This window comes from Virgibacillus byunsanensis, from assembly GCF_042675965.1.
Classification (GTDB): Bacteria; Bacillota; Bacilli; order Bacillales; family Amphibacillaceae; genus Virgibacillus_R; species Virgibacillus_R byunsanensis.
On the sequence record NZ_JBHTKJ010000016.1, the window covers coordinates 56,988 to 114,658 of the forward strand.

Below are 57,671 nucleotides of genomic sequence, written 5' to 3' on the forward strand. Positions count from 1 at the left end.
TGTCGATGTCCGGTTTCAATTGAATGATCCAGATGCAGGCAGAAAAGTATACTTAGAAGACCACATTCCTGGTGCAATTTACATGGACTTAAAAAAGGACTTATCGGGAAAAGTTGAAAAACACGGTGGAAACCACCCGTTACCTGATATGAATATGTTTGCTAATAAAATAGGGAATATCGGAATTGACCATCATACTACAGTTGTTATTTATGACCAGTCAAATGACATGTTTGCAGCACGAATGTGGTGGTTGCTTCATTATTTAGGACATAAAAAAGTATACGTATTAGAAGGTGGTTATGAGCGCTGGGTGTCAGAGGGCAATGAAGTTACTGATGAAATTCCTGCACTAGAAACAAAAGAATTTCACCCAGTGTTCCAAGAAGACCAGGTTGTGCATATTGAAGAAGTGAAAGAGAAAATGAGTGATAATAAAGCTGTGCTACTGGACTCAAGAGGAAAAGATAGGTATTTAGGAAAATCGGAACCGATGTATGCTAAAGCAGGTCACATCCCTGGTGCGAAAAATTTCGTATGGAAAGACGTTTTGAATGAGGATGGTTCTTGGAAAAAGGATGATCAACTGAAAAGTCATTTCAGCTCTTTATCAAAAGATGATGAAATTATTGTGTCCTGTGGGTCTGGTGTATCTGCATGCCCTAATGTTCTTGCATTAAAAGCTATAGGGTATAAAAATGTGAGACTATATCCAGGTAGTTATAGTGATTGGATTTCATATGATGAAAACGAAGTAGAGACAAAGGAAGAATAAACGGAGGATTAGTTGTATGAGAAGCAGGTGTGAATGGGTAACAAAAGATCCATTATATATTGAATATCATGATCATGAATGGGGGCGCCCCACACATGATGACCAGGATTTATTTGAAATGCTTTCACTTGAAGGTGCTCAAGCTGGACTAAGCTGGATTACTATATTGAAGCGACGTGAAAATTACCGAAAAGCGTTCGATGATTTTAACCCTTTTAAAGTCAGTAAATATAATGAGCGTAAGATAAATGAACTATTACAAGATGAAGGTATTATTAGAAATAAGCTAAAAGTTAACTCTGTAGTAACAAATGCTCAAGCATTTATCAGGGTGCAAAAAGAATTCGGTAGCTTTGATGCTTATATCTGGAGCTTTGTTGGGGGAGAAATCATTTTAAACGATTGGGATTCACATGCGGATATCCCAGCATCTACAAACGAATCAGTACAAATGAGTAAAGACTTAAAGAAGCGTGGGTTTAAATTTGTCGGTCCAACGATATGTTATGCGTTTATGCAAGCTACTGGTATGGTTAATGACCATGTTAAGGATTGTTTCTTATACCTCGGGAAATCTCCAAAATGAGAAAACAGCTACTACGTTTAATGTAGTAGCTGTTTTCTGCTTAAAATCTTAAAGTTTAAACACTTTAATTTCCTCATTTAACTTTTCCGCTAAAGTAGCTAATTCATCAGCACTGTGTGATACTTCTTCCATAGAGCTGGAAGTTTGCTGGGCAGATGCTGCAGCTTGCTCAACTCCTGCAGCAGACTCTTCAGAAACAGAAGCAATTTCTGCAATAAGATTGTTCATGTCATTACTGTTTTCTGTAATCTCTTTTAAGCTAGTTGAAATGGATGAAATTTTTGAAACCATGTCAGAAACAGAGCTATTAATCGTCTCAAAATTTTGCCCTGTTTTCTCAATTTGTGTCGTTCCTTCTTTAACTTCGTCATAACCTTCATTTAAGGAACTTACAACATTTCCTGTTTCGGTCTGGATGCTTGTTACAATGGTTGTAATTTCAGTTACAGAAGATGTTACCTGTTCAGCGAGCTTTCTTACTTCATCTGCAACTACAGCGAACCCTTTACCATGTTCACCTGCCCTGGCAGCTTCAATAGCCGCATTTAGTGATAATAGATTTGTTTGGTCAGCTATGTCTTTAATGACAAGTACTAATTTTGAAATTTTATCAGATTGCTTGTCTAATCCTTGAACTTTATCAACTGAATCGGAAACAATTTTGTCTATTCGCTTCATTTGAGATACTGATTTTTCCATTAGTGCAGTGCCATCTGTTGTTAATTGGAGTACTTCGTCTGAAGTGGCAGCAACGTCTTGGCCGTGTAATTCGGACTGCTTCACTTTCTGAACAAAATCACTCATATTTTCCGATAAATCTGATGCGCTAGTTGCTTGTGTCTCAGACCCTGAAGAAAGTTCTTCCATCGTTGAAGCAATTTGTTCGTTACCTTCTTTAACCTCATTAGCCGATTGTGTTAACTCTTCACTTCTAGATGATACAGATTGGGAGGCGTCGGATACTTTGAATAGAATCGAACGAATATTATCTTTCATTTGATTTACAGCAGCAGTTAACTGGCCAATTTCATCTTTACCATCATAATCTATCGATTTTATAGCTAAATTACCATTCGCTACTTCTGAAGTGACATTTACAACTTTTTTTAGGCTTGTTGTAATTCTGCGACTGACAACGAGTAGCAAAACAGTGCCAATTAAAATCGCTGAAAGGATGGCAATTCCTAAAATGATAATACTGGAACTCATACTATTCTTCGCATTCTGCACAGCAGTTGCTTGATCCGCTTTTACGTTACTAATCAATTCATCTACTAAAACTATAGTATTATTTCTTAGTTCAGAGGAACGATCCCTTATTGATCTAGCCATGTAATCTTGCCCATTATTAACAGCCTCATCCACATCCGTAAGAAACATCTCATTAATTTCGTCGTTCTTTTTCTTTATTTCATTAAATAATGACTTTTGTTCGTTCGTTTTTAATGTTGGTTCTATGCTATTGGTTAAGGAATCCAACTCTGAACGATAATCATTAAAAGCATCTGCATAATTCTCACTCTTTGTAAGTATGTAATCGGCAATTTGTACATCTTTTAATTGGATAATAGATGACATTTGAACCATATCGTTAACACGTTCACTATTTTGATCAATTGCCTCAATATCCTCTTGTCCTTTATGTAGTTGTAGATAAACAATACCGCCTGCAACAATGAACAATAATGCAGTTAAGAAAAATACAGTTACGTATTTACGGCCAATTCTGACATTTTTCCAATTAAATAGATTACGACTTTTTTTCTTTTTATTCTTTTTCATATGAACCCCCAACTGTCAGTTTCTTTTTCTCTATATATCGACTAAATTCTACTAAGTATAAAGTGCATAATTAATTATATAAATTAAAAAATTTTATAGACCTCTTGAAATTATCCCCTTATTTCTAGTAAAATATTAAATTGTGTATTTTAGATAGGAGGGATAAGTATGGCAATACAAACCATGTTTTCGGAAAAAGAAGCGACAAAAAATAAAGATGAATTAAGAGAAGAACTTGATACGTTAGAGATTCAACTATTTCGTATGCAGGAAAATATAAAGAAAATAGCGAAAAAGGCAGAAGTGGTGAGCATTGATCAAACAAATGATGACGAATGGGTTGTTGTATATGCCGATAAAGGTAGCGAAACTTTTCAGTTAATGTTACATGACTGTGGAAAACCATATCGTGGCAATTGGGATTCTGCTATTGAAGCTAAATATAAAAAAGATCATTGTTTGCATATTGCAGATATTAAAGGTGAAGAAAACAAAGGCTACGGTTCTATCCTAATGAAACATTTGAAAGAACTAGCACGAGAAGAGAATTTACAATATATTACCGGTGATCTTGTAGAAAGAGACTTTGGTCATGTAAATCGGTTAAAACATTTTTATAGCAAACACAACTTTGATGTAAAAATTGATCATGAAGAACAATCTGGTGAAATTGTTTGGAATGATAATTAAGAGACTATTTCAGGTAAGATGAAATAGTCTCTTTTTTTAGCTTAGGAAATTATAAAATTAGGAGCCTGTGGGTAACTTATTAACTGCTTAAGCCACGTCCAGCTCCAGCGCTTAGTGGGTTTCCTGATCCTCCTTACGATAAGTCAACATCGAATCGCTTAGCAAAGGAAGGCCGACTAAAAGCGGGATCCCGGCCCAACGTCGGCATACCCCTATGAAGGGGCATGTTTCCTTTTTAGATGAACTTGACTTTTCGCCAATAATGGCGAAAGTCAGAGTGAATCTTATACTCTGGAGTGAATCTCATGCGGATATGGAAGATCGATTAAAACCACCGCTTTGCGCGGAAACGTCGACCCACCCGCGATATCGCGGGCGCAGCCCATACGTCGCTAAACGGGCGCTTGCGCTTTTGTTTCACAGATAAGAAAGTATAAAACTTTCTAATCTGCATAAGTGCAACTAAGGCTTCCGCCATTAAGGCTGGCGATAAGCCAAGTTTTCTAATTAGCATATAATGGTCGGTATCAGTTGTCTGTGTCAGTCTTTTTATTTTTATCGGTAATTGTGTATACATCGTTTTCTTCTGCGACTTCAGTTTGTAACCGGTGTGATGGGCGGACTTCACGACGTTTATGTAAAACGCGTTCTTCCATATAGGTATGAAATAAAGGTTCACAGCAAGTTATAAAGAAAGCGGCAAAAAGAGAAACTGGAATGATTTGTATAGAAACTTGAATTAAAAGGTTTCCTAAAACCCAAAATGCAATGAACGCTAAACCGAAATCTGCAATAGAGGCAACAAGATTACCAAACCTCGGTAGTAGAAATAAATCTCCAATAAGATATGCAACGCCAGTCACAAGTACACTAATCCAAAATAAACGGCCTAATGAAGCGTTATAAAAAATGCCAAAGATAGAGAAGATAACAATCATAGTAAAAATATATTTAATGCCCAGTGCTTTTAAATGATTCATGGAATGATGACCACCCTTTTGTTACGGAATTTTGTAGCTAGTATTGGTATTATTGTTTTAAAAAATAAAGGAAACTATGCATTGGCAAGAAAATACATCAAGTAATATTAATCTTTTGGTACAATAGGTGCACAATGATAAACTGATTGTATTATTTTTAGAAAGGAAGTAATCACATGCAATTTATAACGTTAAATAACGGGATTGAAATGCCGCAACTAGGTTTTGGTGTATGGCAAGTACCAGATGATGAGGTAACTCCAGCAGTAGAGAAAGCCTTAGAAGTTGGTTATCGATCCATTGACACGGCCAAAGTATATGAAAATGAACGTGGCGTTGGGAAAGCTATTGCAAACAGTGGAGTATCACGTGAAAAACTTTTCATCACAACAAAAGTATGGAATAGTGACCAAGGTTATGACAATACACTAAAAGCCTTTGACGAAAGTCTGGAAAAACTGGGTCTTAACTATATTGATCTCTACTTAATCCACTGGCCAACCCCTGAATTTGATGATTATGTGGATACGTATAAAGCAATAGAGAAATTATATAACGACGGAAAGGTAAGAGCAATTGGTGTTTGTAACTTCAATATGGAACATCTTCAGCGTATATTAGATGAATGTGATGTTGTCCCAGCTGTGAATCAGGTAGAATGTCATCCATATTTACAGCAAAATGAGTTGAAGGAATTTTGTAGACAAAACAACATCTATTTGGAAGCATGGAGTCCGTTAATGCAGGGTGGGGAAGTGCTTAACAATGAAATAATCAAAGACATTGCTGAAAAACATAGTAAAACACCAGCACAGGTAATAATTCGTTGGCATTTACAAAACGGCTCCATCGTAATACCAAAGTCTGTTACACCATCCCGTATTGAACAGAATTTTGATGTATTTGACTTTGAGCTCAGCAGTGATGATATGGAGAATATAAAGAGTCTTAATCGAGATGAACGTAAAGGGCCTGAGCCAAGTGAAATGAACGTGAGATAGAAGATATTCCAGTACCAGAAGCGGCCATTAAAAGGAAAATTATAAGTTTTGCAATATAACTGATTCGGACTCGCACCTCCCATATGGTTTGGGAGGTGTTTTTCTAAACGCACTATCCAAAAACACGTTTTACAGCATCCTTAAATTCATGAAAGTAACCCGGCATATCATCTTTATCAAATCCTATAACCATATTTTCAGCAATGGATTCGTTGTACCATTTCTGTTTTTTATACCCTGCATTAAAATGTTCCCATACTTTGTCGCCTTGTTCTTTTAAGTCTTTTTCCATTGCAAGTAGGTTATCTAATTTATCGGCGACGATTAAGTACTTAACTTCTCTTTCGGCATTTTTCACAGTATCGATTGTGTGCTGTTTTCGTTCCTGCCATGATTTTGATTTATCCTCCGTATGTGCGGCAACCAATTGGGCAACTCTTGAGCCAAACTTTTCTTCAATATCATCGATATCATAGGGAGTGTCTTCTACAACATCATGCAAAAAACCAGCGCAAACCAGTTCATCACTAAAATCATATTGCTCTAACCGTTCAGCAACCCGTATCGGATGTGTAATATACGGGGCATCTGAACTTTTCCGTTTTTGACCATCATGAGCTTTATTTGCAAATTCTTTAGCTTGTTGTTTCATCAGGGTTCCTCCTTTATAATATTGTATATTTTGATCGGTATATCCCAAAGTTAATCCTTCTATGTATCAATCTATTAAATATAACACAGAAGTAGTAGTCAATTGTGAAATAATATGGGGATTAAGAATGATTCAATTCTCTTTCAATCTATTATAGAAACAAGTAAACTATAATGAAATAGCTACTTGTTTATATTGAAAGAAGGATTAGGATGAAAAACGAACAATCAGTTGCAATTTATTTTTGGTTACTACTCGTTCCTTTATTTTGGGGAGGAGCATTTGTAGCTGCAGAACATGTTATAACAGAGATCCCACCAGTTACAGCTGCTGCATTTCGCTTTGGAACGGCGGGTATAGTGTTACTCATATTTGTGTTAGTACAAAAGAAAATAGATTTCACTGCAATAAAAAAGCAATGGATACCTATTTTATTTATGGGAATTACAGGTATCTTTGGATATAACGTTTTTTTCTTTCATGGACTTGCTCTTACCTCTGCAATCAATGGCTCATTGATAGTGGCTACAACTCCAGTACTTGTAACATTGGGCGCAGTAATATTTTTAAATGAAGTTTGGAATAAACAATTAGGATTAGGGCTTTTTTTATCGTTAGTAGGCGTGGTTACTGTTATTTCTAATGGGTCGCTTACAACATTATTAAATTTACAATTTAATGGTGGAGATCTATTATTTATGGGTGGATTGCTTTGTTGGGTTACACATGGATTATTAGGCAAAATAGTAATGCGTGATGTTTCACCGGTTGTAACTACAACTTTAACGACAATAATAGGTTCCCTTTTTCTAAGTATATGGTCGGTTTTTGAGAAAGGATGGGGAGACATTTTGTACATGTCCCGGCAGTCCTTTGCAGAAATGTTATTCATGATTATTTGCTCATCTGTAATCGGTTTTTTGTTATGGAATAATGGGATTAAAAAGATTGGGGCAAGTAAGTCAAGTATATATATGAATTTGGTCCCGATTAGCACTGCACTGATTGCGGTAGTGTTATATGGTTCACCCATTACATTTATTCAAATTATTGGTATGATAATGGTAATATTAGGTGTATACCTCGTTACGTTTCATCAATACTGGAAGAATAGACGTCAAGAACAGAAGTTGGCTAGAATTGAAAACACGGTTATGAATAAATAAAAGGATGTGGTGGTATGGATGTAGGAATTAATAAGCGGAAGACAGAACACATTCGCCTTTGTTTGACTGAGAATGTGGAGGGCGAAAATAAATCAACTGGCCTAGAAGGCATATCATTTATACATAATGCGTTACCAGAAATTAATTTTGCAGACATTAGCTTAGAAACAAGTTTTTTAAATAAAAAATTAAAAGCTCCATTTCTTGTCAGCTCGATGACAGGTGGATCAGAGCTCGCAGCAAAAATTAATCAAAATCTTGCTAAGGCAGCAGAGAGAAATGGCTGGGCTGTGGCACTTGGCTCAACTCGTGCTTTGCTTGAAAGTGATGCTCATAAGGAATCCTTTGTAATAAGAGAACATGCACCTACAGCTCCATTGATTGCCAATTTGGGAGCAGTGCAATTGAATTATGGTTATGGTGCGGATGAATGTCAGCGAATCATTGATGCAACAGGAGCTGACTCGATTGTTTTACATTTAAACAGTCTGCAGGAAGCGGTTCAAGATGAAGGTGATTTGAACTTTGAAAATCTACTACCTAAGATTGAAGCCATTTGTTCGAATTTAAACGCACCAGTTGGTGTGAAAGAAGTTGGGTTTGGTATTGATGGAACCGTGGCCCAGAAACTATATAACGCTGGTATTTCCTATATCGATGTTGCAGGTGCAGGAGGGACGTCTTGGAGCCAAGTTGAGAAACTTCGGTCGAGAGATCCATTGAAAAAAGCTGCTGCAGAAGCGTTTAATAATTGGGGGATTCCAACAAAGGATTGTATTGTTTCGGTTAGAAGTAAGTTGAGCGATGCGCCATTAGTTGCTAGCGGAGGTATGAAAACAGGTGTTGACGCGGCTAAAGCATTAACGATCGGCGCAGATGTTGTTGGGTTTGCCAGACAATTACTACAAGCCGCAACCGAATCTGAGGAAGCGGTTGTACAAGTTATGAATCAAATTGAACTTGAATTAAAAATGACAATGCTAGGTATTGGTGAGAAGACAATTGATGGATTAAAAAACACCAAACGTGTATCTATTATGGGGAGATCCCTATTGGATGAGGTAAGTAAATAGTTAATCGTAAAAGCTGGTTACTCTTATGGGTAATCAGCTTTTTTTGGTAGATAGGAAAAATTTCTTATCTACATAAGTGCAAGGCATGGGGATAAGCCAGGTTTACTAAAGTTTCGTATTAAGAAAAAAGGGTAATATTAGTAAAAATAAAGGCTGTTTTCGTAAAGTTTTCTGCTATGGAGAGAATAGATATAAACTGCGACGTAACTCATTCAAGGATTTGCTTCCTCGACATCGAGTGCTATACAACTCGCTTCGGCAGAACACTTCGTTTTCCGTGGACACGGCCTCAGCCAGGGTACTACTTGAATCCTCATCTAAGTTTCCTTGCGCCGAGGAAGCATAATTCGAAGCGTAGCATCGCACGAAGAAAACCGGTTTGTATTTTCAAGGAGTTATCATGAACGAAACTAGCCCCTTAATCGTAACAACGTAGGTTAATTTGGTAATACTGAATTACTAAGAAAGTAAAAACCAAATCAGAGCTATAATACGAAAGGAGCTAATAATATGAATGATGCCACAAAGTACGTAGTTTTAGACGTATCAAAAGAAAAAAATTTTAGTAGCCCCGCAGCGAGGAAAGAGTGAGAAAGCTGAGGTGCTGCCCCCGGAAAGGGAATATTTTCCGCAGGGGCGGATTAAACTCTTATCATCAGACGATCGTTGGAAAGTACATTTCAAGAATAACTATATCGCATTTTATATCAACTATGAAGATACAAAAAGTAACAATTTGTTCGAAAACAGCCAAAATAAATTGTAGGAGGAATATATTATGGCTTGGACATTAACTGATTATCCATCATCTAAGCTGGATCATATCACAAAAAAAAGGCTATAGATATTGCAAATTCTATGCTTGATGATGATTATGAGGAAAATTGCTGAGAATAAAGGTACCTCTTTAACGGTTCATAAACAAAATGGGGCTATCCAGGAAAAGCAAACACATCAGGCGTGATTTTATTAATTTATATATGATTAATTCTTCTGTTTAATTTGTCTGTTACTCCTTATACTAAAAGAAACGGTAAAGCAGGACGTATATAGGAGGATTGATTATGGACAAAGAAATGCATGAAAGTAAAGATAATAAGTTTATTCCAATGACATCTATTACAAGTGGTACTGGTCAAGAGGTTAAAAGTGACCTTTATTATTACACAGATCAAATCGTAAATATAGGGTTTATTGGTAATCCGACAGAAGGCGATTGGGTATTAGTTGATGCTGGTCTACCGAAGGCTGCTCCAGAGATTAGATCGGTAGTAGTTGATCGGTTTGGTAGAAAAAGCAGACCATCTGCGATCATTCTTACACATGGGCATTTTGATCATGTAGGTGGTTTATTGGAATTAATAGAAGAATGGGATGTGCCAGTTTATGCCCATGAATTAGAAATGCCATACTTGACTGGTGAAAAGAGTTATCCTGAGCCAGACTCAACAGTTGAGGGAGGAATTTTAGCGAAAATTTCCCCAATGTATCCAAATCAGCCAATTAATTTAAGTAATGTTGTAAAGGCCTTGCCAGAAGATAATAGTGTGCCAGGGTTAGAGGAATGGAAATGGGTTCATACCCCAGGTCATACACCTGGACATGTATCATTCTACCGGGAGAATGATGGAGTGTTGATTTCTGGGGATGCCTTTATCACAGTTAGACAGGATTCATTTTATAATGTATTAATGCAAAATGCTGAGGTGAATGGTCCACCGCGATATTTAACAACAGACTGGCAGGAAGCATGGGAGTCGGTAAAAACATTAGCAGAATTGCAACCCAAAATGGTGGTTTCTGGCCATGGACCCTCCATGAATGGTGAGAAGTTGACAAATGGGTTAACAAAACTGGTACAGGACTTTGATCAATTGGCGATACCTGATTACGGTAAGTATGTAAATGATTACGAACAATAAAGCCTGCTAAAAAAACCTCTTCAAGCACAATAGTACCTAATAAAGTACCTACTATGCTAAAATAACTAACAGAAATGAGGTGCTTTCTATGAAAATTGAAGTTTGGTCAGATTTCGTATGTCCTTTCTGCTACATTGGCAAACGAAGATTAGAGGGGGCATTGGAACAATTTGCACACAAAGAAAACGTAGCAATTGAATATAAGAGCTATGAACTAGATCCAAACGCTCAAAAAGACCCTGGCAAAAGTATTCATGAATTATTAGCAGGAAAATATGGTATGACAGTTGAAAAAGCAAAAAATACCAACGAAAACCTCGGGAGACAAGCAGCTGAATTGGGATTAACGTATAATTTTGATACCATGCAGCATACCAATACATTTGATGCTCACCGTGTTGCTAAATTTGCTGAAGAAAAAGGCATGGGCAAAGAAATGACTGAACGATTATTGTATGCTTATTTCACAGAATCAAAAAATATTAGCGAACATGACACATTAATCGAGCTTGCTGGTGAAGTTGGTCTGGAGTCACAACAAGTTGCGACATTGCTTAAGGTCGATGATTATGCAATTCATGTTCGTGCTGATGAGGAACAGGCAAGACAAATAGGAGTAGAGGGTGTTCCGTTCTTCGTATTTAATGAAAAATACGCTGTATCAGGAGCACAACCACCAGAAGCTTTCTCAGAAGTACTTGAGAAAGTTTGGCAGGAAGAAAATGAGAAACCAGTTATTCAAACCTTAAATCCAACAAAACCTAAGACAACGTACTGTACGGATGATGGTTGTGAGGAAGAGAAATAACGAATTGTCAAGAAGGCTAGTCTATAGGGATTTCTCCCTGTTGGTTAGCTTTCAATCGTGTAATAAGTATTTGTGGCAGAAATAAGGAAGAGACGGATAATTATTGTTACTGAAATGTTAACAAAGGTCATAATCGTTGATGTGAAAGCATTTACCCCGTTATAAAGGGGTGTTCATAACTTGCTTATACTACATTAAATATGTTTGAATGAAAGAACAACGTTAAGAGATGAGGTTTGAATATGAAAAAAATTATAATGCTACTGCTAGCAATTAGTTTAGCAACTATTTTAGCTGCTTGTGGTGGCGATGATGAGTCAGCTGAAGAAGGAAATGGAAATGAAGATATAGAACAACCCGAAGAAGGCGAAGCTCCGGCTGAACAAGTTGAGATCAGTGATGAAGAAAAAGTAAGTGAAGATGAAGTTGTCGTTAATGTTAATGGTAACGATATATTAGGAGATAAATACAATGCAACATATGGTCAAACAAAAGTATTGATGAGTCAAAATGGACAAGATATTAGTAATGTTGATCAATTAAAAGAACAAACAATTAATGTACTTGTAGAGCAGCATCTAATTAAACAAGAGGCTGAAGAAAAGGGCATAGAGGTAACAGAAGATGAAGTGGATTCAGAAATTGAGACGATTAAATCGGAAAATGGTGAACAATTTACAGCAGTGTTAGAACAATATCATTTAACCGAAGAGTCATATAAAGATCAATTAATGTTTGAATTAACACTTAATAAATATATGGAAGAAGAATTTTCCGATATTGAAGTAACTGATAAAGAAGTACAAGAATACTATGATCAAGCTGCTGAGCAACAAGGCGAGGGGCTTCCGGCATTTAAAGAAGTAGAAGGACAACTTAAGCAACGACTTGCACAACAAAAAGAACAACAACAACTAATGTCTAAAGTAGAAGAACTTAAAGAATCTGCCGAGATTGAAAAATTAATTTAATTAGAAAACTTGGCTTATTGCCAAGCCTTAATGGCGAAAGCCTTAGTCGCACCTATGTATATAAAAAAGTTTTATATTTTCCTATCTACTAAAGTAAAAAGCATCGACCCACTAGTGGGTCGATGCTTTTTTAGAGTCTATAATCTCATCTAATTTTTTAAAAAAGTGCTGCATATTTTCATCGGTTCCGATAGTAATGCGAAGGTAATTGTCTATTAGTGCTTTACTAAAATGCCGCACTAGAACTCCACTGTTTTTAAGCTCTACATATAGATCCTCTGCTGGCTCGTTGTAGTGACTTGCAAAAATAAAATTAGCTTGGGAGTCGAGCACATAAAATCCACGTTTCTTCATGTTTTCAATAACCCAATCTCGTGTTTGAACGATTTTTTCTGTCGTCTGTTGAAAATAGGCTGTATCCTTAACAGCAGCTGTACCACCAGCAATAGCCAAGCGATCAAGCGTATAAGAGTTAAATGAATCTTTTATTCGTACCAAGGCTTGAATTAATTCAGGATGTCCCATTGCATAGCCTATCCGCAATCCTGCTAAAGAACGAGATTTAGACATGGTTTGAACAACTAATAAATTTTCGTAGCTGTTAATAAGAGTAACAGCAGATTCAGAGGCAAAGTCAATATACGCTTCGTCGACAATTACAACCTGGTTAGGGTTATTTTCCACAATTTCTTTAATAGCATCTAATTGCAAGTATACGCTGGTAGGAGCGTTAGGATTTGGGAAGATAACACCACCTTCAGATTGGAAAAAGGCGTCTGCTGGTAATGTAAAGTCTCTATTCAATTGAACCTCTTCATATGGAATACCGAAGAGGTTTGCATATACGGGATAAAAGCTATATGAAATAGCAGGAAACCTTATTTTTTTATTGGGCTCAAAAAATGCCATAAATGCAAATGCAAGGACTTCATCAGAACCATTCCCAACGAAAACATTTTCACTGGACAGTTGCAAGTTACCTGCAATCGCCTCACGTAACTGATCAACTGTTGGAGAAGGATATAGGTTTAATTTTCGTTCCAATTCCTCTTTAATCGCTTCTATAACATGTGGTGACGGCGGATACGGATTCTCATTTGTGTTCAATTTGAGTATATTCGGCTCGTTTGATTGCTCACCAGGTACATATGGTTTTGTTCGCTTAGCCGTTTCACTCCAAAATTTACTCACCTTTATTCCCCACTTTTTGAATATGTCTCTTATATAACTCCTGTTTTATATCATCAATCGATAGATCCAGTAATTCCATTAAAACGAGTGTGTGATACGTTAAATCGGCAATCTCCCAAGTGACTTCTTCTTTATCATCATTTTTAGCACCTATAATAACTTCACTGGCTTCTTCGCCAACTTTTTTAAGAATTTTATCGATGCCTTCTTGAAATAGATAGGTAGTATAAGAGCCTTCTTTCGGATCGTTTCGACGCCCCTTAATAGCTGTAACTAACTGTTGAACTGTTTCACGAATTTGGGTATCTCCTGCATATAGTGTTTGATTAAAGCAGGATTCACTGCCTGTGTGACATGCAGGGCCGACTGGGTCTACCTGAACCAATAGACTGTCTGCATCGCAATCATAAGTGATTTCCTTGACGAATTGCTTATTTCCAGAAGTCTCACCTTTGTTCCATAATTGATTACGCTTTCTACTGAAAAACCACGTTTCATTAGTTTCTAATGTTTTAATGATGGATAGTTCATTCATATAAGCAAGTGTAAGTACTTTACCTGTCTTTGCATCCTGTACGATAGCAGGAATTAATCCTTGTTGGTCAAAAGAAAGCTGATTAAGATTAACGTTCATTAATTTCCTCTCCTAACTGTAATGCCATTTCCATAAAGATGGTTTTTAAGCTCTGATATTTGTATTTCGCCATAATGAAAAACAGAGGCTGCAAGTGCTGCGTCCGCGTTACCTTCTTGTAGAACAGAAACAAAGTGATCATTAATCCCAGCACCGCCACTTGCTACTATTGGAATGTTTACAGATTGAGCAATCGCTTTTGTAAGTTCTATATTATAACCGTTTTTCTCACCATCAACATCGATAGCATTAATAACGATTTCACCTGCACCAAGCTTTTCACCTTGTTTGGCCCACTCGATAGCATCAATTCCGGTATTTTTTCGCCCACCGTTAATATATACCTGCCATTGCTCAGGTGCTGTTTTTTTGGCGTCGATAGATAATACAATACACTGACTACCGAATTTCCAGGCTGCTTCTTGAATGAAATCGGGATTGGTCACAGCAGCACTATTAATCGATACTTTGTCTGCCCCCGAACGCAATACGCTGTGAACATCCACTATAGTACGAATACCTCCGCCCACCGTAAATGGAATAGCTATCTCAGCAGCTACTTTTTCTACGACATCCAGAAATATGTTTCTATCCTCATTTGAAGCTGTAATATCATAGAAAACAAGCTCATCTGCACCGGCTTGATTGTACCTTTGTGCTAATTCTACAGGGTCAGCTACATCACGAATGTTTTGAAATTTTTTACCTTTCACGACACGTCCTTTATCTACGTCTAAACAAGGAATAATTCGTTTAGCTAACATTCGAATCACCATCCAATAGTGCCTCAAAAGAAAGGGTACCGTCGTATAATGCTTTGCCTATAATGGCCCCGTATAAATAAAGTGATGCTAGGTCTTCAACATCCTCTTCTGTTGTAACCCCACCCGAGGCAATTATGTTAATAGATGTAACCTCATTAATTGCTTGAAGCTCATTAAAATTAGGGCCTTGCAGCATTCCGTCTTTTAAAATATCAGTATATACAACTGTTGCAACACCAATCTCCTCAAGTTCTCTAATAAGATCTATCGCTTTAACTGTGCTTGTTTCAGTCCAGCCATCTGTTGCAACATAGCCGTTGCGAGCATCAATAGAAACAGCAATTTTATCACCATACATCCTAACAGCTTCTCGTAAAAAAGATTTGTCGTTAATAGCAGCTGTTCCAATGATGACGCGAGTAATCCCTGCAGACAAATATTCATTAATAATGGATAATGAACGAATTCCACCGCCTACTTGTACGGGGATGGTTGCTTGTTGTGCGATTGCTTTAATCGTTTCTTTATTTGTTGTTAAGCCTGTTTTGGCACCGTCAAGGTCAACCATATGCAAATATGCCGCCTGTTTATCTTCCCACTGACGTGCTATTTGAATGGGGTCATTACTATAGATTTTTTGTTTTGCATAATCACCTTGAATTAGGCGGACGCATTTACCATCTTTTATATCAATTGCTGGAAATAGTATCATGAAATCATCTCCCCAAAATTACGTAATAGTTGTAAACCAGTTTCCCCACTCTTTTCAGGGTGAAATTGCATCCCGATAACATTATCCTTTTGTACGATTGCAGGAACTTTCCCTCCATATTCAGTGCTCCCAATAAGCGTGTCGTCTTGATACGTGTCAATCGCGTAAGAGTGTACAAAATAAACATATGAATGATTGTTTACGTGATCCGTAATCGGATTAACCTTATGCAGTTTAACAGTATTCCAACCAATATGAGGGACTTTGACCTTACTGCTGATTCGCTTTACATTACCTTTGAGCAATCCCAGGCCATTCCATTCGCCGTCTTCAAAACTCGTTTCATAAAATAGTTGCATACCTAAACAAATTCCAAGAATTGGTTTACCAGAATTGGCTTGGTTTTTAAGTGTCTCTGTTAGTTCGAGTTGTTCTAGGGCGTCCATTGCGTCTTTGAATGCACCCACACCTGGTAATATAATCGCATTACTGCTTTTAATTGTTGCTTTATCTGTTGTTACACAGGATTCTAGATTTAGTTTTGTTAATGCGAATTGTAGGCTTTTAATGTTACCTGCGCCATAGTCAATAATTGTAATCATAAATTTTTCTCCTTCTCTCTATTTATAACGTTCCTTTTGTGGAAGGTACCCCCTTAATGCGTGGGTTAAGTTGACTTGCTTGATCCAGTACTCGGCCAAAGCCTTTGAAAATAGATTCTATGATATGATGTGTGTTTTTTCCATATGCAAGATTAATATGAAGTGTAACATTCGCATTAGATACAAACGCCTGGAAAAACTCTTCAACCAATTCGGTATCAAAGTTTCCGACCTTGTCTTTTAAGCCCTCAACATTGAAAACAAAGTATGATCTGCCGCTAATATCCAATGAAAGGGTAGAGAGAGATTCGTCCATTGGCGTCGTAGTAGTTGCATAACGTGTAATACCTTCTTTGTTACCTAAAGATGTAGAGAAAGCTTGACCTAATGCAATACCGATGTCTTCAACAGAATGGTGCTGATCGACTGCTAAGTCACCATTACAAGTTAGATTAAGATCAAATAAACCATGTTTGGTCATTAATGTTAGCATGTGGTCGAAAAAGCCAACTCCCGTATTAATGTTACTATTACCACTGCCGTCGATAGTGAAGTCTAACATGATTTCTGTTTCTTTTGTATGACGGTTAATTGTTTGTCTACGCATTTGAATCATCCTTTCTAATTTGGATGGAGTTTGCATGTGCTGTTAATCCTTCTGTATTTGCTAGAGTCACAATATGCGGAGCTGCGTCCTGTAAAGCATTCTGTGAGTAGTGAATAATACTTGATTTTTTAACGAAATCATATACACCCAAAGGAGATGCAAATGCAGCAGTTCCACTTGTTGGTAGTGTGTGATTGGGACCTGCAAAATAATCACCTAATGGTTCTGGTGAATAATTTCCTAGAAATATAGCTCCTGCATTTTTCACATAGGCAACCTTTTCTAACGGATTCTCTATCATTAACTGTAAATGCTCTGGAGCAATCTGATTAACAAGTTTAAATGTCTCCACTAAATTTTCGGTTATAATAATGGTGCCATGTTGATCAAGTGACTTTTGGATGATGTCTTTTCGATCCAATTTTGCAGCTTGTTTTTCCACTTCATCATGAATAGCATTTGCTATCTTTTCACTGGTAGTAATACAAATGGCGCGTGCTTCTTCATCATGTTCAGCCTGGGATAATAGATCTGCTGCTACATAACTAGGTGGTGCAGTTTCATCTGCAACAACACATATTTCGCTAGGCCCTGCAATCATATCAATCGCGACATCACCAAATACCCATTTTTTCGCTCGAGCGACAAAAGCATTACCAGGACCAACAATTTTAACCACTTTCTCAACCGTCTGTGTACCATAGGCGAATGCAGCAATAGCCTGAGCACCACCTAATTTGTAGACAACATCTACTCCCATTTCAGCTGCTGCAACTAGTATATGAGGATTAATGGTTCCATTAGCTTGAGGCGGGGTAGCAATAGAAATTTTTTCTACTCCGGCAAGTTGAGCTGGAATTACATTCATTAATACCGTCGATGGATATGCTGCTTTTCCTCCTGGTACATAAACCCCAACTGATTCAAGAGGGGTTACTTTTTGGCCTAAGGTGACACCTGATTTTTCATTTGTAAACCAAGATTGTTCTTTTTGAGCTTGGTGAAAGCTTGTAATATTAACTTTGGCTTGTTTGAGGGCTGACAGAAAATCAGAGGTAACTTGATTCCTTGCTTCATCAAACTCTTTCTTGCTTACAGTTAGTTGATCCAATTGGACTCGATCAAAAACTTCTGTAAATTTATATAATGCTTCATCCCCGTTCTGCATCACTTGCGAAATAATATCTTGAACGGAATTGTCTAGTTCTTTAGCAGCAGTCTGAGAGATATTTCTATTGCTTTCCATAAACTGCTCAGTCGTTATAATTCTCATTATTTTATCACTCCAAAGTGGACTTTAATGTATTGATAAATTGGTGAATACTTGTTGATTTAGTAGCAAAACTAGCCTTATTTACGATTAGTCTTGTACTAATGTCTTCTATTTCTTCTAAAATAAATAACCCGTTTTCTTTTAAAGTATTTCCTGTTTCAACAATATCGACGATCGCATCTGCTAACCCAATAAGTGGTGCCAACTCTACGGAACCATTTAATTTAACTGTTTCAACGGATCGACCATTTTGTTGAAAGTGTTTCTTCGCTACAGTTGGAAACTTGGATGCAATTGTCAGCTTCTGTGTATTATTTAATACTTGTTCAGATTTTCCAGCTACAACAAACTGACATTTCCCCAATTTTAAATCGAGCATTTCATAGACGTCAGCTTGGGCTTCTAGAATATTATCTTTTCCAACAATACCAACATCTGCTGCGCCTTTTTCTACATATGTTGGGACATCAAGTGCTTTAACGAAAATTAACTTGATACGTTGATCATCGCTGTAAAAGACAAGTTTTCGGCTTTTTTCATGAAAGTCTGTAAATTGTATTCCAGCATTCGTTAACAGCTGAATCGTGCTTTCTGCGGTTCGTCCTTTCGCTAATGCTAGTGTAATGGTATCCACTTATGCATCCTCCTTTGGATCCTGAATAAGTTGGAGCAATTCATTAGAATCTTGGAACTGTATTTCCTTATTTTCATAGATAAGTAGGTTCAAACTTTTTTTGTACTGAATTGTCGTTTCAGGAATTTGTGCTTTTGCTCGATTTCCAGTGGAATATGTTAATACGTTGTATCCATCTTCACGTAATCTGTATGCAGTAAATAAGGCTTCAGACTGTTTCTCCGTATCATAGTAAACAATAAAGTCGACTAACGTTTTCTCTTGGAGAGGGGAATACTGCTGTTTCATAGCTTGAAATAGATAGTCGATTTCAAAGGCAAATCCAATAGCGGGTACTTCATCTGAGAATTGTTCGGCTAAGTTGTTATACCTTCCCCCCATTAAAACAGGTTTGCCAAAATCCTCTACATATCCTTGGAAAATAATTCCGGAATAATAATTCATATTGTTGATTAGTCCGAGATCCATTACCACATAATCTTCTACTCCATATGCATGAAGCACATCAAACACGTCAATAAGATTTTGTAATTTTAATTGCATGTTTTCGTTCTGGATGACTTGTTTTGCTTTTTGAATCACCATTATAGGATCCCCATATAAAAGGGGAATAGCTTCTATAGCAGATCGTACTGTAGGTTCAACTGTTAAGGTCTTAAGAAATGGCTCGATTTCTGCAATATTTTTTGATTGAATATAGGTTTGTAGTTGTTCTAATTCATGTTGTGATAGCTGAACGTGTTCAATTAACTCTTTAAAGAAACCTGCATGCCCAATTTCTATCTTGAAGTTTTTAAATCCAAGATCTTTCAACGTATGGATGGCAAGCATGATAACTTCTGCATCACTTTCAGGTGAATTTTCTCCAAAATATTCAATTCCTGCTTGCGTTCTTTCTTTATGTTCGTTTTGAGATTGACGAAATACATCAAGTACATAGTACAAACGTGATTCGTCTGATGACTTATACTTATCCAAGGCTGTCATTCTTGTGATAGGTATCGTTACATCTGGACGCATGACCAACACATTTCCGGATGGATCAATCACTTTAATCATCTCATCCTTATTTACCGTTCCAGTAATACTTGTATAAAGGTCATAGTATTCAAATGTGGAAGTCCGTACTTGTTGATATCCATAAGTGGTAAAGCGTGTTTTTAATGTTGTTATGAGATCGTCTATAATTTCAAAGTCTTTAACACTCGTATCTTTGGTATTATCAAAAATATAGTTTTGCATAAAAATCTTCCTTCCAGTCTTGCGCTTTATTACTTTATCGCTTTATCTAATTAAAGTTATATAGTATTCTAGTAATAAATGACGGAAAAGTCAATACAAAGGGGAGAAGTTTATGTTCGATTATCATATTCACAGCAATTTCTCAGCAGATTGTAAGACACCAATGGAGAAAACAATTGAAACTGCTATTAAAATAGGTTTAAAGGAAATTTGTTTTACCGAGCATATCGATTATGATTATCCTGATAAATCAATTGTGTTTGAGTTTGATTTAAGTGATTACGACAAGAAAATAATAAAAATGCAAGAAACATATGGGGAATATATTCGTATTAAAAAGGGTGTGGAGATTGGGTTACAGCCGCATCTGTTAACTCGGTATAATAATTTATTGGATAAAGAATCGTTTGATTTTATAATTGGTTCGATGCATACAACTGAAGGAAAGGATCTCCACTCTGGAGAGTTTTTCCAAAACAAAACTGTCGAGGAGGCATACCTTTCTTATTACGAAGAATTACTTTCGTGTGTGAAGCAGTTTAATCAATACAATATATTAGGCCATATAGATTTAGTAAAAAGATACTCGGCAAAAAAAAGCAATAATGATTTTCACGATATATTAATGTCGATTTTTGAGGAAATCATTCCTAAAGGAAAAGGAATTGAATTGAATACGTCAGGGTATCGTTATGGATTAGAAAGTGGAATGCCTAGTGTTGATATTTTAAAACGATACAGGGAGTGCGGTGGTGAAATCATTACAATTGGTTCTGATTCCCATATCGATTCTACTTTGGCTTATCGGTTTAAGGATGGTCTTGAATTGCTTGAAGCGATCGGGTTTAACTATATTGCAACGTTCGATAAGCAAAAACCAACCTTTTATTCTATTAAAAGTCTGCTGAACTAATGGACGAGAATGTCGTAAACTTTAGGTATATTATAAAGCAAAAAACACGGTTAGATGCTATAATGGTTTTGATAAAATAATAATTATAGCTGGTGTATAAAATGAATCAACTAAAGAAATTTCTTCTAATAATTGGCGGCTTGCTTTCACTAGGACTTGGGATATTAGGTATAATATTACCATTAATACCAACTACGCCTTTATTACTATTAGCTGCAGCTTGTTTCATACGTAGCTCTAATGACTTATACGAATGGTTGATCTCAAATAAATATTTTGGCACTTATATAGAAAATTTTCGATTAGGTAAAGGTATTCCATTAAAAGCGAAGATTACAGGTGTAACGGTATTGTGGTTATCGATGGGTTATACGATATTATTTGTAATCCCTCTCTTAGTAATAAAGCTTATTTTATTATTTATAGGTTCGTTTTTTACATGGTTTATTTTAAAACAAAAGACGTTATGTAAAACAGAGCAGCAAACGAGCTAAATGGGGTTACATTTTTGAGAAGAAAACATATCATTGGATTAACAACCTTGTGTACAATTATCATATGTGTTTTAGTTATGACAAACTTTCCTAAGGAGACTAAGTCTGAATTGGAAATAAATACTAGTAATCCAACTGTGTTTGTTCATGGTTATAAAGGAACACATAATTCATTTGGGTCTATGTTAGGCCGGTTTGAGGAAGAGTACAAATGGGGTAATAAAGCAATCGTGTACCGAATTTCCAAACAAGGGGATTTGCGAAGGTATAACCTTAATAAAGGTAAGAGGGAACCGGCTTTCATTCAAGTTATTTTTGAGGATAACCGAGCCAATTTCATCGACACTACTCAATGGCTGTCAAAAGTTATGAACGATCTAAGAGTGGCTTACCACATTGATACTGTTAATCTAGTTGGACATTCCATGGGAGGCATCGTTGCTCTTAAATACCTGGAGGAATATCAACATTCAGAGCGTTTCCCCATGATGGATAAGCTAATTACAATTGGAAGTCCATTTGATGGTATATACAGTGAAACGTATTTTCAACTTAATCGGGATCCTGCAACAATTGATTTAAGGCAAGACTCTAGTGCATTACAATTACTTCAGAAAAATAAACAATCGATACCAAATCGACTTCGTGTATTGAATATAGGAAGTACTGGTGATTTAGTAGCAACGCCACAAAGTGTGCAGGCATTACGAACTATTATACCAAGTGACCAATTAGAAGAAGTTATGATTAAAAACGACGACTTAGGACATAGTGAACTGCATGAAAACAAAGAGGTGGATTATTTAATTCACAAATTCCTGTGGCAAGATGACGTCCAATAACTTATAATATTGCAGTATGATTAATATAAATCGGATATTTTTAAAAGGAATGATTAGGTGGTAAATCATCATATGTACGATAAATTAACGAAGATTACATCCCAGAAAAATGTGATGGTTAATGAGCCCTTGAGAAATCATACGTATACTAAATTAGGTGGTAAAGCAGATTTTTTAGTTACCCCAGAAGCGTATGAAGAAGTACAGCAAATTGTTAAGCTGGCGAATGCAGAGGACATTAAATTCACATTATTAGGAAATGGATCAAACTTAATCGTCAAAGACGGTGGTATCCGGGGCATTGTAATGAATTTGAAGCAATTAACTACGATTAACACAGATGGTAAAACCATTGTTGCCCAAAGTGGTGCCAAAATTATTGATGTATCCAGAGAAGCTTTAAGCAATAAGCTATCGGGAATGGAATTTGCTTGTGGAATTCCTGGTTCAGTTGGTGGTGCGTTATTTATGAATGCCGGTGCATATGGTGGAGAGATAAAAGATGTTCTTGTAAGCACCATTGTTGTTGATAAAGAAGGTGATCTTTACTCGCTATCTGCTGCTGAATTAGATTTGGAATACCGCACTAGTAACATCCCAGATAAAGGTTACATTGTTCTAGAGGCTACATTTATACTAAAAGACGGTCACTATGATGAAATCAAAGCAATTATGGATGATCTCACATTTAAACGTGAATCAAAGCAGCCATTAGAGTATCCTTCATGCGGAAGTGTATTTAAGCGGCCACCAGGGTATTTTGCTGGTAAGTTAATTCAAGATAGTAATTTACAAGGAAAGCAAATAGGTGGAGCACAGGTATCTTTAAAACATGCAGGATTTATTGTCAATAAAGATAATGCGTCTGCAAAGGAATATATTGATTTAATTCATTTTGTACAGGAAACGGTGAAAGATAAATTTGGAGTCAATTTAGAGCGTGAAGTGAAAATTATTGGTGAAGAAACAAATAAATAAAAAGCGCAATGATGAGAAAAAATCTCATCATTGCGCTTTTGTTGTTCTGCTTATGAATTTCTAAACCTGTGTAGAAAGGTTTGTAAGCGTTCGTTTGTTGGGTTCTCAATAACTTCGCTAGGTGGTCCTTCTTCTGCAATAACACCATTATCTAAAAATAGAACACGATCAGCAATATCTAGTGCGAATTCCATTTCATGGGTAACAAGTACCATTGCCATTTCGCCTTCTTTGGCGATATCACGAATAACCTCTAATACTTCACCAACCAGTTCTGGGTCAAGTGCAGATGTTACCTCATCAAATAACATGATTTTTGGACGCATTACAAGTGCCCGTGCCATGGCAACACGCTGCTTTTGTCCACCGGAAAGCTGGTTTGGATAATTATCTAATTTATCGCCTAAGCCAACTTTTTCCAGCATTTCAATCGAACGGTTTTTAGCTTCTTGTTTATCTTCCTTTTGGACATGAATGGGTGCTGTCATACAGTTTTCTAAAATTGTCATATGCGGGAAAAGGTTAAAGTGCTGGAATACCATCCCAATATTACCACGAACTTCACGTAAATGTTTTTCGTTAGCTGGTACAAGCTCTCCATTCTTCTCCATATGCCATAGATTATCCCCGTCTACAATAATGGATCCTGAAGTTGGTTGCTCTAATGTCATTAACATACGAATGATCGTCGTTTTACCGGAACCACTTGGACCGATCACGGCAACTTTTTCTGAAGGCATAATATCTAAATTTATACCTTTTAAAACTTCGACATCACCAAATGATTTGTACACATTTTCATATCTTACAATTGGTTCTCCAGAAACGCCAACTGACTGATCTACATCTTTACTTTTTAACTCTGGTTCTGACATTATGATACAGCTCCTTTACCTTCTTCTATCGGTTTACTACCAGACGGTGCTTTTTTATCAAAACGCCGATTCATTTTCTTCTCTAACTTCTTAATAAGAATAGCAGAAGGATAACTTAATGCTAAGAATAATATTGCCACAATTGTAAGTGCCTCCAGATATTTCCAATGCTGTGCTCCATAGCTATTAGCCATGTGCAATATACCTACAACTCCAATTGTTGAAGCTAATGGAACTTCCTTAAACATAATGATTAAGTAGTTTCCTAGCATAGGAATCGTCGGAGGTATTGCTTGTGGTAATATTATTTTAGACCATTTCTGCCTTGTAGAAAAGTTCAATGCTTTTGAAGCTTCCCATTGCCCCTTTTCCACACCTTCTATACCTGAACGATAAACTTCTCCAATGTAGGTACTAAAGTGTACACCCAGACCTAAGACCGCGCATGTAAAAGGGTCTAAAGTGACTCCGACTACAGGAACCATCGGCCACGCGTAAAAGAGAAAGAATAACTGTACAAGTGGTGGTGTGGAACGAATAAATTCCATTACCCATGTAACAATCCAATTAAGTGGTTTAAATGGTATGCGACGTAAAAACGTCCAAGCAAAGCCGAAAATTAGTGCAAATAAGTAACATGCGACTGTAAGGGCTATTGTAATTCCTAAACCTTGGATAACGATAGGGAAGGCGTCAAAGAATATATCCCAACTCCAATTATTCATTAGGTGGCCACCCCTTTCTTAGAAATGCTTTCCGCTTTGCGTGTTAACCAAATTAATGGAAGTGCCATAATAAAGTAGAAAACAAGCACTAACATGTAAACGGTTGGCGCTGCAGATAGATCGGAGCTTCTTAAAATATCTCCATAATACAAGATATCTGTCATACCAATTAGTGACACTAATGAAGTTGCTTTTAACATTTGAATGAGATAATTTCCGAATTCTGGTAACATCATACGCACTGCCTGTGGGAAAATAACTAATCGCATCCGTTGAAAACGCGACATATTTAATGCAGTACTTGCCTCAGTCTGTCCCTTTGCAACAGCTAGAATAGACCCACGAACAATCTCAGACATATATGCACCATAGTTTAATGATATAGCTAATACACCTGCTAGTAGGTTACTTCCTAAATCAATACCAAATAACATTGGGAGTGCATAGTATAACCAAAATAATTGAACAATTAAAGATGTGCCACGGAAGATCTCTACGTAGAAACCAGTGAATTTTCGGAGGATAACGTTATTTGAAAGGCGACAGAGTCCAGCAATAAAAGCAAATAGATATCCGAAAATAGCGGAAAAAATAAGAACAATAATGGTAATCTCTATTCCTTTCATCAGAACCGGAAAGACTTCAGCTATAGCGCTAATAGTGATCACTCCTTTACGGATTTAATTTTTATGGAAAAAAGGATAGGGTCAGACCCCCTGGATGAGGGAGTCGGACCCTATGGAGTCAATGGTATATTTTTTATAGATTTAACTATAACTTTTAGCAGGTAAGAAAATATAAAACTTTCTTATCTGCATAAGTGCAACTAGGTCATTCGCCACAAGTCTTGGCGAATGACAAGTTTTCTAATCTTTTTTTAAACGTTGCCGCCACATACTTTTTCTGTAGTAATATCTGATGGAACAGCATTCATTTCTTCACTAAAGCTATTTGCTTCTAATAATTCTGCAACAGTACCATCTTCTTTCAATTCAGCAAGCTTTTCATTATATGCTTCACGTAAATCGTCACTGTCACTATGGAAAGCTGCTGCACCATAACTTGGTACACCTTCAACATCAGGCTGTTCAAATTCATTAACAAATTCTAATGCATCTGTATCAGCTGACTCTAATGCCATTTTAATTGTCATCTCTGTACCAGTTGTAGCATCAGCACGTCCTGATTCTACAGCTGAGAATGTTGCCGGAATGTCATCCGCACTTTGGATTTGACCTGCGTCTACACCCTCCGTTTTAAGGAATTCATTCTCTGTTGCACCAGCCATAACGGAAACAGTTATGTCGGGATTGTCAGCAATATCTTTATAGCTAGTTATGCCTAACGGATTACCTTTTTGTACGATTAATCCTTCACCATACATCATTTCTGGTTCACCGAAATCAACGTTTTCACAGCGGTCAGGGTTAATTGCCATACCAGCAGTTATTACATCAAACTGTTGGGCATTTAGACCTGGAATAAGCTGTCCAAAGTCAGCAAGTTGTGAATCCATTTCCTCGATTCCTAGTTCTGCAAAGACTGCAGCTGCTATATCTACTGCCGCTCCTTTTAATTCACCATCTTCTTCATATGCATAAGGTTTCTCATTTGCAAAACCAATCGTTACTTTTCCTTCCTCTTGTAATTGTGCTAGTAAACTATCGTCAACTTCACCTTCACCTTCACCATCACCATTACTATCGCTATCACCATCTCCACTTGTATCATCAGATCCGCATGCAGCGAGTAGAATAAAAGAAAAGCTTAATACTAAACTAAGTAACAGTTTCTTATTCATCTTGAAAAATGACCTCCCTTAGAATTTTAAAGCACAAAAACATTCAGTGCCTCAAGCAAATTTTTAAATTTACTTTTTCTCTTTTTATGACTTTTCTACTACGTAAAATGCACCTCAGTGACGCCAAAAAATCTATCCCTGAAGTGTCGTTACGATTCAATCAATCATATTATATATGTTATATCTAATTATAATTCTTCTCAAATGCAATATATTTTGATAATTTGGAATATAGCTCTATAAATTAGCCCTAATTAAATCCTGCTAGGACATGCAAAAGTATACTTGTATATAGTATGGTTTACTCCAAAATCCTTAAAAAACGTTATATTTCACGGTTTTTCTTACAAAAATTTACAGATGTATGTATTTAGTTGAATAATAGTATAGAAGCCTCACTAGTCAAAACACATAAAAATAAGTACGGTATTCATAGTTAAGTAGCTTTAATAAAAAAATATGAATTATTTCAAGGAGAAGTTATATAAGTCGAGGGAAACTCGAATGGATTACTTTACTAGATTTGTTCAGATAAACAATGATTACCAAAATATTCACTTAGCAGAGCTTAAAGGTTTGATAAAGGTGGTAATCGTTTCTGTATCAAATCATACTAGGAGAGATTTCTTTAAACAAAAAGAATGGGGAAATCCGAGGGTGACGAGGTTTATATGTTAAACTTAATATAAGTATTATAGTTTTTAACAAAGGCTGTTTTCGCACGCATTGTTGCTTTTTCATCTAGTTGATATATAATGCGACGTAACAGCAACGTCGTGATTTCCGCTCCGGGCAGTCGCTTTCCGCGGGCGGCTGGTGAGCGACCACGTGCTGAAGCACTTTGGTGTCTCACCTATGCCTATCTTCCCGCAGGACAAGAAAGGCTAAGAAAGCGACACATCGCACGCCGGAGCTTTCCTTGTCCTGCGGGAAAGTGAAGACGCTACAGACCCCACAGGGATCCGTCTTTGCGAGCGAGGAGGCTCAGCGCGAGCCCGCGGAAAGCGTAGTATTTTCCGCAGCGGTAGCAGAGCATTGATCGTGCTCTCAAGTTATGTCGCAATATAAATCTATTCTCTTTAAAAGCAACAAACTTTACGAAAACAGCTTTAACAATTAAGACTTAGCTTATCTTAGCTCACTCTAATATTATGTATAGGAGTTTTACTATGTTATTTTATATTATTCTATCAATAGCTATTATGTTAGTCGTCCTTTTATTATCATTATTCACTATTTCAAAAGGATACGCATATAAGCATACAGTTGATCCCTTACCAGATGAACAAGAGGATAAAAATGACACCGACATTAAAGAAAATTACTAATAAAAAATGACAAGTCTGCAATTATAGTGCTGATTTGTCATTTTTTAAAAGTAACGATAGTATAAAACTTTCTTATCTACATAAGTGCAACTTTGTCTTTCGCCATTAAGGCTTGGCAATAAGCCAAATTTTTTAATGATCTATATACTATACTTCACCATTACAAAGCATTTCTTCTGTAATGTCAGGCACCACTTTATGCATCTCTTCAACAAATCCATTAGCTTATAGTAGTTCAGAAACAGCTTAGTGTGATCTTTTTGTGTCTAATGGTTTTAACTTTGCTTCAATTTTATCTCGCTGATCTTCAAAAAACGGCGGTAATGCTAACGACTCTCCTAAATGTTCGATATCTTCATCTGTCGCAAATCCAGGGCCGTCTGTAGCTAACTCAAAGAGAATGCCATTGGGTTCTCTGAAATATAGGGACTTGAAATAAAAACGATCGACTAATCCAGAGTTGGGTAAACGTAGTTCCTGTAAACGATCTTTCCATTTAGATAACTCTTCTTCATTATCAACCCGGAAAGCAACGTGGTGAACACTTCCGCGGCCAGGACGTTCTGGTTGTAAATCGTTTCTTACTTCCAAATGAACCTCAGCACCTGTTCCACCCTCTGCTGTAGCAAATACCATAATGTCCTCCTGAGAGGTTATCGAAGAAGGGTAACTACCGACCTGTTTAAAGGTTAAAAGTTTTGTTAGTATGGTGATGGTTGGTGTTGGATCTTTTACTGTTAACTTAGTGGGACCAAGCCCAATGATTCCGTTTTCCATAGGAACACTGCTATGATCCCATGGTTTTCCTCCCTTAACACCTATGTTCGTTTCATCTGAAACAAGCGTTAATCGCTGACCCTCGGGATCACGAAAATGTATGACACTTCTATTTCCATCTTTTGTAATCCCATCGTGATCCACGTTGTATTCATGAAGTCTGTCCTGCCAGTATGTTAGAGCAGCATCGTTTGGAACGCGTAAAGAGGTGCCTGAGATACTGCTGATTCCCTGATAGGTTGAACCTGCATGTGGAATCTCAAAAAACGTTAAGTCTGTTCCCGGGTTACCCACCTCATCTGCATAAAACAAATGATAAACAGATGTGTCATCTTGATTAACTGTCTTTTTAACAAGTCTCATGCCTAAAACTTCTGTATAGAAATGGTAATTTCCCTTTGCGTCTGCTGTAATGGCGGATACATGATGGATACCTTTTATTTGCATAATTACTCCTCCTGTGACTTTTATCTCGTTCTAAGTATAAATTTAACTGTGAATAGAGTCTATTTGTTTGTTTTATTCCTTATTTTCCTCATAGCTTGGTCTTAGTCCTCTTTTAAGCTGATTAATACTTAATCCAAAGTCCATCTGTAAATGTGGGTAATCTTTAAAATTGTTCCAGTCTCCGCCCCATTCAAATCCTAGATTCTTAGCAAGTTCAGCTACTTCAAACCAGTCAGATTCACCGTTTCCGTTTCCATCATATTGCGTATCCCATATCATTTCTCCGTTTTCGTCTTGTAGGGTATAATCGATGGCTAGACCATAATTATGATAAGATTCACCACCTCTAGCATACGTTACAATGTCTCCTTGTTTTGATCTTCCTTGAGCATATAATTCGTTTTGCCTTCTGATTGAACGTGTCTTTTCTATAATAACAACTTCTATATCTAAATTGGAGGCTTGTTCAAGAAGAATATCCTTTTTCTCTTCTACCAATGGATGCAGTTCTATTGGTATTGGAGCATCTTCTCCTAAATCCATATATTGATCTTCTAATCGGTTATATAAAACAAAAATGATTACGATGAAAATAATCACTGTAATCCATGCAAGAATGTCTTTTTTTAGTTTATTCATGCAGCAAGTGCTCCTTTTCTACAGGTGGGTATTAGTAGTTATTATATCATGTAGATGGGGTAAACCTCGAAGGTGAATTTTTGAAATTTTTTCATTTATACAATCGATGGAAGTTGTAAAAAAGGGATGTTTAAAAAATATATAATTATTTTTGTATTCACAATTATCACTTTTAGTATTGTATAGTTAATAATAGAGATGAGACGGTATTCAGTTTGGGGTACTACTCTTAGGAGATCTACAGTAAAATAAGCTTGAGGGAGGGAGTACATGTACGTATTAATGGTGATTGTCATTGGATATTTGTTTGGATGTCTTCATGGTTCACAGCTGGTTAGCAAGCTTAAGAGTGTTGATATTAAAAACACTGGTGTAAAAAACCCTGGTGCTTCCAATACAACCATACTGCTGGGATGGAAATATGGTGCTTTAGTTGCGCTGATTGATATCTTTAAAGCAACTTTATCGATATTATTAGTAGTATATATTTTAAATGAAAGTGGAGTTGTCGGCGAAACACAAACCATGCTCATCTACATCAATGCTCTATTTATCATACTAGGACATAACTACCCACTGACAATGAGATTTAGTGGAGGAAAAGGCACAGCTTCACTTGTTGGGGTTTTAATTGCAATTGACTGGAAAATTGCTTTAATCAGTATAGGGATTTTATTGTTATTTACGTTGACGACTGATTATCTAGTAGTTGGGGTACTATTTATGTATCTATCCTTTTTAATTACAACTTATTATTTCTTTGGAATTGAACCAACAATGATAGTCGTACTTTTATCAGTGCTTAGTATCATGAAGCATCTCGAAAACTATAAACGGATATTGAAAAAAGAAGAAACGAAATTATCAAGTTTATTTCGAAAAGGAGCAGAATAACCTTTCTGAATTGAAATGAATGGAGGAAAACATGCTTGATATTATTAGTTGGATTATTATAGTAGCTTTATTTTTGTTAAGTTTTGTTGGAATTATATTTCCAATTATCCCATCAGTTCTTGTGCTATGGGTAGGTTTTATACTATATCACTTTGTCATAAACGGTACCGAACTGGATTTTGTTTTTTGGGCTGTTATGGTTGTGTTCACTGTCATTCTTATTGTCTCAGATATTATTGCTAATAGTTATTTTGTGAAAAAGTTTGGTGGGAGTAAATGGGGTGAGCGTGGTGCTGCCGTTGCTGTAATTGTTGGATCATTTATTATACCACCGTTTGGAATTATAATCGTACCTTTTATAACGGTTATTCTAATTGAAATGTATCAAAAACGTACGACAAAGGAAGCAATGCAAGCATCTATAGGATCATTAATTGGATTCTTGAGCGGAGTGGTAGCAAAAGTTATTATTCAACTTGTAATGATTAGTTGGTTCTTTGTCGTAATACTATTTTAAAGAGAAAGGATTTAATAACATGAGTCTTCCACCAAGAGTTATGACAATAGCAGGATCAGCAGCTGGTGGTAGTGCTGGGATTCAAGCGGATTTAAAAACGTTTCAGGAATTAGATGTCTATGGTATGAGTGTTATTACCGCCATAGTTAGCAGACACCCAATCACCAGCAAAAATGTTCATGCCCAGACTATGGAGGCTATCGAAGCGCAATTCGCCACGGCAATGAAGCAAGTTGGAGTCGATGGACTCAAAACGGGAATGTTATTTTCTAAATCTGTGATTGAAAGAACTGCTGAGTTGATCCAACAAACTTCCATTCAACATATAGTTGTTGATCCAGTTATGGTAGGGAAAATGGATTCAAAGCTTCTAGAAGATGATGCCATTACTATGCTAAAAGATAAGTTAATTCCTTTAGCGACAATAATAACGCCTAATGTACCTGAAGCATCACTCTTATTAGATGGCCGAACGATAGACAATATAGATGATTTAAAAACAGCGGCGGTTGACTTGTATCAACTAGGTTCAGACTATGTGCTGGCAAAAGGCGGACGTTTAAAGGGACCGGCAATAGATGTATTATATGATGGAACAAAATCTATCCTGCTTGAATCGCCACGTATTGATACAATAAATACAAGTGGTGCAGGGTGTACGTATTCAGCGGCGATTGCTGCCTATTTGGTAAAAGGTAAGCCTGTAAGAGAAGCGGTTCACTTGGCAAAAGGTTTTGTCACAACAGCAATTCAGCATGGGTTTTCCTATACGGAAATAGTTGGCCCAACGTATCATGCGGCAATGCGAAACAGGGGTATTGCCCATGAGATTAAACTATCTTATTGGAGGGATTAAGAATGGGGAAGCGAGCATTAATTAATGTAGATTATACCAACGATTTTGTAGCAACAGATGGAATGCTGACATGTGGAGAACCAGGACAAGATATTGAAGGAAACATTGTATCGATTACCAATGAGTTTTTAGAAGTTGGTGATTATGTAGTTTTCGCAATCGATGCACATGAAAAGGATGATAAATTTCATCCAGAAACGAAATTATTTCCACCGCATAATATCAAGGGGACTCCAGGACGTGATTTGTACGGTGAACTAGCGGATGTGTATGAAGGAAACAAAGAGAAAGAAAATGTCTATTACTTTGATAAAACGCGCTACAGTGCATTTGCAGGCACAGATTTAGAAATTAAATTACGTGAACGCGAGATTGACGAAGTTCATTTAGTAGGTGTTTGTACAGATATTTGTGTATTGCATACCGCTGTAGATGCATATAACAAAGGTTTTAAAATAGTGGTACATCAAAATGCGGTAGCAAGCTTTAATGCTCGTGGGCATGAATGGGCTCTAGGTCACTTTACAAATACTCTAGGTGCGAAAGTAATTTAAATGAAAAGCTTGTAGTAAACGGATCCGTTGCTACAAGCTATTTTGTAGTCTAGGAAATTATAAAATTAGGAGCCTGTGGATAATTTATTTACTGCTTAAGCCACGTCCAGCTCCGACGTACAGGACGTACTAGTGCCGATGACGCCACAGGACGTGGCGTTTTCATCGGCCAGCGCCCGTGCTGTTAGTGGGCTTCCTGATCCTCCTTACGATAAGTCAACATCGAATCGCTACCGCTCTTCGTGTTTCCTTTATCTCATGCGAATTTGGAAGATCGACTAACTTCGCCGCTTTGCGCGGCAACGTCGACCCACCCGCGATGCGCGGGCGCAGCCCATACGTCGCTAAACGGGCGCTTGCGCTTTTGTTCATTAGGATGTACTTATTCATTGTTCATAACTTTATCTTCAGCAAAATGAAGTCCAAATGATACAACACTAAGTTGAACCATTTTACAAGGCATTAGGATTTGAATTTACAGGACACGTGGTTGATGGGGAGATAAGTTCTCCACATACGAAAAACCACTGATAGATAAGGCTTGACTTTACTTTCACATCCATATATATTTAGAAATATAATACATGAAACGTTGAAAAGGATTAGTACATTTTGACCGTCTTTTATAGAGAGGAAATGGATGCTGAAAATTTCCAAAGACATAAAATGGAACCTGCCTTCCGAGTTCGCCATCAGAAAAGCATTTCTGCTGTAAGATGTGCGCGGTGATCAACCGTTATTATGCCAAGTGTACAAGGGCTAAACTTAGTCTTGTAAACAAGGGTGGTACCACCAACCTCGGTCCCTTTTCGGATGGAGGATTTTTTGTGTTCTGTTAATAATAAATTTAAATAAAGAGGTGTTTAGTATGGGTAAAAAAAATAAGCAGTTTGTTGAAAAAATTACCGCTATGGAAGATGATTTCGCACAATGGTATACAGATGTCGTAAAACAAGCAGATTTAGTTGATTATGGTCCAGTACGCGGAACGATGATTATTAAGCCTGAAGGTTTCGCAATATGGGAAAACATTCGTGATGAATTGGATCGCCAAATTAAAGCAACTGGTCATTCGAATGTATCGTTTCCCTTATTTATACCGGAAAGCCTACTGCAAAAGGAAAAGGACCATGTCGAGGGGTTCGCACCTGAAGTGGCATGGGTAACACACGGTGGGGAAGAAGAACTAAGTGAGCGCCTAGTTGTTCGACCAACATCTGAAGCACTTTTTTGTGAATATTATTCCAAAAATATTCACTCTTACCGCGACCTTCCAATGCTTTATAATCAGTGGAGTAATGTAGTTCGTTGGGAAAAAACCACTCGTCCATTCCTACGCTCACTAGAATTTTTATGGCAAGAGGGACATACCGCGCACGCAACATATGAAGATGCTGCAGAAGAAACGGAAAGAATGCTCGGTGTATATGCAGATGTTGTTGAGAACTATTTAGCAATCCCAGTAATTCATGGACGTAAAACAGAAAAAGAAAAGTTTGCTGGAGCAAAGTACACATTGACAATTGAAAGCTTAATGCATGATGGTAAAGCATTACAATCTGGAACTTCCCACCATTTCGGCTCGGGATTTGCAGAAGCATTTGATATTACGTATCTAGATGAAAATGGGGACCAACAATATGTACATCAAACCTCTTGGGGAATTACTACACGATTAATCGGTGCATTAATTATGGTCCATGGGGACAACCGTGGACTTGTTGTTCCGCCGCGCATAGCACCAACACAGGCAATGATTGTACCAATAGCACAACATAAAGAAGGTGTGTTGGATCATGCGTATGATTTACGTGATCGCTTAAAAGATATCGCTCGAGTAAATATTGATCCAAGTGATAAAATGCCAGGTTGGAAATTCAATGAGTATGAAATGAAAGGTATTCCAGTTCGTATTGAAATGGGACCAAAGGATATTGAAAAAGAACAAGTAGTACTAGTACGCCGGGATACAGGTGAAAAAGAATTCGTGGCACTTAATGAGCTAGAGGAACGTTTACCTATATTATTAGAGGAAATTCAACAGAACCTGTATAATAAAGCACTTGAGCATAGAAATGAAATGACTACTGTTGTAACGGATATGGAAGAATTCAAACAAACGCTTGATCAAAAAGCAGGATTCATAAAAGCTATGTGGTGTGGAGATCTTGCATGTGAAGAAAAGATTAAAGAAGAAACAACAGCAACATCTCGTTGTATTCCTTTTGAACAAGAAAAAGTAGCTGATTCGTGTGTATGCTGTGAGAAACAAGCTAAAGAATTAGTTTATTGGGCAAAAGCATATTAATAGGTAATCAGCGGGAGCGCAGTATAAATGCGCTCCCTCTTCTATTGGTGGATAAGAACGTATAAAACGTTCTTATCCACATAAGTGCAACTATAGCTTTCGCCATGAAGGCTTGCACTCCAAAGCATAAGGGCTTCTAAGAAAGCAAAGTACGCTTACTAAGAATCCCTTTAACGATAAGCCAAGTTTTCTAATAAGCAAAAAATAGTTGATATAAATGTAAAAAACTATTGCCTTGGTTACGTGATTTGTGTTATAAATATACATAGTAATTAATAAATATACATCTTCAGTGGAGGAAAACATGAAAAGTCAGTTAACAATTGAGATAGAAAAAATACAAAAAAATCTTTGGGATATGAGTCAATACCTTTACGAAAATCCAGAATTAGGAGATCAGGAATACCAGTCTATGAAGTTGCTAACTAAATTTTTAGCTGATCATAATTTTAATATTGAGACTGGGATTGTAAATAGAGATACTGCGTTTAAAGCAGCATATAAAAGCGGAAAGCCAGGTCCAACTATTGCATACTTAGCTGAATATGATGCATTACCTGGTGTAGGTCATGGATGTGGGCATAATATGATTGGCACAATCGGCGTTGGTGCTGGTGTTATACTCAGCAAACTAGTAGATGAAATTGGTGGGAATGTAGTAGTTTTAGGTACACCAGCTGAGGAGACAAACGGTGCAAAGGTTCCGATGAGTGAGGAAGGAACTTTTGATGATGTCGATGTTGCCATGATCCTGCATCCTGGTGATCAATCGTATGAAAGTGGGGAAGCACTAGCAATGGATGCGATACAATTTGCATATGCAGGCAAATCATCTCACGCAGCTGCATCCCCTGAAGAAGGAATTAATGCATTAGATAGTGTGATTCAGCTTTTTAATGGTATTAACGCACTTCGTGAACACCTTCCATCTGATGTTCGTATCCACGGTGTCATCTCTGAAGGTGGACAGGCTGCCAATGTGGTACCAGATAAAGCAGTAGCGAATTTTTACATTCGTGCTAAAGAGCGAACCTGTTTAGATGAGGTTGTTGGAAAAGTGAAAAACATCGCAAATGGTGCAGCCCTTATGACTGGGGCAACATTAGAAATATCGAATTATGAGTTGAGCTATGATAATATGATTACTAATAAAGCTCTCTCCAACGTATTCACTCAAAATTTGCATGAAACGAGTGAGCAACCAATTCATCCTGCAAAACAAGGTTATGGATCCATCGATATGGGTAATGTAAGTCATGTTGTGCCGGCAATTCATCCTTATATCGGCTTACACGAAAAAGGCTTAATTGCACATACAAAAGAATTTGCTGACAAAACAATTACCAAAGAAGGTCGCCAAGCTGTGGCTGATGGTGCGCTTTCGTTAGCACAAACTGGATATGATTTAATAGTGGACAAAGCATTACTAACGAAAGTACAAAATGAATTTAAAAAAGGTTAATTTTTATGCACTGCAATGTATAAAAATACTAAATTTTTTATAAATATAAGGGAGAGATTTTAATGAAATTTTCAATTAGCAAGTTAATCATATTTATAGTAATGGCGAGTGTAATGGTTGCATGTGGGGACAGTAATAATGATGAAGATTCTTCAACGGATGCATCTCAAGATAAAGAAGTTTTAAAAATGGCTACTTCAGCCGATTTTCCTCCGTTCGAATCGCGTGACACAGAAGGTAATTTTGAAGGGTTTGACATAGATCTTGCACATAAGATTGCAGAAGAATTAGGATATGAATTGGAAATTGAAGATATGAGCTTTGATGGGTTGATCGGAGCGTTACAATCTGGCCGTGTTGATATGGTAATGGCTGGTATGAGTACAACAGAAAAACGTCAAAAGAATGTTGATTTTTCAAATGAGTATAACCGTTCAGGTGAAATGTTCATTAGTAAAGCAGATGCGTCTATTGAAAGCCTGGAAAACCTAGAAGGGAAAACAGTCGGTGTTCAACTTGGCACAATCCAAGAAGAAGGTGCAGAAAAACTTAGTGAAGAATATGGATTTGAGGTTAAAAAGGTTGATGATGCAAGTATTCTAATCCAAGAACTTAATTCAAATCGTATCGATGTTGGTTACATGGATAAAACAGTTGCTGTTGGATATGTAGACGAACAAGGCTTTGTCGGATTTGATGATCCTACAACAGTTTCACCAGGTATGGGTGTTGCATTTCCAAAGGATAGTGAACTTGTGGAGGATGTAAATAACATACTTGAAGATTTAGAAGAAAGTGGAGAATTAGACGAACTAAAAGATAAATGGCTATCTGATTCAGAGTAAGTAACGTACAAGCTAGAAAGGTGAGGTGATAAGGCATGAACTTGGACTTTAGCCAACTCGTGCCTTATATTCCTTTTATACTTGAGGGAATATGGGCTACATTAAAATTCGTAAGTGTTTCGATAGTAGTAGGTTTTATATTAGGTACCCTGTTAGCACTATGTAAAATAACAAAGCTTCCATTTTTAAAAGGCTTTGCAGATGCATATACATCTATCTTCCGTGGGACACCACTAATTCTACAATTAATGATTATTTATTTTGCAGTACCCCAGTTAACTGGCTATGATATATCCGCATTTTTATCCGCGATATTGGCATTTGGTTTAAATTCATCAGCATATGTTTCTGAAATCATTCGAGCAGGTATCATGGCAGTTGATCGTGGACAAACAGAAGCTGCCGAAGCGTTAGGAATCCCCTATAAACCTATGATGATCAATATAATTTTACCACAGGCACTAAAAAACATATTACCCGCGTTGATGAATGAGTTTATTACGTTAACAAAGGAATCCGCAATCGTGTCTGTAATTGGGTACTTGGACTTAATGCGTAGAGCACAAATTGTTGGGTCTGATATATATCGGAACTTCGAGCCGCTGTTGTTTGCCGGACTAATTTATTGGGTAATAGTTTTCATTCTCACACAAATTGGTAATGTTGTAGAACGGAGGCTTCGTCATAGTGATTAAGGTAGAGAATATTACGAAAGAATTTGGCAAAAACACTGTTTTAAAAGATATAACTACTTCTGTCAATAAAGGTGAAGTAGTTGCTGTTATTGGGCCTTCAGGATCTGGGAAATCTACATTTCTTCGGTGCTTAAATTTATTGGAGGAACCAACATCAGGTCATATTTGGGTAGATAATCAAGAAATCACGAGTGCGAAAGCAGCTAAAATGGACGTTCGTAAGCAAATTGGTATGGTATTTCAACATTTTCATTTGTTTCCGCATATGACTGTACTAAATAATGTTGCCTATGCACCGCAAACAGTAAGGAACGTAAAAAAGGCTGAAGCAGAGTCTACGGCTAAAGAACTAATTGCAAAAGTAGGGTTAACAGAAAAGTTGGATGCATATCCAAACCGCTTATCTGGTGGTCAGAAGCAGCGTGTTGCTATTGCAAGAGCCTTGGCGATGGAGCCTGAGGTTATGCTTTTTGATGAACCAACATCCGCACTTGATCCAGAAATGGTAAAAGAAGTGTTGGATGTTATGAAGGATTTGGCACAATCAGGAATGACAATGGTAGTCGTGACACATGAGATGAATTTTGCCAAAGAAGTTGCCGACAGAATTTTATTTTTGGATGAGGGAAACTTGATGGAAGAAGGAGACCCAACAGCATTCTTTAATCAACCAAAAACGAATCGGGCAAAAGAATTTTTAGCAAAAATACTATAACAAAGCACTCAGAGAGTACCAAGCTCCTGAGTGCTTTTTATGTGAAAGAAAGTATAACTTAAAAGTCATGTATTTCAATAAAGAGTCAGTCACATCAAGCTTCAGAAGTCTGCGCTGTTGCTCAGGGAATTAGTTTTTCAATGTCTTTTCTAATAGTTTCAGGATTTGTTTGTGGCGCATATCTTTCAATTACTTCACCATTTTTGTCTACCAAAAACTTCGTAAAGTTCCACTTAATTTGTTTGGTTATCAGGCCTTTGGCTTGTTGTGTTAAATACACAAAAAGTGGATGTGCATGATCACCTTTCACGTCAACCTTGCTGAGCATTTTGAAAGATACACCATAATTGCGTTGGCAAAAATTTGATATCTCAGCATCTGTTCCAGGATCTTGATTATTGAACTGGTTACATGGGAACCCCAAAACTTCAAAACCTTGATCCTTATAGTCCTCATATAACTTTTGTAACCCTTCAAATTGTGGAGTAAATCCACATTCACTAGCCGTATTCACAATAAGAAGAACGTTTCCTTTATAATCTGCAAGTGATTTTTCTTCACCTAGCATCGTTTTTGCGGAATAATCGTGTACACTAATTGGAATCAGCCTCCTTTTATCAAAAGAATAGCAACATGCTATACACTTGTCAAAATATTGAGATTACCTTCAAGTATACATATAAATAAATATTTTGGCCAAAAAAAGACGACTTTTTACAGTCGTCTTTTACTTAAGCTTCTTGTTTTGTATTTTCTTTTTCGAGTAGCTCAAGTCTATGCTGAACTTCTTCTTCAGACAAATCATGTTCTTTCACATACATGTTACGTGGGCTTACACGGCATTCGTGTGTACAGCCTCTGATATATTTATGCTCATTTTCAACCGAGCAAAGAATTTGTTTATTACACTCAGGATTGGCACAGTTGACATAGCGCTCACATGGCTCGCCATCAAAATAATCAACGCCGACTACAACGTGTTCTTTTTGATTGATCGGCACCGAAATACGCTCATCAAACACATAACACTGTCCATCCCATAGATCACCTTGAACGTTAGGATCTTTTCCGTATGTTACGATACCACCATGCAGTTGCGCAACATCTTCAAAGCCTTCCTTAACTAACCAACCAGAAAACTTCTCACATCTGATACCACCTGTACAATAAGTTAGTATCCGTTTACCTTCAATAAGGTGTTTGTTTTCACGTACCCATTCTGGAAGATCGCGGAATGTTTCGATATCAGGACGGATTGCGCCACGGAAATGTCCTACATCATACTCGTAATCATTACGAGCATCTAATACTACTGTGTCCTCATCTTGCATCGCTTCAAAAAACTCATTTGGTGCTAGATACTTACCAGTAGTTTGTTTGGGGTTAACGTCATCCTCCAAACGAAAGGTTACCAATTCTGGTCGTGGACGCACATGCATTCTTTTAAAAGCATGTCCGGAATGTGGATCAATTTTAAATGTCATGTTACGAAAGCGAGGATCATTATGCATCGCTTCCATATACTTTTCCGTTTGCTCAATAGTACCTGAAACCGTCCCATTGATTCCTTCATGAGCTACTAATATACGGCCTCTTAAATCCAGACCCTTACAAAATTGAAGATGCTCCATTGCATACGCCTCGGGATCCTCAATATGGACATAGTTATAATACAGTAACACTTGATATTTCTTACTGTTTTCCATTCTAATTACCACCTATCATTCATATTTGCAAGATATAAATGTCTGGTAGTCGTATTCTTTTATAATCTTGCAAGATCATATTTTATCAAAATTTGAATGAAAATACAATGTGTCCTTGATTATATTTTAAATAAATTAGTGTGTTGTGAATGCCGTCAAACCAAGATAGAACAGCGCCTTGAATAATAATTATAATAAAAAATAATGAATTGCTTGCATTTTATTTCATAAAAGAGTAAAGTTAATTATAGCAAAAGGAAATTGGAGTTTGAATAATACTTTACGATCTCTTATCAAAGTGGTGTAAAAGTATTTATGATTCAATTATACTTTGCACGATATTTGTATAAGGAGGTCATTTTAATGACTGGTAAAGTAAAATGGTTTAATGCAGAAAAAGGGTTCGGTTTCATCGAGCGCGAAGACGGAGACGATGTATTCGTACATTTCTCAGCTATTCAATCTGAAGGTTTCAAAACTCTTGAAGAAGGTCAAGACGTTGAATTTGAAATCGTTGAAGGTAACCGCGGACCACAAGCAGCTAACGTAACACGTCTATAATAGATGATTTAAAAGGCTTATCTCGTTCTAGAGATAAGCCTTTTTACTTAGTAAAGAAAGTATACAACTTGAAAGTTATGTGTATGTTCTACAGAACCAGCCACGTCTAACTCCAACGCCTCGAGTCATAAGTAGGTCGACTTGGGAAAAGTCATCCACACTACGCAGCTGCTTATGCTTGTCGTGTCTTTCAAGGCGCTTTGCGTTTATGTTCGCAGATAAGAAAGTATAAAAACTTTCTTATTTGAGTAAGTGCAACTAGGTCATTCACTCTAAAGGCTTGCACTCCAAAGCATAAGGGATTCTAAGAAAGCAAAGTACGTTTACCAATAATCCCTTTAACGAGTGCTAAGTTTTCTAATACTTAAATTTAACTCTTATTGAACTAAAGCTTTACTTAAATAGAAATTACACTGCTTGATCATAGGACAGCCTATCTTTTTTGCGGACTCATTGGACCTTATTTCCTTTCATTATGTATAATTATCGCTGTTGTCGGACTGAGTGGACCTTATTTGTAACAGTTCCAGGAGTTATAGACTATTTTTCATGTAATAAGATCCCCTGAGTCCGCTTGACCTTAGAAATCACTGTTTTTCACACAAATAAGGGCACTGGAGTCCGTGAAATTTGTTCGTCTATTATCTGCCTCGTTTACTCAAGAAGCGATTGTCCTCTTGAGCAATCGCACCCGTTATAAATTAAACTTCCACTTTTCCTATAATAGTTTTTATCCGTTCTTGTAATTCAGTCTTATCCAAGTATTCAAAAAATCTAAGACGATTTCTCCAAGGGTCAGTGAAATTCCCCCTTTAACTGGAACTATCTGGTCTTGAGTGTCTTTCAAGGCGCTTTGCGTTTATGTTCTAGCTTAGGAAATTATAAAGGTAATTTATTAATTGTATAGCCGTAACTAATTAAAATCCCTATTAATGGATAGTTCCAATTAGTGGGGATTATTTTAGTAGATAGGAAAGTATAAAATTTTTTCATCTACATAATTGCAACTAAGGCTTTTGCCATTAAGGATTGGCGATAAGCCAAGTTTTCTAATATATGTTTTAATATAAGTAGTGGATCGTTAATATTACAAATAGTGGAGGGAAGATATGACTAATTCGTTTAACTGGCATCAAGAAGCCAAATTACAATGGGATAATAGAGCAACATTTTGGAATGAGCGAAGCACAAATATGTGGGATAATGGTAGTAGAAAGGAAATTGTACCTTTTGTTCAAAAGTATGTAACAACAGGAAGTAACATACTTGATATAGGTTGTGGGGATGGTTATGGCTCATATAAACTTCACTACTTAGGATATAATGTTACTGGAGTCGATATATCAAGCGAGATGATTAGTCGAGCAACTAAGCGATTAAAAAATGAGGATATTACTTTCTTGCAAGGAGATATAATGAATTTATCATTTGAAGATAATAGCTTTGACAGTTTGATGGCTATCAATGTACTGGAATGGACGGAGGTACCTGCTAAAGCACTACTCGAAATTAATCGTGTATTAAAGAAAGACGGGTTGCTTTGTGTTGGAATTTTAGGACCTACGGCTGGGCCTAGGGGGAATAGTTATCCACGTATTCATGGTGAGAAAACAATTGCTAATACCATGATGCCGTGGGAGTTTCAACAGCTTGCTAAAGAGTACAAATTAGAGTATTTGGATGGCTTTGGGGTATATAAAGAAGAAGTTAAAAAGCACCATCTTGAAGGATTACCATTAGAATTAAAACAGGCATTAACATTTATGTGGGTATTTATGCTTCGAAAGGTTGATTAGTAATGGATAAAAAAGAAATGGAACAACAAGTTATTGAAAGCTATCAAAATGACGAGAAAATGATGATTTTGGTCTATGCGCAATGGTGTATAAATAATGATCTTGACCCCAAAAGTTTATATAAACAAGCCTATCCATCGCAGGTGAATAACAACGCTTTAAAGGAAGCATTAGAACTAACCGTTCCCAAAAAGGAGTCAGAAGAAATTCCAGACGATACTGTCATGAATGTACTGCAACTTTTCGGGAACGATGACTTAGCATTTATGGTTCAAGAACAGATAGACAAACGCAAAAAGTGAGATGTTACTTTTCAAATAGCTTAATCAGAGCTTGGGTGCCACTATCATCTTCTCCAGTTTCTGCAAGATCTTTATAGAGCTTTAATGACAAAGTCAAACCAGGTGTTGATAATCCCATTTCCTGTGCAGATTCAAGTGCGATTGTCATGTCTTTAATGAAATGTTTTACATAGAAACCAGGATCATAATCACCACGAATCATTCGTGGTGCAAGGTTGGTTAGAGACCAACTACCGGCAGCGCCTGTGGTAATACTTTCAAGCACGCGTTCAGGATCTAGGCCGGCATTTTTGGCATATATAATTGCTTCACAAACCCCAATCATATTGGAGGCTATTGTAATTTGGTTACATAGTTTTGTATGTTGGCCAGCTCCTGCCTTTCCTTGTAATACAATATTTTCACCAAGGATTTGGAATATAGGCAAAACGGTATTAAACGCCTCCTCGTCTCCACCAGCCATGATGGCTAATGTTCCATTTTTAGCTCCAATATCTCCACCAGAAACAGGTGCATCAATTGCATGAATTCGTTTGGTTAGAGCTTGTTTGTATATCTCTTCTGCTAAAGATGGCTTTGATGTAGTCATGTCAATAACATATGTGCTTGGTTTTGCGTTTTCAAGAATACCTTCATTCCCAAAATAAACTTCTTCTACATCTGATGGATACCCGACCATTGTTATAATCACATCAGCCGATTCCGTAAGTTCAGAAACCGAATTTTTCCAAGTGGCACCATTATTAATTAAAGGTTGTGCTTTTGATTTTGTACGTGTATAAAGGTTAATTTGGTATCCAGCTTTTTGTAAATTGGTTACCATACTCTTGCCCATGACTCCAGTTCCAATAATACCGATTGTTGTATCATTTATCTTCATCATATATATACTCTCCTTTTATAATAGATTTCGACATAGTGAGTGCTAAATCCTTTTATCTTAGGACATGATTTTTGTATTATAGTATTTAATAAAAGGAGTGAAATGGGAATGGAATGGTACATAAAATCTTTTCAAGAACTAACGAATAATGATTTATACGAGCTTATGAAAGCAAGAGTTGATGTATTTGTGGTAGAACAAGAATGTCCTTATCCCGAATTGGATAATTACGATCAAGAAGCAATTCATTACTTTTTAAAAATAAATAACGAAATGGCAGCCATTGTCCGTATTTTACCAGCAGATACTAAATATCAAGAAGTTTCAATTGGAAGAGTGATGGTTAAAGAGAAATACAGAGGGAATGGTTATGCCCAACAAATTATGAAAAAAGCAATTGAATATGTAGTAAATGTGTGGGATGAGTCCATAATAAAGCTACAAGCACAAGAACACCTGAAAGATTTTTATGGGTCGTTTGGTTTTAAGCAAATTTCACCATCCTATATGGATGATGGCATTCCACATATTGACATGGTTTGGAAGCAAAAATGAAGTATCATAATTACGGATTTACACATAGTATAGTTAGCGATCCTTTTATACTTAAACGCTAATGGAGGCTGATCGTTATGATCACGAAGGAGCAAATATTACAGTGTAAATCTGCTTTATTAGATCGACAATCAGAACTAATTAACCAAGTACAAGACCACTTTGGATTAACATATGAATTAATAAAAGAATCAGTTGGTGAGTTATCTAATTATGATAATCACCCAGCGGATCATGGTACAGAATTATATGAGCGAGAGAAAGATGTAGCTCTAAACGAACATGCAGAGCAGGAATTAGAAGAAATAAATGAAGCACTTCATGCAATAGAAGAGGGGACATACGGTATTTGTAGTAAGTGTGGTGCGGATATTCCGATGGAACGCTTAGCAGCTGCTCCAACAGCAGACAGGTGTTTCGAACACGCTAGTAACACCATGTTCGAGGAAAATCGTACGGTGGAAGAAGATGTATTTAGCCCAAACATCAACCCAGATGAAGTTACAGACGAAGAGCAAACTGGTTATGACGCTGAGGATGCTTGGCAAGAAGTAAGTAGATATGGTACATCTGAAACACCATCAGACTTTTATGGTGACCGGGAGAGTTACAATGAAATGTATCCAAACAATGATGAAAATGTCGGAAGTGTTGAGGATCCAGAAGATTTCTTAGCAGCAGATCGGGAAGGTAAATTTACCGGTGTCACTCCAAATCATGAAAAATACGAAGATTAATTACGCGTGCACAGTCTCTGTGCATGTTTTTTTGGAAAAATTTTATCAATGGTGGTAGTACTAGTGCAGAGAGTAAAGAAATTTCTATGACAGGAACTGGTTTGTGAAAAATGTTTGATATGTAACATAACCAATTCATTGTCGTATTTTGTGAGAACTTTGGGTCTCGGAGTTTTATAATAAGAAAAGTTCGACAGGAAGTAATAGTATGGATTTAATCCTTTGGTGGATATAAAAGAGCTCCTTTTAATAAAAGGAGCTCTTTTTCAACAGATACCAAATGCATAAAACTTTCCTACATAAGTGGCAACTAAGGATTTCGCCATAAAGGCTTGGCGATAAGCAGAGTTTTCTAAAGTATTTAAAATTAAAATCACCCAAACAATCCACCCATTAGGCCACCAAATAAAGACTCGATAAATGTTCGAACAAAGAACCCAAATACAAGCATAGAGATAAGATAAATAGCGATTAATACATATAAGCGATCAAATCCACTAGCAGGCTTTTCGAGTAGAATTAAAGTAGGCACTATAACAATGGCACCAAGAATACTTACCAAAATTACTAATGCAGCCAAATCGGTTAAGCCTATTAGATTTAATAAAAATCCAGTAGCATAAAGTAACAGGAATGGTGTTAAATAGGCCCCATACTTAGCTATTGTATCTGTATAAGTTACTGCTTGAACAGCCATTTTTGCACCTGCAAATGTTAAGCTCGCAACAATACCGAATAATACCACGAACTCGACAAATGGAAGGACAAAGCTATCGAAAAATGAAATTTGGATAAATCCTGCTGAAACGCCACGAATAGATAAATGATATCCTAAAGCAATTAATAAAGAAAAAATAATTATTGTAATAATTCCAGAAGGCAAATCTTTGCTGTCTACCTTTTTTGCTTCACTTGGCTGCTTCAACAGCGTTACAAAAAAATTACCAAAATTAGAACCGGTTGCCTTCATTTTCTCAACAGTCTCATTGGATTGTATTTTGGTTTGTTCTTGTTTTGTTTGTTGCTGTTGTTGTGGTGGAGTATTTATAGTTGGATCAGCAGCTGCTGCATATTCCTTGTTGGGTAATTGGGTTCCGCAACTAGTACAAAACTTACCTTCTTCTGTTTGCTGTCCACAATTTGGACAATTCATACTATCACTTCCTTTACATAATTTTAACATCTCCTACTACTATAATAATGATTTCGACAATATATGTATATTACCCTTGTTTTTTTAGAAGAAAACATTCCACAAAAAAGTTACGTCGCAGTTTATATCTATTGTGACAAAACAATCTTTTAGAAAACAGCCAATTAAAAAAAGAAGGGGAACATCCCCTTCTTTTTTGAATAATCTCTACTTATTCCGTTCTGTTAATTCCATTTCAACAGTTTGTGGCTTTCCATCGCGGTAATACTCCATTTCAATAGAGTCCCCAATAGAGGTTTCTGAGTACATATATTTTCGTAAGTCTAGTATGGATGTAATTTCTTGATCATTGATTTTTGTAATGATATCAAATTGCTGCAACCCTACACGGTCTGCAGGTGAACCTGATTCCACATCTGCTACTACCATACCGCCTTCTATATCTTCTGGTAATGTAATCTGATCACGATATTGTGGTGGAACTTGATTTAATGATGCTGTACTTACACCAATAAAGGGTCTGGCAATCGAACCATCTTTTTCTAGTTGTTCCATAATAGGCAATGCTGAATCACTTGGTATGGCAAATCCAATGCCTTCCACTTCCTGACGAGCTATTTTCATCGAATTGATCCCGATTACTTTTCCATCAGCATTTACTAACGCCCCACCACTATTACCTGGATTAATAGCTGCATCGGTTTGAATGACTTCCGTGATCCAATCGGGTTGATTATCACCATTTGTATCAATTGGGATGGAACGTTCTAAACCACTTATAATCCCTCTTGTGACCGATCCTGATAAATCCATTCCTAATGGATTACCAATTGCAATTACTGTTTCACCGATTTGTAAATCTCCTGAAGATCCAAGCTCAGCAATAACGTCAATTTTACTACCATCAATCTCTAATACCGCTAAATCACTTAATGCATCTGCTCCTAAAACACTTGCTTCTACATGCTCATCATTTTTTAAGACTACCTCAACAGTTTCTGCGCCTTCTACTACATGGTTATTAGTTACAACGTAGGCTTTACCGTTTTCTTTCTTATATATAATACCAGAACCAGCCCCTGCTTCCTGACTCTGGGCCCAAATGTTTTTTTGTTGCTTGTTGAGGACACTTACCACAGCCTTGGAAGCCTCGTCTATATTGGATGCAACGTCAGCATTATCAGAAGCAATTGTATTAATTATACGAGGTGATTCTGTTTCTGCTTCGTTCGTTTGTGTGGAAGCTGAACTACCACCCACTTTTTCATTTATAGGGATCATGTCAGTGGTAAATAATAAAACAACGATCATCGCAGAGATAACCCCACCTAAGATACCACTCCAAATTAGTTGCGATGTCGATTTATTTTTTGGTTGTTCAGAAGTGATTTTTTCTTCTTGATTAGTAGTGTTTGTATTTTTTTCTTCATTTTGTTCCATACCTATATCACCTCATAAGTTTATTGTTACATTTAGTATAAATAGCAAATTTGAAATTTATATGGTATAAATGTGGAAAAAATGTGTAAATTGCATTTAAGTATTCAGAATCAGCTAAAGTGTGTAAAAATATAGGTAGGAAATGAACAAACTAGGGGGTCATAACATGAGTAACCAAATAGGTGTTGTTGAGGATGATACTAATATCCAGCAAATTGTTTCTGCATATTTAAAAAAAGAGGGTTTTTCTGTAATGCTACTAGATTCTGCTGAGGAGGCATGGAAATTATGGGAAACACAACCACCTGATATGTGGATTTTAGATATTATGCTCCCTGGTATGGACGGTTATGAATTTTGTAAAAAAATACGAAACGAGAGCGATGTCCCAATCATTATTATTTCTGCAAAGGACGAGGAAATTGATAAAATTCTCGGGTTAGAATTGGGTGGTGATGATTATTTAACAAAACCCTTCAGTCCAAGGGAATTAATAGCACGTGTGAAACGTTTATTTAAACGAACCCATATTTCGAGTGAAGCATCAGAACAACCTTCCAACAAGCTGAAATTGAATAATCTACTCATCTATATAAACGAACGCCGAGTATTTTGGAATGGAATAGAACAGGAAGTGACTACCAAAGAGTTTGATCTTCTCTTATTGTTTGTTGAAAATTGTAATCATGCTTTTTCTAGAGAAGAACTGTTAACAAAAGTATGGGGCGATGATTATTTTGGAAGTGACCGAGCGGTTGATGATTTGGTTAAACGACTTCGTAAAAAATTTAATGATATTAACATAGAAACGGTATGGGGATTCGGATACCGTTTACGAAGTGACGAGGAATAATCATGAAACTTCACTATCAACTAAACATTGCGTTTACTACATTATTACTTGTGATTTTGTCTGTAACCGGATTTATCATTTATTCGCTTATTTTAGATTTACTCATTCAAGACGAGCAGAGGCAGTTAGAGCAAAAAGGTGAAATTCTAGTCAGCGTATTAAATCAAGAATTTGATGATCGACAGAATACCCAACAATTCCGGGAGTTTTTACAGGATCAGGACTTGCAATTATTCATGTTTGATCGACAGGGGAGTCGTGTTCTTTATTCAACAATGCCTTCACAAATCGCCCGTGGTTTTGTTGCAACGAATGATTTCTCAGATGAGAATGAACCATTATGGGAATATGGGAATGATAAGTATGTAACGTCTCGTATTCTTTTTTATCCAGAGAGTGCCGGGTTGGAATTAATTTTACTAACACCGCTAAACGATCTACAAGCAGTACAACATAACTTCTTTGTTCGATTATTAGTTGTGTTTTTAATTGGTGCAGCAGCTGCAGTGATTCTTAGTTATATTTTCACCAACAAACTCGTTACACCATTAACACGGTTGAAAAAACAACTGAAGAAAATTGAAAAGCGGCAATTCGACCAAATTGAACCAATTAAAGCAACAGGTGAAATTAAAGAGGTTGAACAAAGTGTATTTGAAATGGCTGATGAATTACAACAGTATATGAAGACCCAACAAGCGTTTTTCCAAAATGCAAGTCATGAACTGAAAACGCCATTGATGACCATACAAGGATATGCTGAAGGTATACGAGATCGTGTATTTGACAAAGAGGATGAAGAAAAAGGGTTAGAGGTAATGGTAACAGAAGTCAAAAGGCTGAAAACAATTATAAATGAAATGATCCTATTAGCTAAGCTTGACAGTGAACAATCCGTCTATCATCCAAAAAGAATTGAAGTAGCATCACTCGTTAATCAGGTGTTAGATCGCACATTGCCTTTAAAGAATGAAAAGCATGTATTGATCCATTATTCATCAGAACCAGGAGTCACCTTGTATGCTGATGAAGAAAAGCTGTTACAAGCATTGTTAAACGTTACGGTTAATGCAATCCGTCACGCTCACTCATTAGTTAACATATCGGTTAAGAAAAGTAATGAGGTAACGACAATTGTTGTAGAAGATGATGGGGAAGGCATAACAAAGGATTTACTTCCACATATTTTTCACCGTTTTGTGAAAGGTAATAATGGGGAAACTGGTTTAGGATTAGCTATTTCACGAGCAATTGTAGAACAGTCAAATGGGACTATTTCAGTCGAAACATCCGATTATGGTGGTGCCAAATTTGTACTTACTTTTTCATAATTAAAATTAAATTGAAAAATTTATCCAATCAGAGTTTTTTCTTTATTGACTTTTGTGATATACTAGTATAGTTTGAATCATCCCGTAATTATAGAGGAGCGTACTTTTTATGCAATTAAGAGAAGATATTCGAAATATCGCGATCATAGCCCATGTTGACCATGGAAAAACAACACTTGTTGATCAAATGTTAAAATACTCAGGAACATTCCGTGAGAATGAACAAGTAAATGAACGTGCTATGGATTCGAATGATATAGAACGTGAACGTGGAATTACTATTTTGGCGAAAAATACAGCGATAAAATATAAAGATACTGCTATCAATATTCTTGATACACCAGGACACGCTGATTTTGGTGGTGAGGTAGAACGCATCATGAAAATGGTTGATGGTGTGATTTTAGTTGTTGATGCGTATGAAGGTACAATGCCACAAACACGTTTTGTACTAAAAAAAGCATTAGAACAAAAATTGACACCAATTGTTGTTTTAAATAAAATTGACCGACCTAGTGCTCGTCCAAATGAAGTTATTGATGAAGTATTGGACCTATTTATTGAACTAGGGGCAGACGATGACCAATTGGAATTCCCTGTTGTTTATGCATCTGCATTGAATGGAACATCAGGTGAGGAGCCAGAGGAACAAAATGAAACGATGGATCCGGTTTTTAAAACGATATTAGAACATATCCCAGCACCGGTTGACACACAAGATGAGCCGTTACAATTCCAAATCACATTACTTGATTACAACGATTATGTTGGTCGAATTGGTGTGGGGCGAGTTGTACGAGGCAAAATTAGTCTTGGACAACAAGTAGTAGTAATGAAAAAAGATGGTTCTCAGAAGTCATTCCGTATCAGTAAGTTATTTGGATTTATTGGCTTGAAACGAATTGAAATTGAAGAAGCAAAAGCTGGAGATATTGTAGCGATAGCTGGATTGGAAGATATTAATGTCGGAGAAACCATTTGCCCTAAGGATCACCCTGATGCGTTACCATGGCTTCGTATTGATGAACCAACATTGCAAATGACTTTCCTTGTTAATAATAGTCCATTTGCTGGACGTGAAGGTAAATATATTACGTCTCGCAGAATTGAAGAGCGTTTACTGAAGCAATTGGAAACAGACGTAAGTTTACGTGTAGATCCAACTGAGTCACCAGATGCATGGGTTGTTTCAGGACGTGGTGAGCTGCACCTATCTATTTTAATTGAAAACATGCGCCGTGAAGGCTATGAGTTACAACTATCTAAGCCACAGGTAATCATTAAAGAAATAGATGGTGTGAAATGTGAGCCCGTTGAACGTGTTCAAGTAGATGTTCCAGAAGATTACACAGGTTCTATCATGGAATCTCTTGGTGAACGTAAAGGTGAAATGATTAATATGGTTAACCAAGGTAATGGGCAGGTTCGTTTAGAATTCAAAGTACCATCACGTGGTCTAATTGGTTATTCTACTGAATTTATGTCACAAACGCGTGGCTATGGTATTATCAATCACACATTTGACACCTATGAGCCTCTAATTAAAGGCCAAGTAGGTGGAAGACGTGAAGGAGTACTTGTTGGTTTAGAAAACGGAAAAGCATCCACTTATGGTATTATGCAACTTGAAGATCGTGGTGTTATATTTGTTGACCCAGGAACAGAAATTTATGCGGGTATGATTGTCGGAGAACACAATCGAGAAAACGATCTTACCGTTAACATTACCAAAGAAAAACATTTAACAAACGTTCGTTCATCAAATAAAGACCAAACTTCTACAATTAGAAAAACACGTGATCTTTCTTTAGAAGAAGCAATTGAATATTTAAACGATGATGAATATTGTGAGGTAACTCCAGAATCCATCCGTTTACGTAAAAAAATATTAAACAAAAGTGAACGTGAAAAATCAGCTAAGAAAACGAAAGTATAAATCATGATAACGACGGTGAAAGTACACGATAGTACTTTTGCCGTTTTTTTGGTTTATGGATGTAGTTGGAGAGAACTAAAAATCGATCAACAGAATGGAAATATAATCAATAGAGCAGAAAATTGATCAACAGTGCAGAAATATAATCAACAGAGCAGAAAAACGATCAAAAATTAACTAGTTTTACTCCCCTAAAAAAATCAGATAAACTAAGTACAACTAATTAAACCCTCGTGAGGTGGTTCCCTATTCGTTTCGTAATACTAAGTATGAGTTTTTTACTCTTCACAGTGGGATGTTCTGAAGATGAACATTTACAACCGAATTCAGAGTCGCCTACTAGTGAGAATGAAACAGTTACAGAAAAAGGTGTTGAGTCTGTAACTGTAGGTGAGCGAAAAATCATAGCGCAGAATCTCCAGGAACCTTGGGAAATAGCGAAAGTTAATAACACTTTTTATGTTAGTGAACGTAATGGATCAATCGTAACAATTGACGGAGAAAATCAATCACGCAAGCCGGTTAAATTTGATAAAAATTTGGCCAATCAACCGGAAGCTGGATTATTAGGAATTGCATTTCCTGATGATTTCACAGAAACTGAAACTGCATTCGCCTATTACTCGTATCAAGAAGATAATGAGTATTATCAACGTGTTGTTACGATAGAACAAGGAAACGAACATTGGGTGGAGCAGTCTATTTTAATAGACCATATTCCTGGTGGTCAATTCCATCAAGGGGGTCGAATAGAGATCGGACCAGATGAAAACCTTTATATAACTACTGGAGATGCAACAAACCCAGAGTTAGCACAAGATGTAGATAGTTTAGCAGGTAAGATTTTACGAATGAATCCCAATGGGTCTATACCAGAAGATAATCCATTTAATAATTCCTATGTGTATTCATATGGACATCGCAACCCACAAGGACTTGCATGGGATTCAGACGATAGGCTATTTGCCACTGAACATGGGTCTGATGCTCATGATGAAATTAATCGTATTATAAAGGGAAGTAATTATGGATGGCCAGTGGTTGAGGGGGACGAATCAGAGAATGATATGGAGGGACCTATTATTCACTCTGGTACTGAAACGTGGGCACCGTCTGGAATGACGTATTTTAACAATAATTTCTATTTTGCTTCATTACGAGGGGAAGGGGTACGAAAGTTTGATCCCTTCGAAGAAACGCAACATTTAATTGTTTCAGATGTTGGTCGGGTTCGTGACTTATTAGCGGTTGATGACGGGATATATGTCATTACAAATAACACAGATGGACGGGGAATCCCTTCAGAAAATGAGGATGTTTTATTATTTATATCGATTTCACAAAACCAATTACATTAGTTTTAGATAAAAAAGACTGCTTTGCTACAAACTATGCAAAGCAGTCTTTTTGCTTAGTTATAGTTATAAAATTTTTAAGAATATAGTGGTGAAGACCCAAAAGAACCTTATAGTTCATTTTTGTTGAAAGGTGTTAGTTGGAATATTTCAGGGTATAAACTAAAAGATAAATGAAAGCCCTTGCAAAACTTGTATATACAAGTTATACTATTTTTTGTTACATGTATATACAAGTTTTGTTATCGATAATTGGAGGAGGTACTCTAGTGACTGAAAATATATATGCTCCACTCAGTGGTAAAGTCATACAACTGGAGAATGTTCCAGACCCTACATTTTCTCAAAAAATGATGGGGGATGGTCTTGCTATAGAACCGAGTAACGGAAAAGTTGTTGCTCCACTAGATGGGGAGATTGTACAAATTTTCCCTACCAAGCATGCGGTTGGTATTCAAAGTACATCAGGTATAGAGATTTTAATACACATAGGTTTAGAAACAGTATCCTTAGATGGTGAGGGTTTTGAGGCTCACGTGCAGCAAGGGGATCAGGTTAAAGCTGGTGATCCATTAGTTACGTTTGATTTAGAATTCATAAAAGAAAAGGCAGCAAGTCATATTACCCCAATCGTTGTAACGAACGGAGATGCACTTGAATCTTTTGTTCAAGCTTGTGATTCAACTGTTGTAGCAGGTGAATCAACTCTTTTTCAAGCAAAAATGAAGCATGAGGGATCATTAGAAGAATCAGAAGAAGAGAAAACAACATATAATGCTATGCAATATAGTGAAGAAGCAAATGCAATAGTAGCCGCTATTGGTGGAACAGATAATATTCATGCTGCCACACACTGTGTAACTCGACTTCGCTTTGCTTTGTCGGATGATGACAAGATTGATCAAGAAGCCATTGAAAAAATGGATATTGTCAAAGGCTCTTTCACAACCAATGGACAATATCAAATAGTTATTGGACAAGGTACAGTCGATAAAGTGTATGCAGCAATGGTTAACGATGCCGGAGTAGGTGAAGCATCTAAAGATGATGTGAAAGCTGCAAGTGGTAAAAAACAAAATCCATTACAGCAAGCAATTAAGGTTTTAGCAGACATATTTATCCCGATTCTTCCTGCAATTGTAACAGCGGGACTACTTATGGGAATAAACAATATTTTAGCAAATGAAGGTATTTTTGGAAGGAATGCACCAGCTGTAATTGAAATGTACCCACAATGGGCAGGAATAGCTGATATGATTAATATCATCGCAAACACTGCCTTCACCTTCTTACCAGCATTAATTGGTTGGTCTGCAGTGAAGCGGTTTGGTGGTAATGAAATACTCGGTGTAGTATTAGGGTTAATTCTTGTACACCCAGCATTACTCAATGCATTATGGTGCAGCAGTAGAAGAAGGTACCGTTCCGACATGGAATTTATTTGGTTTTGAAGTTAATAAAATTGGCTATCAAGGTCAAGTGTTGCCTGTTCTATTTGCATCATGGGTGTTAGCGAAAATTGAAATTTTCCATAGAAAACGTGTAATGGACTCCTTACAATTATTAGTAGTTGCACCAATTGCGTTATTAGTAACAGGATTTTTAACATTTATTATTATTGGACCAATCACTTTTGCGATTGGAAACGGTATTACAGATGCATTAGTGTCAGTATTTGACCAATTTGCGATTCTTGGTGGTCTTGTATACGGGGCAATATATGCACCACTTGTTATTACAGGAATGCATCATACATTCCTAGCAGTGGACCTTCAATTAATCGGGAGTACAGAAACAACATTCTTGTGGCCGATTTTAGCTCTATCTAATATCGCTCAAGGTTCAGCAGCATTTGCGATGATGTTAGTAGCAAGAGATGAAAAATTAAAAGGGTTGGCAGGGACATCCGGTATCTCTGCTTGGTTGGGTATAACAGAACCTGCATTATTTGGGGTTAACTTACGTTTTAGATATCCATTTATTGCTGCGGTCATAGGTTCCTCAATTGCCGGTGCATTTATAACGATGCAAAATGTATTAGCAACATCTATTGGTGTTGGAGGAGTACCAGGTATTTTTTCAATTGTACCATCAGGTTGGCTTGCCTTCTTTATTGGTATGTTAATCGTAATGATTGTACCATTTGTAATTACGTTCCTCATCGCAAGACATAAATTTAACCAAAAATAATACAACAAGTGTAATGAGGTGTTAGCAGTGAACGAAGCATGGTGGCAAAAAGCTGTTGTCTATCAAATCTATCCCAAAAGTTTCAACGATACAACAGGTAGTGGTACTGGAGACATTCAAGGTATTATCGAAAAGTTGGATTATATAAAAGAGCTAGGTGTCGACGTCATTTGGTTGACACCTGTATATCAATCACCGCAAAAAGATAATGGATATGATATTAGTGATTATTTTTCCATCGAGCCTGCGTATGGGACAATGGCTGATTTTGAAAAACTATTGGATGAAACGCACAAACGTAATATGAAGTTAATCATGGATCTCGTTATTAATCATACTTCTACTGAACACGTGTGGTTTCAAAAGGCTCTTACCAGTAAAGAAAATGAGTTTCGCGACTTTTACATTTGGAAAGATGCTAACGAAGGTGCTAAACCAAATAATTGGCAGTCGAAGTTTGGTGGATCAGCATGGCAATATGATCAGAAAACAGATCAATATTATTTGCATTTGTTTGACCCGACACAAGCAGATCTTAATTGGGAAAATGAGCAACTAAGAGAAAAATTATATGATATGATGCGATATTGGGCCAAAAAAGGAATTGATGGTTTTCGTTTAGATGTCATTAATTTAATTTCAAAAGATCAACGCTTTCCAATTGATGATACTGGTGATGGACGCAAATTTTATACAGATGGCCCATTGATTCATGACTATTTACACGAAATGAATCAGCAAGTTTTTTCAACGTTCAATATGATGACTGTTGGGGAAATGTCTTCAACAACGTTAGAGAACTGTGTGTTATATACAAAACCTGACAGCCAAGAGCTTGATATGACATTTCAATTTCACCATTTGAAGGTGGATTATCCAAATGGAGATAAATGGACTAAGGCCCCCTTTGATTTTGTGGAATTAAAGAAAATTTTATCCAGATGGCAAGTAGGTATGCATGAAGGAAATGGATGGAATGCACTTTTTTGGTGTAATCATGATCAACCGCGCGTTGTATCGCGTTTTGGTGATGATGGGAAGTATCATGATCAATCGGCAAAAATGCTAGCTACAACATTGCACATGATGAAAGGTACACCATATATTTATCAAGGTGAAGAAATCGGAATGACTAACCCTAAGTTCGCCAAGATAGAAGATTATCGTGATGTTGAATCATTAAATGCTTATGAAATACTTCGTGACGAAGGGAAAACGGAGCAGGAAATAATTGAGATATTACAGCAAAAATCTCGTGACAATGCTAGAACACCAATGCAGTGGAATGAAGAACAACATGCGGGGTTTACATCTAATACGCCTTGGATCCCAGTTGCAGGAAATTACGCTGAAATTAACGTCGAAAAAGTTTTACAAGAGCCAAACTCTATATTCAACCATTACCAACAGTTAATTAATTTACGTAAAAAGTATGATATTATTACGTATGGGGACTATCAATTACTTTTCGAAAATGACTCTCAGATTTTTGCATATACACGGAACTGGCAAAATGAGAAGATAATCGTTATAAGTAATTTTTATGCTGAAGTAGTTTCGGTTAATGTAAACTTGGGCAACGTAACAGAGGCGAATATTTTGTTATCAAATTATCCGGATTCAAATCAAACACCCGATCAATTGACATTAAGACCATATGAATCAATTGTGTATTATATTAAATAATGGGGTAACGTTATGCAAAAGAAATATTTAACGATCTATCATGATCTCGTTCATAAAATACAGTCTAATTTTTGGGACGGTTCAAAAATGCTTCCATCAGAAAACGATCTTACAACGATGTATGCGACCTCACGCGAGACAATCCGAAAAGCGCTTCATCAATTAGCGCAGGGTGGATTTATTCAGAAAGTTCGTGGTAAGGGATCTGTTATTATTGATGTAAATAAATTTGATTTCCCTGTTTCAGGGATTGTTAGCTTCAAGGAATTAGCAACAAATCTAGGTTTACATGCAAAAACAATCGTTAACGAGTTATCTGTCGTTAACGATGATCAGGATATTCAAACGAACTTGGATGTAACCGGTAGTAAACCGATTTGGAAAGTTGTACGTTTACGTGAAATTTCGGGTGAAAAAATAATTTTAGATAAAGATTATTTTAATCAACGCTATGTTC

59 protein-coding genes, 2 pseudogenes and 1 other annotated feature (2 of these 62 cut by a window edge) are annotated in these 57,671 nt (G+C 36.8%); of the genes and pseudogenes, 37 read left to right on the forward strand and 24 right to left on the reverse strand.

Translation table 11 applies throughout. From position 1 onward, the window contains the following. Together ACFQ3N_RS07585 and ACFQ3N_RS07590 are read left to right on the forward strand one after the other, a co-directional pair. Positions 1–775 carry the 3' portion of a sulfurtransferase gene (locus tag ACFQ3N_RS07585; protein ID WP_390361089.1) on the forward strand. The gene continues 68 nt to the left of window position 1, outside the view, so the window shows 775 of its 843 coding nt (coding positions 69–843); its start codon lies beyond the left edge, outside the window; it ends in the stop codon at positions 773–775. Positions 776–791: 16 nt separating this feature from the next. Then, on the forward strand, positions 792–1,361 hold the full coding sequence (locus ACFQ3N_RS07590; RefSeq protein WP_390361091.1) for a DNA-3-methyladenine glycosylase I: 570 nt from the start codon (positions 792–794) through the stop codon (positions 1,359–1,361). A 48-nt stretch (positions 1,362–1,409) separates the two neighbouring features. Here the strand turns inward: ACFQ3N_RS07590 and ACFQ3N_RS07595 are convergent, their stop codons facing one another. Next, positions 1,410–3,143, reverse strand: a complete 1,734-nt coding sequence (locus tag ACFQ3N_RS07595) for a methyl-accepting chemotaxis protein (protein WP_390361093.1) — start codon at positions 3,141–3,143, stop codon at positions 1,410–1,412. 168 nt (positions 3,144–3,311) lie between these two features. On the opposite strand from ACFQ3N_RS07595, the gene ACFQ3N_RS07600 reads away from it, so the two are divergent. After that, positions 3,312–3,833 carry a hypothetical protein gene (locus tag ACFQ3N_RS07600; protein ID WP_390361095.1) on the forward strand — a complete coding sequence of 174 codons (522 nt, stop codon included), beginning with the start codon at positions 3,312–3,314 and terminating at the stop codon, positions 3,831–3,833. 527 nt (positions 3,834–4,360) lie between these two features. Here the strand turns inward: ACFQ3N_RS07600 and ACFQ3N_RS07605 are convergent. After that, positions 4,361–4,813 carry a YndM family protein gene (locus ACFQ3N_RS07605; protein WP_390361097.1) on the reverse strand — a complete coding sequence of 151 codons (453 nt, stop codon included), beginning with the start codon at positions 4,811–4,813 and terminating at the stop codon, positions 4,361–4,363. Positions 4,814–4,989: 176 nt separating this feature from the next. Here ACFQ3N_RS07605 and ACFQ3N_RS07610 point away from each other — a divergent pair, with 176 nt between their 5' ends. Further along, the gene (locus ACFQ3N_RS07610; RefSeq protein ID WP_390361099.1) at positions 4,990–5,814 is read left to right on the forward strand and encodes an aldo/keto reductase; all 825 of its coding nucleotides are present in this window, start codon (positions 4,990–4,992) and stop codon (positions 5,812–5,814) included. 112 nt (positions 5,815–5,926) lie between these two features. On the opposite strand, the gene ACFQ3N_RS07615 is transcribed toward ACFQ3N_RS07610, so the two are convergent. Beyond that, the gene (locus ACFQ3N_RS07615) at positions 5,927–6,466 is read right to left on the reverse strand and encodes an HD domain-containing protein (protein ID WP_390361101.1); all 540 of its coding nucleotides are present in this window, start codon (positions 6,464–6,466) and stop codon (positions 5,927–5,929) included. A gap of 212 nt (positions 6,467–6,678) precedes the next feature. Between ACFQ3N_RS07615 and ACFQ3N_RS07620 the strand changes: the two genes are divergently transcribed. The 6 genes from ACFQ3N_RS07620 (at position 6,679) to ACFQ3N_RS07645 (ending at position 12,406) form a co-directional block, all read left to right on the forward strand. Further along, the gene (locus ACFQ3N_RS07620; protein WP_390361103.1) at positions 6,679–7,632 is read left to right on the forward strand and encodes a DMT family transporter; all 954 of its coding nucleotides are present in this window, start codon (positions 6,679–6,681) and stop codon (positions 7,630–7,632) included. Positions 7,633–7,646: 14 nt separating this feature from the next. Then, a complete protein-coding gene (gene fni, locus ACFQ3N_RS07625) occupies positions 7,647–8,705 on the forward strand; it encodes a type 2 isopentenyl-diphosphate Delta-isomerase (protein ID WP_390361105.1) in 1,059 nt (352 codons plus the stop codon). Between the two features lie 874 nt (positions 8,706–9,579). Further along, a complete protein-coding gene (locus ACFQ3N_RS07630; RefSeq protein ID WP_390361107.1) occupies positions 9,580–9,669 on the forward strand; it encodes a DUF2188 domain-containing protein in 90 nt (29 codons plus the stop codon). Positions 9,670–9,769: 100 nt separating this feature from the next. Further along, positions 9,770–10,627 (forward strand): MBL fold metallo-hydrolase, encoded by an 858-nt coding sequence (locus ACFQ3N_RS07635; protein ID WP_390361109.1) that lies wholly within the window; start codon positions 9,770–9,772, stop codon positions 10,625–10,627. 88 nt (positions 10,628–10,715) lie between these two features. Beyond that, positions 10,716–11,435 (forward strand): DsbA family oxidoreductase, encoded by a 720-nt coding sequence (locus ACFQ3N_RS07640; RefSeq protein ID WP_390361111.1) that lies wholly within the window; start codon positions 10,716–10,718, stop codon positions 11,433–11,435. Positions 11,436–11,677: 242 nt separating this feature from the next. Beyond that, positions 11,678–12,406: a SurA N-terminal domain-containing protein gene (locus tag ACFQ3N_RS07645; protein ID WP_390361113.1), complete on the forward strand. Its 729-nt coding sequence runs from the start codon at positions 11,678–11,680 to the stop codon at positions 12,404–12,406. A gap of 111 nt (positions 12,407–12,517) precedes the next feature. Here ACFQ3N_RS07645 and hisC read toward each other — a convergent pair whose 3' ends face one another. Genes hisC through hisZ form a run of 9 tightly spaced genes read right to left on the reverse strand, consistent with a single transcriptional unit; the run spans position 12,518 to position 20,065 of the window. Continuing rightward, positions 12,518–13,597, reverse strand: coding sequence for a histidinol-phosphate transaminase (gene hisC, locus ACFQ3N_RS07650; RefSeq protein ID WP_390361115.1), 1,080 nt, complete (start codon positions 13,595–13,597; stop codon positions 12,518–12,520). Further along, the gene (gene hisIE / locus ACFQ3N_RS07655; protein WP_390361117.1) at positions 13,590–14,231 is read right to left on the reverse strand and encodes a bifunctional phosphoribosyl-AMP cyclohydrolase/phosphoribosyl-ATP diphosphatase HisIE; all 642 of its coding nucleotides are present in this window, start codon (positions 14,229–14,231) and stop codon (positions 13,590–13,592) included. The genes hisC and hisIE overlap by 8 nt, the downstream gene beginning before the upstream one ends. Beyond that, positions 14,231–14,995: an imidazole glycerol phosphate synthase subunit HisF gene (gene hisF / locus ACFQ3N_RS07660; RefSeq protein WP_390361236.1), complete on the reverse strand. Its 765-nt coding sequence runs from the start codon at positions 14,993–14,995 to the stop codon at positions 14,231–14,233. The genes hisIE and hisF overlap by 1 nt, the downstream gene beginning before the upstream one ends. Beyond that, positions 14,985–15,707, reverse strand: coding sequence for a 1-(5-phosphoribosyl)-5-[(5-phosphoribosylamino)methylideneamino]imidazole-4-carboxamide isomerase (gene hisA, locus ACFQ3N_RS07665; RefSeq protein ID WP_390361119.1), 723 nt, complete (start codon positions 15,705–15,707; stop codon positions 14,985–14,987). Before hisA ends, hisF begins: the two co-directional genes overlap by 11 nt. Then, positions 15,704–16,309 carry an imidazole glycerol phosphate synthase subunit HisH gene (hisH, locus tag ACFQ3N_RS07670; RefSeq protein ID WP_390361120.1) on the reverse strand — a complete coding sequence of 202 codons (606 nt, stop codon included), beginning with the start codon at positions 16,307–16,309 and terminating at the stop codon, positions 15,704–15,706. Before hisH ends, hisA begins: the two co-directional genes overlap by 4 nt. Before the next feature lie 22 nt (positions 16,310–16,331). Then, positions 16,332–16,916, reverse strand: a complete 585-nt coding sequence (hisB, locus tag ACFQ3N_RS07675) for an imidazoleglycerol-phosphate dehydratase HisB (protein ID WP_390361238.1) — start codon at positions 16,914–16,916, stop codon at positions 16,332–16,334. Beyond that, on the reverse strand, positions 16,909–18,189 hold the full coding sequence (gene hisD / locus ACFQ3N_RS07680; RefSeq protein ID WP_390361122.1) for a histidinol dehydrogenase: 1,281 nt from the start codon (positions 18,187–18,189) through the stop codon (positions 16,909–16,911). The genes hisB and hisD overlap by 8 nt, the downstream gene beginning before the upstream one ends. Positions 18,190–18,196: 7 nt before the next feature. Beyond that, complete coding sequence (gene hisG, locus ACFQ3N_RS07685) at positions 18,197–18,823, reverse strand: ATP phosphoribosyltransferase (protein WP_390361124.1); 627 nt, start codon at positions 18,821–18,823, stop codon at positions 18,197–18,199. Next, a complete protein-coding gene (gene hisZ / locus ACFQ3N_RS07690; protein ID WP_390361126.1) occupies positions 18,824–20,065 on the reverse strand; it encodes an ATP phosphoribosyltransferase regulatory subunit in 1,242 nt (413 codons plus the stop codon). Positions 20,066–20,177: 112 nt separating this feature from the next. Here hisZ and ACFQ3N_RS07695 point away from each other — a divergent pair, with 112 nt between their 5' ends. The 4 genes from ACFQ3N_RS07695 to murB all read left to right on the forward strand — a co-directional run bounded on the left by ACFQ3N_RS07695 (position 20,178) and on the right by murB (position 23,292). Next, positions 20,178–20,978, forward strand: coding sequence for a histidinol-phosphatase HisJ family protein (locus tag ACFQ3N_RS07695; protein ID WP_390361128.1), 801 nt, complete (start codon positions 20,178–20,180; stop codon positions 20,976–20,978). Between the two features lie 101 nt (positions 20,979–21,079). Continuing rightward, positions 21,080–21,472, forward strand: a complete 393-nt coding sequence (locus ACFQ3N_RS07700; protein WP_390361130.1) for a YbaN family protein — start codon at positions 21,080–21,082, stop codon at positions 21,470–21,472. A 14-nt stretch (positions 21,473–21,486) separates the two neighbouring features. Then, positions 21,487–22,314: an alpha/beta fold hydrolase gene (locus tag ACFQ3N_RS07705; protein ID WP_390361132.1), complete on the forward strand. Its 828-nt coding sequence runs from the start codon at positions 21,487–21,489 to the stop codon at positions 22,312–22,314. Positions 22,315–22,386: 72 nt separating this feature from the next. Beyond that, entirely contained in the window at positions 22,387–23,292 is a 906-nt protein-coding gene (murB, locus tag ACFQ3N_RS07710) for a UDP-N-acetylmuramate dehydrogenase (protein ID WP_390361134.1), read from the forward strand. 50 nt (positions 23,293–23,342) lie between these two features. On the opposite strand, the gene ehuA is transcribed toward murB, so the two are convergent. The 5 genes from ehuA to ACFQ3N_RS07735 all read right to left on the reverse strand — a co-directional run bounded on the left by ehuA (position 23,343) and on the right by ACFQ3N_RS07735 (position 27,546). Beyond that, positions 23,343–24,167 (reverse strand): ectoine/hydroxyectoine ABC transporter ATP-binding protein EhuA, encoded by an 825-nt coding sequence (gene ehuA, locus ACFQ3N_RS07715; RefSeq protein ID WP_390361136.1) that lies wholly within the window; start codon positions 24,165–24,167, stop codon positions 23,343–23,345. Further along, the gene (gene ehuD / locus ACFQ3N_RS07720; RefSeq protein WP_390361138.1) at positions 24,167–24,892 is read right to left on the reverse strand and encodes an ectoine/hydroxyectoine ABC transporter permease subunit EhuD; all 726 of its coding nucleotides are present in this window, start codon (positions 24,890–24,892) and stop codon (positions 24,167–24,169) included. The genes ehuA and ehuD overlap by 1 nt, the downstream gene beginning before the upstream one ends. Next, a complete protein-coding gene (gene ehuC / locus ACFQ3N_RS07725) occupies positions 24,892–25,551 on the reverse strand; it encodes an ectoine/hydroxyectoine ABC transporter permease subunit EhuC (protein ID WP_390361240.1) in 660 nt (219 codons plus the stop codon). Before ehuC ends, ehuD begins: the two co-directional genes overlap by 1 nt. Positions 25,552–25,769: 218 nt before the next feature. Then, on the reverse strand, positions 25,770–26,693 hold the full coding sequence (gene ehuB / locus ACFQ3N_RS07730) for an ectoine/hydroxyectoine ABC transporter substrate-binding protein EhuB (RefSeq protein WP_390361140.1): 924 nt from the start codon (positions 26,691–26,693) through the stop codon (positions 25,770–25,772). Between the two features lie 667 nt (positions 26,694–27,360). Further along, on the reverse strand, positions 27,361–27,546 hold the full coding sequence (locus tag ACFQ3N_RS07735) for a hypothetical protein (protein WP_390361142.1): 186 nt from the start codon (positions 27,544–27,546) through the stop codon (positions 27,361–27,363). Between the two features lie 316 nt (positions 27,547–27,862). Between ACFQ3N_RS07735 and ytzI the strand changes: the two genes are divergently transcribed. Continuing rightward, positions 27,863–28,021, forward strand: coding sequence for a YtzI protein (gene ytzI / locus ACFQ3N_RS07740; protein ID WP_390361144.1), 159 nt, complete (start codon positions 27,863–27,865; stop codon positions 28,019–28,021). Between the two features lie 246 nt (positions 28,022–28,267). Here ytzI and ACFQ3N_RS07745 read toward each other — a convergent pair whose 3' ends face one another. Together ACFQ3N_RS07745 and ACFQ3N_RS07750 are read right to left on the reverse strand one after the other, a co-directional pair. Next, entirely contained in the window at positions 28,268–29,245 is a 978-nt protein-coding gene (locus tag ACFQ3N_RS07745) for a ring-cleaving dioxygenase (RefSeq protein ID WP_390361146.1), read from the reverse strand. Positions 29,246–29,317: 72 nt separating this feature from the next. After that, the gene (locus ACFQ3N_RS07750; RefSeq protein ID WP_390361148.1) at positions 29,318–29,884 is read right to left on the reverse strand and encodes a M15 family metallopeptidase; all 567 of its coding nucleotides are present in this window, start codon (positions 29,882–29,884) and stop codon (positions 29,318–29,320) included. Between the two features lie 270 nt (positions 29,885–30,154). On the opposite strand from ACFQ3N_RS07750, the gene ACFQ3N_RS07755 reads away from it, so the two are divergent. The 9 genes from ACFQ3N_RS07755 to ACFQ3N_RS07795 all read left to right on the forward strand — a co-directional run bounded on the left by ACFQ3N_RS07755 (position 30,155) and on the right by ACFQ3N_RS07795 (position 38,730). Beyond that, the gene (locus tag ACFQ3N_RS07755; protein WP_390361149.1) at positions 30,155–30,778 is read left to right on the forward strand and encodes a glycerol-3-phosphate acyltransferase; all 624 of its coding nucleotides are present in this window, start codon (positions 30,155–30,157) and stop codon (positions 30,776–30,778) included. A 19-nt stretch (positions 30,779–30,797) separates the two neighbouring features. Then, a complete protein-coding gene (locus ACFQ3N_RS07760) occupies positions 30,798–31,295 on the forward strand; it encodes a DUF456 domain-containing protein (protein ID WP_390361150.1) in 498 nt (165 codons plus the stop codon). Positions 31,296–31,314: 19 nt separating this feature from the next. Continuing rightward, entirely contained in the window at positions 31,315–32,151 is an 837-nt protein-coding gene (gene thiD, locus ACFQ3N_RS07765; protein WP_390361152.1) for a bifunctional hydroxymethylpyrimidine kinase/phosphomethylpyrimidine kinase, read from the forward strand. A 2-nt stretch (positions 32,152–32,153) separates the two neighbouring features. Then, positions 32,154–32,705: a cysteine hydrolase family protein gene (locus ACFQ3N_RS07770; protein ID WP_390361154.1), complete on the forward strand. Its 552-nt coding sequence runs from the start codon at positions 32,154–32,156 to the stop codon at positions 32,703–32,705. A gap of 583 nt (positions 32,706–33,288) precedes the next feature. Beyond that, positions 33,289–33,515, forward strand: a binding site (T-box leader). A 58-nt stretch (positions 33,516–33,573) separates the two neighbouring features. Then, positions 33,574–35,013: a proline--tRNA ligase gene (proS, locus tag ACFQ3N_RS07775; RefSeq protein ID WP_390361156.1), complete on the forward strand. Its 1,440-nt coding sequence runs from the start codon at positions 33,574–33,576 to the stop codon at positions 35,011–35,013. Between the two features lie 304 nt (positions 35,014–35,317). Next, positions 35,318–36,475 carry a M20 family metallopeptidase gene (locus tag ACFQ3N_RS07780; RefSeq protein WP_390361158.1) on the forward strand — a complete coding sequence of 386 codons (1,158 nt, stop codon included), beginning with the start codon at positions 35,318–35,320 and terminating at the stop codon, positions 36,473–36,475. 113 nt (positions 36,476–36,588) lie between these two features. Next, positions 36,589–37,320, forward strand: a complete 732-nt coding sequence (locus ACFQ3N_RS07785; protein WP_449369433.1) for an ABC transporter substrate-binding protein — start codon at positions 36,589–36,591, stop codon at positions 37,318–37,320. A 35-nt stretch (positions 37,321–37,355) separates the two neighbouring features. Continuing rightward, positions 37,356–38,015: an amino acid ABC transporter permease gene (locus tag ACFQ3N_RS07790; RefSeq protein ID WP_390361162.1), complete on the forward strand. Its 660-nt coding sequence runs from the start codon at positions 37,356–37,358 to the stop codon at positions 38,013–38,015. Beyond that, a complete protein-coding gene (locus ACFQ3N_RS07795) occupies positions 38,008–38,730 on the forward strand; it encodes an amino acid ABC transporter ATP-binding protein (RefSeq protein WP_390361164.1) in 723 nt (240 codons plus the stop codon). Before ACFQ3N_RS07790 ends, ACFQ3N_RS07795 begins: the two co-directional genes overlap by 8 nt. Positions 38,731–38,851: 121 nt before the next feature. On the opposite strand, the gene ACFQ3N_RS07800 is transcribed toward ACFQ3N_RS07795, so the two are convergent. Beyond that, positions 38,852–39,328, reverse strand: coding sequence for a glutathione peroxidase (locus tag ACFQ3N_RS07800; RefSeq protein WP_390361242.1), 477 nt, complete (start codon positions 39,326–39,328; stop codon positions 38,852–38,854). Between the two features lie 133 nt (positions 39,329–39,461). Next, positions 39,462–40,436, reverse strand: a complete 975-nt coding sequence (gene trhO, locus ACFQ3N_RS07805) for an oxygen-dependent tRNA uridine(34) hydroxylase TrhO (protein WP_390361166.1) — start codon at positions 40,434–40,436, stop codon at positions 39,462–39,464. A 363-nt stretch (positions 40,437–40,799) separates the two neighbouring features. On the opposite strand from trhO, the gene ACFQ3N_RS07810 reads away from it, so the two are divergent. From ACFQ3N_RS07810 to ACFQ3N_RS07820, 3 genes are all read left to right on the forward strand, one after another. After that, complete coding sequence (locus ACFQ3N_RS07810) at positions 40,800–40,997, forward strand: cold shock domain-containing protein (protein WP_095654600.1); 198 nt, start codon at positions 40,800–40,802, stop codon at positions 40,995–40,997. 1,109 nt (positions 40,998–42,106) lie between these two features. Beyond that, positions 42,107–42,793 (forward strand): class I SAM-dependent methyltransferase, encoded by a 687-nt coding sequence (locus ACFQ3N_RS07815; RefSeq protein ID WP_390361168.1) that lies wholly within the window; start codon positions 42,107–42,109, stop codon positions 42,791–42,793. Positions 42,794–42,795: 2 nt separating this feature from the next. Beyond that, the gene (locus tag ACFQ3N_RS07820; RefSeq protein WP_390361170.1) at positions 42,796–43,095 is read left to right on the forward strand and encodes a hypothetical protein; all 300 of its coding nucleotides are present in this window, start codon (positions 42,796–42,798) and stop codon (positions 43,093–43,095) included. Positions 43,096–43,099: 4 nt separating this feature from the next. Here the strand turns inward: ACFQ3N_RS07820 and ACFQ3N_RS07825 are convergent, their stop codons facing one another. Beyond that, on the reverse strand, positions 43,100–43,975 hold the full coding sequence (locus ACFQ3N_RS07825) for an NAD(P)-dependent oxidoreductase (RefSeq protein WP_390361244.1): 876 nt from the start codon (positions 43,973–43,975) through the stop codon (positions 43,100–43,102). A gap of 111 nt (positions 43,976–44,086) precedes the next feature. Here ACFQ3N_RS07825 and ACFQ3N_RS07830 point away from each other — a divergent pair, with 111 nt between their 5' ends. Both ACFQ3N_RS07830 and ACFQ3N_RS07835 read left to right on the forward strand, forming a co-directional pair. Next, the gene (locus tag ACFQ3N_RS07830; protein ID WP_390361172.1) at positions 44,087–44,533 is read left to right on the forward strand and encodes a GNAT family N-acetyltransferase; all 447 of its coding nucleotides are present in this window, start codon (positions 44,087–44,089) and stop codon (positions 44,531–44,533) included. A gap of 77 nt (positions 44,534–44,610) precedes the next feature. Further along, positions 44,611–45,270 (forward strand): TraR/DksA C4-type zinc finger protein, encoded by a 660-nt coding sequence (locus ACFQ3N_RS07835; protein WP_390361174.1) that lies wholly within the window; start codon positions 44,611–44,613, stop codon positions 45,268–45,270. Between the two features lie 373 nt (positions 45,271–45,643). On the opposite strand, the gene ACFQ3N_RS07840 is transcribed toward ACFQ3N_RS07835, so the two are convergent. Further along, on the reverse strand, positions 45,644–46,423 hold the full coding sequence (locus tag ACFQ3N_RS07840; RefSeq protein WP_390361176.1) for a hypothetical protein: 780 nt from the start codon (positions 46,421–46,423) through the stop codon (positions 45,644–45,646). 207 nt (positions 46,424–46,630) lie between these two features. Beyond that, positions 46,631–47,863, reverse strand: a complete 1,233-nt coding sequence (locus tag ACFQ3N_RS07845) for a S1C family serine protease (protein WP_390361178.1) — start codon at positions 47,861–47,863, stop codon at positions 46,631–46,633. Between the two features lie 166 nt (positions 47,864–48,029). Between ACFQ3N_RS07845 and ACFQ3N_RS07850 the strand changes: the two genes are divergently transcribed. The 8 genes and pseudogenes from ACFQ3N_RS07850 to treR all read left to right on the forward strand — a co-directional run. Then, positions 48,030–48,716, forward strand: a complete 687-nt coding sequence (locus tag ACFQ3N_RS07850; protein ID WP_390361180.1) for a response regulator transcription factor — start codon at positions 48,030–48,032, stop codon at positions 48,714–48,716. Positions 48,717–48,718: 2 nt separating this feature from the next. Continuing rightward, positions 48,719–50,047, forward strand: a complete 1,329-nt coding sequence (locus tag ACFQ3N_RS07855; RefSeq protein ID WP_390361182.1) for a sensor histidine kinase — start codon at positions 48,719–48,721, stop codon at positions 50,045–50,047. 109 nt (positions 50,048–50,156) lie between these two features. Further along, positions 50,157–51,983 (forward strand): translational GTPase TypA, encoded by a 1,827-nt coding sequence (typA, locus tag ACFQ3N_RS07860; RefSeq protein WP_390361184.1) that lies wholly within the window; start codon positions 50,157–50,159, stop codon positions 51,981–51,983. Positions 51,984–52,252: 269 nt separating this feature from the next. Then, the gene (locus ACFQ3N_RS07865; RefSeq protein WP_390361185.1) at positions 52,253–53,341 is read left to right on the forward strand and encodes a PQQ-dependent sugar dehydrogenase; all 1,089 of its coding nucleotides are present in this window, start codon (positions 52,253–52,255) and stop codon (positions 53,339–53,341) included. 221 nt (positions 53,342–53,562) lie between these two features. Further along, positions 53,563–53,928 (forward strand): annotated as a pseudogene (locus tag ACFQ3N_RS07870) (PTS sugar transporter subunit IIA); the annotation flags it as partial. A gap of 189 nt (positions 53,929–54,117) precedes the next feature. Then, positions 54,118–55,528 (forward strand): annotated as a pseudogene (treP, locus tag ACFQ3N_RS07875) (PTS system trehalose-specific EIIBC component). Between the two features lie 27 nt (positions 55,529–55,555). After that, on the forward strand, positions 55,556–57,214 hold the full coding sequence (gene treC, locus ACFQ3N_RS07880) for an alpha,alpha-phosphotrehalase (protein ID WP_390361187.1): 1,659 nt from the start codon (positions 55,556–55,558) through the stop codon (positions 57,212–57,214). Between the two features lie 12 nt (positions 57,215–57,226). After that, positions 57,227–57,671, forward strand: partial view of a trehalose operon repressor gene (gene treR, locus ACFQ3N_RS07885; protein ID WP_390361189.1) — the 5' portion only. Its footprint extends 272 nt past the window's final position; the window shows 445 of its 717 coding nt (coding positions 1–445); its start codon is at positions 57,227–57,229; the stop codon falls past the right edge of the window.

What these genes read in the sequence shown, in the direction of transcription:
- hisB (WP_390361238.1), bottom strand. Translation starts at nt 16,916, where the DNA reads ATGCGTAGACAAACAATTAACCGTCATACAAAAGAAACAGAAATCATG.
- ACFQ3N_RS07615 (WP_390361101.1), bottom strand. Translation starts at nt 6,466, where the DNA reads ATGAAACAACAAGCTAAAGAATTTGCAAATAAAGCTCATGATGGTCAA.
- ACFQ3N_RS07835 (WP_390361174.1), top strand. Translation starts at nt 44,611, where the DNA reads ATGATCACGAAGGAGCAAATATTACAGTGTAAATCTGCTTTATTAGAT.
- ACFQ3N_RS07840 (WP_390361176.1), bottom strand. Translation starts at nt 46,423, where the DNA reads ATGAATTGTCCAAATTGTGGACAGCAAACAGAAGAAGGTAAGTTTTGT.
- ACFQ3N_RS07610 (WP_390361099.1), top strand. Translation starts at nt 4,990, where the DNA reads ATGCAATTTATAACGTTAAATAACGGGATTGAAATGCCGCAACTAGGT.
- ACFQ3N_RS07595 (WP_390361093.1), bottom strand. Translation starts at nt 3,143, where the DNA reads ATGAAAAAGAATAAAAAGAAAAAAAGTCGTAATCTATTTAATTGGAAA.
- ACFQ3N_RS07770 (WP_390361154.1), top strand. Translation starts at nt 32,154, where the DNA reads ATGGGGAAGCGAGCATTAATTAATGTAGATTATACCAACGATTTTGTA.
- ACFQ3N_RS07760 (WP_390361150.1), top strand. Translation starts at nt 30,798, where the DNA reads ATGGAGGAAAACATGCTTGATATTATTAGTTGGATTATTATAGTAGCT.
- trhO (WP_390361166.1), bottom strand. Translation starts at nt 40,436, where the DNA reads ATGGAAAACAGTAAGAAATATCAAGTGTTACTGTATTATAACTATGTC.
- ACFQ3N_RS07785 (WP_449369433.1), top strand. Translation starts at nt 36,589, where the DNA reads ATGGTTGCATGTGGGGACAGTAATAATGATGAAGATTCTTCAACGGAT.
- thiD (WP_390361152.1), top strand. Translation starts at nt 31,315, where the DNA reads ATGAGTCTTCCACCAAGAGTTATGACAATAGCAGGATCAGCAGCTGGT.
- ACFQ3N_RS07810 (WP_095654600.1), top strand. Translation starts at nt 40,800, where the DNA reads ATGACTGGTAAAGTAAAATGGTTTAATGCAGAAAAAGGGTTCGGTTTC.
- ACFQ3N_RS07865 (WP_390361185.1), top strand. Translation starts at nt 52,253, where the DNA reads ATGAGTTTTTTACTCTTCACAGTGGGATGTTCTGAAGATGAACATTTA.
- ACFQ3N_RS07825 (WP_390361244.1), bottom strand. Translation starts at nt 43,975, where the DNA reads ATGAAGATAAATGATACAACAATCGGTATTATTGGAACTGGAGTCATG.
- hisF (WP_390361236.1), bottom strand. Translation starts at nt 14,995, where the DNA reads ATGTTAGCTAAACGAATTATTCCTTGTTTAGACGTAGATAAAGGACGT.
- ACFQ3N_RS07845 (WP_390361178.1), bottom strand. Translation starts at nt 47,863, where the DNA reads ATGGAACAAAATGAAGAAAAAAATACAAACACTACTAATCAAGAAGAA.
- ACFQ3N_RS07630 (WP_390361107.1), top strand. Translation starts at nt 9,580, where the DNA reads ATGAGGAAAATTGCTGAGAATAAAGGTACCTCTTTAACGGTTCATAAA.
- ACFQ3N_RS07700 (WP_390361130.1), top strand. Translation starts at nt 21,080, where the DNA reads ATGAATCAACTAAAGAAATTTCTTCTAATAATTGGCGGCTTGCTTTCA.
- ehuA (WP_390361136.1), bottom strand. Translation starts at nt 24,167, where the DNA reads ATGTCAGAACCAGAGTTAAAAAGTAAAGATGTAGATCAGTCAGTTGGC.
- ACFQ3N_RS07695 (WP_390361128.1), top strand. Translation starts at nt 20,178, where the DNA reads ATGTTCGATTATCATATTCACAGCAATTTCTCAGCAGATTGTAAGACA.
- hisZ (WP_390361126.1), bottom strand. Translation starts at nt 20,065, where the DNA reads ATGCAAAACTATATTTTTGATAATACCAAAGATACGAGTGTTAAAGAC.
- fni (WP_390361105.1), top strand. Translation starts at nt 7,647, where the DNA reads ATGGATGTAGGAATTAATAAGCGGAAGACAGAACACATTCGCCTTTGT.
- hisIE (WP_390361117.1), bottom strand. Translation starts at nt 14,231, where the DNA reads ATGAACGTTAATCTTAATCAGCTTTCTTTTGACCAACAAGGATTAATT.
- ACFQ3N_RS07605 (WP_390361097.1), bottom strand. Translation starts at nt 4,813, where the DNA reads ATGAATCATTTAAAAGCACTGGGCATTAAATATATTTTTACTATGATT.
- ehuB (WP_390361140.1), bottom strand. Translation starts at nt 26,693, where the DNA reads ATGAATAAGAAACTGTTACTTAGTTTAGTATTAAGCTTTTCTTTTATT.
- ACFQ3N_RS07640 (WP_390361111.1), top strand. Translation starts at nt 10,716, where the DNA reads ATGAAAATTGAAGTTTGGTCAGATTTCGTATGTCCTTTCTGCTACATT.
- ACFQ3N_RS07745 (WP_390361146.1), bottom strand. Translation starts at nt 29,245, where the DNA reads ATGCAAATAAAAGGTATCCATCATGTATCCGCCATTACAGCAGACGCA.
- ACFQ3N_RS07850 (WP_390361180.1), top strand. Translation starts at nt 48,030, where the DNA reads ATGAGTAACCAAATAGGTGTTGTTGAGGATGATACTAATATCCAGCAA.
- murB (WP_390361134.1), top strand. Translation starts at nt 22,387, where the DNA reads ATGTACGATAAATTAACGAAGATTACATCCCAGAAAAATGTGATGGTT.
- ACFQ3N_RS07820 (WP_390361170.1), top strand. Translation starts at nt 42,796, where the DNA reads ATGGATAAAAAAGAAATGGAACAACAAGTTATTGAAAGCTATCAAAAT.
- ACFQ3N_RS07590 (WP_390361091.1), top strand. Translation starts at nt 792, where the DNA reads ATGAGAAGCAGGTGTGAATGGGTAACAAAAGATCCATTATATATTGAA.
- hisH (WP_390361120.1), bottom strand. Translation starts at nt 16,309, where the DNA reads ATGATTACAATTATTGACTATGGCGCAGGTAACATTAAAAGCCTACAA.
- ACFQ3N_RS07755 (WP_390361149.1), top strand. Translation starts at nt 30,155, where the DNA reads ATGTACGTATTAATGGTGATTGTCATTGGATATTTGTTTGGATGTCTT.
- ehuD (WP_390361138.1), bottom strand. Translation starts at nt 24,892, where the DNA reads ATGAATAATTGGAGTTGGGATATATTCTTTGACGCCTTCCCTATCGTT.
- ACFQ3N_RS07645 (WP_390361113.1), top strand. Translation starts at nt 11,678, where the DNA reads ATGAAAAAAATTATAATGCTACTGCTAGCAATTAGTTTAGCAACTATT.
- ytzI (WP_390361144.1), top strand. Translation starts at nt 27,863, where the DNA reads ATGTTATTTTATATTATTCTATCAATAGCTATTATGTTAGTCGTCCTT.
- proS (WP_390361156.1), top strand. Translation starts at nt 33,574, where the DNA reads ATGGGTAAAAAAAATAAGCAGTTTGTTGAAAAAATTACCGCTATGGAA.
- ACFQ3N_RS07830 (WP_390361172.1), top strand. Translation starts at nt 44,087, where the DNA reads ATGGAATGGTACATAAAATCTTTTCAAGAACTAACGAATAATGATTTA.
- hisD (WP_390361122.1), bottom strand. Translation starts at nt 18,189, where the DNA reads ATGAGAATTATAACGACTGAGCAGTTTATGGAAAGCAATAGAAATATC.
- ACFQ3N_RS07855 (WP_390361182.1), top strand. Translation starts at nt 48,719, where the DNA reads ATGAAACTTCACTATCAACTAAACATTGCGTTTACTACATTATTACTT.
- ACFQ3N_RS07635 (WP_390361109.1), top strand. Translation starts at nt 9,770, where the DNA reads ATGGACAAAGAAATGCATGAAAGTAAAGATAATAAGTTTATTCCAATG.
- ACFQ3N_RS07600 (WP_390361095.1), top strand. Translation starts at nt 3,312, where the DNA reads ATGGCAATACAAACCATGTTTTCGGAAAAAGAAGCGACAAAAAATAAA.
- ACFQ3N_RS07750 (WP_390361148.1), bottom strand. Translation starts at nt 29,884, where the DNA reads ATGAATAAACTAAAAAAAGACATTCTTGCATGGATTACAGTGATTATT.
- typA (WP_390361184.1), top strand. Translation starts at nt 50,157, where the DNA reads ATGCAATTAAGAGAAGATATTCGAAATATCGCGATCATAGCCCATGTT.
- ACFQ3N_RS07815 (WP_390361168.1), top strand. Translation starts at nt 42,107, where the DNA reads ATGACTAATTCGTTTAACTGGCATCAAGAAGCCAAATTACAATGGGAT.
- ACFQ3N_RS07790 (WP_390361162.1), top strand. Translation starts at nt 37,356, where the DNA reads ATGAACTTGGACTTTAGCCAACTCGTGCCTTATATTCCTTTTATACTT.
- hisA (WP_390361119.1), bottom strand. Translation starts at nt 15,707, where the DNA reads ATGATACTATTTCCAGCAATTGATATAAAAGATGGTAAATGCGTCCGC.
- ACFQ3N_RS07620 (WP_390361103.1), top strand. Translation starts at nt 6,679, where the DNA reads ATGAAAAACGAACAATCAGTTGCAATTTATTTTTGGTTACTACTCGTT.
- ACFQ3N_RS07780 (WP_390361158.1), top strand. Translation starts at nt 35,318, where the DNA reads ATGAAAAGTCAGTTAACAATTGAGATAGAAAAAATACAAAAAAATCTT.